This is a genomic window from Bradyrhizobium sp. USDA 3256 (assembly GCF_054058275.1).
This window is the reverse complement of the sequence record NZ_JBSSAE010000001.1, coordinates 227,761-285,431: the sequence shown is the minus strand read 5'-3', so window position 1 is coordinate 285,431 and position 57,671 is coordinate 227,761. Positions and strand designations below refer to the sequence as shown.

Annotated in this window: 41 protein-coding genes and 23 pseudogenes (2 of these 64 only partly in view); 23 read left to right on the top strand and 41 right to left on the bottom strand. The window is 60.3% G+C overall.

The genetic code is table 11. The annotated features are described in order from the left end of the window. On the top strand, positions 1-399 hold the end of the coding sequence (locus ACVWY5_RS01490) for a hypothetical protein (RefSeq protein WP_028338080.1). The gene continues 450 nt to the left of window position 1, outside the view; only the last 399 of its 849 coding nucleotides appear in the window; the start codon falls outside the window, past its left edge; its stop codon occupies positions 397-399. A 390-nt stretch (positions 400-789) separates the two neighbouring features. On the opposite strand, the gene ACVWY5_RS01485 is transcribed toward ACVWY5_RS01490, so the two are convergent. Beyond that, positions 790-1,326 carry a DUF4142 domain-containing protein gene (locus ACVWY5_RS01485; protein WP_028338079.1) on the bottom strand — a complete coding sequence of 179 codons (537 nt, stop codon included), beginning with the start codon at positions 1,324-1,326 and terminating at the stop codon, positions 790-792. 11 nt (positions 1,327-1,337) lie between these two features. Then, complete coding sequence (locus ACVWY5_RS01480) at positions 1,338-1,826, bottom strand: YciE/YciF ferroxidase family protein (RefSeq protein ID WP_028338078.1); 489 nt, start codon at positions 1,824-1,826, stop codon at positions 1,338-1,340. Between the two features lie 174 nt (positions 1,827-2,000). On the opposite strand from ACVWY5_RS01480, the gene ACVWY5_RS01475 reads away from it, so the two are divergent. Further along, positions 2,001-2,204, top strand: coding sequence for a CsbD family protein (locus ACVWY5_RS01475; RefSeq protein WP_028338077.1), 204 nt, complete (start codon positions 2,001-2,003; stop codon positions 2,202-2,204). A 110-nt stretch (positions 2,205-2,314) separates the two neighbouring features. Continuing rightward, positions 2,315-2,924 (top strand): annotated as a pseudogene (locus ACVWY5_RS01470) (cysteine hydrolase family protein). Positions 2,925-3,077: 153 nt separating this feature from the next. Here the strand turns inward: ACVWY5_RS01470 and ACVWY5_RS01465 are convergent. Genes ACVWY5_RS01465 through ACVWY5_RS01455 form a run of 3 tightly spaced genes read right to left on the bottom strand, consistent with a single transcriptional unit; the run spans position 3,078 to position 4,411 of the window. Beyond that, positions 3,078-3,689 (bottom strand): MOSC domain-containing protein, encoded by a 612-nt coding sequence (locus ACVWY5_RS01465; RefSeq protein ID WP_456671636.1) that lies wholly within the window; start codon positions 3,687-3,689, stop codon positions 3,078-3,080. Further along, positions 3,646-3,831, bottom strand: coding sequence for an SDR family oxidoreductase (locus tag ACVWY5_RS01460; protein WP_321177639.1), 186 nt, complete (start codon positions 3,829-3,831; stop codon positions 3,646-3,648). Before ACVWY5_RS01460 ends, ACVWY5_RS01465 begins: the two co-directional genes overlap by 44 nt. Next, positions 3,797-4,411, bottom strand: coding sequence for a meso-2,3-butanediol dehydrogenase (locus ACVWY5_RS01455; RefSeq protein WP_321177188.1), 615 nt, complete (start codon positions 4,409-4,411; stop codon positions 3,797-3,799). The genes ACVWY5_RS01460 and ACVWY5_RS01455 overlap by 35 nt, the downstream gene beginning before the upstream one ends. A gap of 552 nt (positions 4,412-4,963) precedes the next feature. Between ACVWY5_RS01455 and ltrA the strand changes: the two genes are divergently transcribed. Then, a complete protein-coding gene (gene ltrA / locus ACVWY5_RS01450; RefSeq protein WP_038378118.1) occupies positions 4,964-6,439 on the top strand; it encodes a group II intron reverse transcriptase/maturase in 1,476 nt (491 codons plus the stop codon). Between the two features lie 93 nt (positions 6,440-6,532). On the opposite strand, the gene istB (ACVWY5_RS01445) is transcribed toward ltrA, so the two are convergent. The 3 genes and pseudogenes from istB (ACVWY5_RS01445) to ACVWY5_RS01435 form a co-directional block, all read right to left on the bottom strand. Next, positions 6,533-7,396: an IS21-like element helper ATPase IstB gene (gene istB, locus ACVWY5_RS01445; protein ID WP_028338075.1), complete on the bottom strand. Its 864-nt coding sequence runs from the start codon at positions 7,394-7,396 to the stop codon at positions 6,533-6,535. Positions 7,397-7,764: 368 nt separating this feature from the next. Beyond that, positions 7,765-9,198 (bottom strand): annotated as a pseudogene (istA, locus tag ACVWY5_RS01440) (IS21 family transposase); the annotation flags it as partial. Between the two features lie 406 nt (positions 9,199-9,604). Next, a pseudogene (locus ACVWY5_RS01435) lies at positions 9,605-10,632 on the bottom strand (IS110 family RNA-guided transposase). Between the two features lie 23 nt (positions 10,633-10,655). Between ACVWY5_RS01435 and ACVWY5_RS01430 the strand changes: the two are divergent. Genes ACVWY5_RS01430 through ACVWY5_RS01415 form a run of 4 tightly spaced genes read left to right on the top strand, consistent with a single transcriptional unit; the run spans position 10,656 to position 12,762 of the window. Next, the gene (locus tag ACVWY5_RS01430; RefSeq protein WP_321177189.1) at positions 10,656-11,690 is read left to right on the top strand and encodes a hypothetical protein; all 1,035 of its coding nucleotides are present in this window, start codon (positions 10,656-10,658) and stop codon (positions 11,688-11,690) included. After that, entirely contained in the window at positions 11,687-11,827 is a 141-nt protein-coding gene (locus ACVWY5_RS01425; RefSeq protein WP_321177190.1) for a hypothetical protein, read from the top strand. The genes ACVWY5_RS01430 and ACVWY5_RS01425 overlap by 4 nt, the downstream gene beginning before the upstream one ends. A 2-nt stretch (positions 11,828-11,829) precedes the next feature. After that, positions 11,830-12,300, top strand: a complete 471-nt coding sequence (locus ACVWY5_RS01420) for a hypothetical protein (RefSeq protein ID WP_038378117.1) — start codon at positions 11,830-11,832, stop codon at positions 12,298-12,300. A 12-nt stretch (positions 12,301-12,312) separates the two neighbouring features. After that, positions 12,313-12,762, top strand: a complete 450-nt coding sequence (locus ACVWY5_RS01415) for a hypothetical protein (protein ID WP_028338071.1) — start codon at positions 12,313-12,315, stop codon at positions 12,760-12,762. Between the two features lie 7 nt (positions 12,763-12,769). Here the strand turns inward: ACVWY5_RS01415 and ACVWY5_RS01410 are convergent, their stop codons facing one another. The 4 genes and pseudogenes from ACVWY5_RS01410 to ACVWY5_RS01395 all read right to left on the bottom strand — a co-directional run. Beyond that, on the bottom strand, positions 12,770-13,969 hold the full coding sequence (locus ACVWY5_RS01410; protein ID WP_028338070.1) for an MFS transporter: 1,200 nt from the start codon (positions 13,967-13,969) through the stop codon (positions 12,770-12,772). Positions 13,970-14,335: 366 nt separating this feature from the next. Further along, positions 14,336-14,461, bottom strand: a complete 126-nt coding sequence (locus tag ACVWY5_RS01405) for a helix-turn-helix domain-containing protein (RefSeq protein ID WP_321177191.1) — start codon at positions 14,459-14,461, stop codon at positions 14,336-14,338. A 382-nt stretch (positions 14,462-14,843) separates the two neighbouring features. Further along, positions 14,844-15,686: an IS5 family transposase gene (locus tag ACVWY5_RS01400; protein WP_028338069.1), complete on the bottom strand. Its 843-nt coding sequence runs from the start codon at positions 15,684-15,686 to the stop codon at positions 14,844-14,846. 86 nt (positions 15,687-15,772) lie between these two features. Next, positions 15,773-16,030 (bottom strand): annotated as a pseudogene (locus ACVWY5_RS01395) (transposase); the annotation flags it as partial. Between the two features lie 670 nt (positions 16,031-16,700). Here ACVWY5_RS01395 and ACVWY5_RS01390 point away from each other — a divergent pair. Beyond that, a complete protein-coding gene (locus ACVWY5_RS01390) occupies positions 16,701-21,659 on the top strand; it encodes a Ulp1 family isopeptidase (protein WP_321177192.1) in 4,959 nt (1,652 codons plus the stop codon). Positions 21,660-21,826: 167 nt separating this feature from the next. On the opposite strand, the pseudogene ACVWY5_RS01385 reads toward ACVWY5_RS01390, so the two are convergent. The 11 genes and pseudogenes from ACVWY5_RS01385 to ACVWY5_RS01335 all read right to left on the bottom strand — a co-directional run. Continuing rightward, a pseudogene (locus tag ACVWY5_RS01385) lies at positions 21,827-22,648 on the bottom strand (IS5 family transposase); the annotation flags it as partial. Between the two features lie 68 nt (positions 22,649-22,716). Continuing rightward, positions 22,717-23,256: pseudogene (locus ACVWY5_RS01380) on the bottom strand (IS66 family transposase); the annotation flags it as partial. Positions 23,257-23,289: 33 nt separating this feature from the next. Beyond that, positions 23,290-24,429: pseudogene (locus ACVWY5_RS01375) on the bottom strand (IS256 family transposase); the annotation flags it as partial. 10 nt (positions 24,430-24,439) lie between these two features. Next, positions 24,440-26,032 carry an IS66 family transposase gene (gene tnpC / locus ACVWY5_RS01370; RefSeq protein ID WP_456671629.1) on the bottom strand — a complete coding sequence of 531 codons (1,593 nt, stop codon included), beginning with the start codon at positions 26,030-26,032 and terminating at the stop codon, positions 24,440-24,442. 74 nt (positions 26,033-26,106) lie between these two features. Further along, on the bottom strand, positions 26,107-26,451 hold the full coding sequence (tnpB, locus tag ACVWY5_RS01365; protein WP_028338262.1) for an IS66 family insertion sequence element accessory protein TnpB: 345 nt from the start codon (positions 26,449-26,451) through the stop codon (positions 26,107-26,109). Then, positions 26,448-26,795, bottom strand: a complete 348-nt coding sequence (locus tag ACVWY5_RS01360; protein WP_028352414.1) for a transposase — start codon at positions 26,793-26,795, stop codon at positions 26,448-26,450. The genes tnpB (ACVWY5_RS01365) and ACVWY5_RS01360 overlap by 4 nt, the downstream gene beginning before the upstream one ends. Positions 26,796-26,928: 133 nt before the next feature. Next, positions 26,929-27,063: pseudogene (locus ACVWY5_RS01355) on the bottom strand (IS256 family transposase); the annotation flags it as partial. 397 nt (positions 27,064-27,460) lie between these two features. Beyond that, entirely contained in the window at positions 27,461-29,470 is a 2,010-nt protein-coding gene (gene speD / locus ACVWY5_RS01350) for an adenosylmethionine decarboxylase (protein ID WP_321177229.1), read from the bottom strand. Positions 29,471-29,504: 34 nt separating this feature from the next. Further along, complete coding sequence (locus ACVWY5_RS01345) at positions 29,505-29,843, bottom strand: hypothetical protein (RefSeq protein WP_456671628.1); 339 nt, start codon at positions 29,841-29,843, stop codon at positions 29,505-29,507. Then, positions 29,798-30,718: an MFS transporter gene (locus tag ACVWY5_RS01340; protein WP_028338251.1), complete on the bottom strand. Its 921-nt coding sequence runs from the start codon at positions 30,716-30,718 to the stop codon at positions 29,798-29,800. Before ACVWY5_RS01340 ends, ACVWY5_RS01345 begins: the two co-directional genes overlap by 46 nt. 86 nt (positions 30,719-30,804) lie before the next feature. Beyond that, positions 30,805-31,380 (bottom strand): annotated as a pseudogene (locus ACVWY5_RS01335) (transposase); the annotation flags it as partial. 87 nt (positions 31,381-31,467) lie between these two features. On the opposite strand from ACVWY5_RS01335, the gene tnpA reads away from it, so the two are divergent. The 3 genes from tnpA (at position 31,468) to tnpC (ACVWY5_RS01320) (ending at position 33,567) form a co-directional block, all read left to right on the top strand. Then, positions 31,468-31,920, top strand: a complete 453-nt coding sequence (gene tnpA / locus ACVWY5_RS01330; RefSeq protein WP_051376434.1) for an IS66-like element accessory protein TnpA — start codon at positions 31,468-31,470, stop codon at positions 31,918-31,920. Positions 31,921-31,938: 18 nt separating this feature from the next. After that, entirely contained in the window at positions 31,939-32,268 is a 330-nt protein-coding gene (gene tnpB / locus ACVWY5_RS01325; protein ID WP_028338170.1) for an IS66 family insertion sequence element accessory protein TnpB, read from the top strand. 81 nt (positions 32,269-32,349) lie between these two features. Next, positions 32,350-33,567: an IS66 family transposase gene (gene tnpC, locus ACVWY5_RS01320; protein ID WP_321177228.1), complete on the top strand. Its 1,218-nt coding sequence runs from the start codon at positions 32,350-32,352 to the stop codon at positions 33,565-33,567. Positions 33,568-33,659: 92 nt separating this feature from the next. Here the strand turns inward: tnpC (ACVWY5_RS01320) and ACVWY5_RS01315 are convergent, their stop codons facing one another. From ACVWY5_RS01315 to istB (ACVWY5_RS01305), 3 genes and pseudogenes are all read right to left on the bottom strand, one after another. Next, a complete protein-coding gene (locus tag ACVWY5_RS01315; RefSeq protein WP_321177227.1) occupies positions 33,660-34,787 on the bottom strand; it encodes a type II toxin-antitoxin system HipA family toxin in 1,128 nt (375 codons plus the stop codon). Further along, the gene (locus ACVWY5_RS01310) at positions 34,784-35,065 is read right to left on the bottom strand and encodes a helix-turn-helix transcriptional regulator (protein ID WP_063616687.1); all 282 of its coding nucleotides are present in this window, start codon (positions 35,063-35,065) and stop codon (positions 34,784-34,786) included. Before ACVWY5_RS01310 ends, ACVWY5_RS01315 begins: the two co-directional genes overlap by 4 nt. 771 nt (positions 35,066-35,836) lie before the next feature. Then, positions 35,837-36,579 (bottom strand): annotated as a pseudogene (gene istB / locus ACVWY5_RS01305) (IS21-like element helper ATPase IstB). A 56-nt stretch (positions 36,580-36,635) separates the two neighbouring features. Between istB (ACVWY5_RS01305) and ACVWY5_RS01300 the strand changes: the two are divergent. Continuing rightward, positions 36,636-37,541, top strand: a complete 906-nt coding sequence (locus tag ACVWY5_RS01300; protein WP_028338169.1) for a C-terminal helicase domain-containing protein — start codon at positions 36,636-36,638, stop codon at positions 37,539-37,541. A 365-nt stretch (positions 37,542-37,906) separates the two neighbouring features. On the opposite strand, the gene ACVWY5_RS01295 is transcribed toward ACVWY5_RS01300, so the two are convergent. Next, complete coding sequence (locus ACVWY5_RS01295; RefSeq protein ID WP_080667383.1) at positions 37,907-38,341, bottom strand: hypothetical protein; 435 nt, start codon at positions 38,339-38,341, stop codon at positions 37,907-37,909. 683 nt (positions 38,342-39,024) lie between these two features. After that, positions 39,025-39,273, bottom strand: a pseudogene (locus ACVWY5_RS01290) (IS5/IS1182 family transposase); the annotation flags it as partial. A gap of 115 nt (positions 39,274-39,388) precedes the next feature. On the opposite strand from ACVWY5_RS01290, the gene ACVWY5_RS01285 reads away from it, so the two are divergent. Further along, positions 39,389-40,249, top strand: coding sequence for a site-specific integrase (locus ACVWY5_RS01285; RefSeq protein WP_028338167.1), 861 nt, complete (start codon positions 39,389-39,391; stop codon positions 40,247-40,249). Between the two features lie 32 nt (positions 40,250-40,281). On the opposite strand, the pseudogene ACVWY5_RS01280 reads toward ACVWY5_RS01285, so the two are convergent. After that, a pseudogene (locus ACVWY5_RS01280) lies at positions 40,282-41,158 on the bottom strand (IS256 family transposase); the annotation flags it as partial. A 99-nt stretch (positions 41,159-41,257) separates the two neighbouring features. After that, positions 41,258-41,739, bottom strand: a pseudogene (locus ACVWY5_RS01275) (helix-turn-helix domain-containing protein); the annotation flags it as partial. A gap of 128 nt (positions 41,740-41,867) precedes the next feature. Between ACVWY5_RS01275 and ACVWY5_RS01270 the strand changes: the two are divergent. The 3 genes and pseudogenes from ACVWY5_RS01270 to ACVWY5_RS01260 all read left to right on the top strand — a co-directional run. Continuing rightward, positions 41,868-42,185: pseudogene (locus ACVWY5_RS01270) on the top strand (transposase); the annotation flags it as partial. A 311-nt stretch (positions 42,186-42,496) separates the two neighbouring features. After that, a complete protein-coding gene (locus ACVWY5_RS01265; protein WP_321177226.1) occupies positions 42,497-42,673 on the top strand; it encodes a hypothetical protein in 177 nt (58 codons plus the stop codon). Positions 42,674-42,852: 179 nt separating this feature from the next. Then, positions 42,853-43,026, top strand: a pseudogene (locus ACVWY5_RS01260) (transposase); the annotation flags it as partial. Between the two features lie 2 nt (positions 43,027-43,028). On the opposite strand, the pseudogene ACVWY5_RS01255 reads toward ACVWY5_RS01260, so the two are convergent. Continuing rightward, positions 43,029-44,018: pseudogene (locus tag ACVWY5_RS01255) on the bottom strand (ISNCY family transposase); the annotation flags it as partial. Between ACVWY5_RS01255 and ACVWY5_RS01250 the strand changes: the two are divergent. Further along, on the top strand, positions 43,906-44,193 hold the full coding sequence (locus tag ACVWY5_RS01250) for a hypothetical protein (protein WP_456671627.1): 288 nt from the start codon (positions 43,906-43,908) through the stop codon (positions 44,191-44,193). The pseudogene ACVWY5_RS01255 and the gene ACVWY5_RS01250 sit on opposite strands and share 113 nt — an antisense overlap. Before the next feature lie 654 nt (positions 44,194-44,847). Here ACVWY5_RS01250 and ACVWY5_RS01245 read toward each other — a convergent pair. Beyond that, on the bottom strand, positions 44,848-45,009 hold the full coding sequence (locus tag ACVWY5_RS01245) for a 6-carboxytetrahydropterin synthase (RefSeq protein ID WP_456671626.1): 162 nt from the start codon (positions 45,007-45,009) through the stop codon (positions 44,848-44,850). An 81-nt stretch (positions 45,010-45,090) separates the two neighbouring features. Here ACVWY5_RS01245 and ACVWY5_RS01240 point away from each other — a divergent pair, with 81 nt between their 5' ends. Further along, the gene (locus tag ACVWY5_RS01240) at positions 45,091-46,446 is read left to right on the top strand and encodes an FAD-dependent monooxygenase (RefSeq protein WP_456671625.1); all 1,356 of its coding nucleotides are present in this window, start codon (positions 45,091-45,093) and stop codon (positions 46,444-46,446) included. A gap of 191 nt (positions 46,447-46,637) precedes the next feature. On the opposite strand, the pseudogene ACVWY5_RS01235 reads toward ACVWY5_RS01240, so the two are convergent. Then, positions 46,638-46,776, bottom strand: a pseudogene (locus ACVWY5_RS01235) (IS5/IS1182 family transposase); the annotation flags it as partial. Positions 46,777-47,121: 345 nt separating this feature from the next. Between ACVWY5_RS01235 and ACVWY5_RS01230 the strand changes: the two are divergent. From ACVWY5_RS01230 to ACVWY5_RS01220, 3 genes and pseudogenes are all read left to right on the top strand, one after another. Further along, positions 47,122-47,535 (top strand): IS4/Tn5 family transposase DNA-binding protein, encoded by a 414-nt coding sequence (locus ACVWY5_RS01230; protein ID WP_028338257.1) that lies wholly within the window; start codon positions 47,122-47,124, stop codon positions 47,533-47,535. A gap of 17 nt (positions 47,536-47,552) precedes the next feature. Next, positions 47,553-48,560, top strand: coding sequence for an IS4 family transposase (locus tag ACVWY5_RS01225; RefSeq protein ID WP_321177102.1), 1,008 nt, complete (start codon positions 47,553-47,555; stop codon positions 48,558-48,560). Between the two features lie 1,281 nt (positions 48,561-49,841). Beyond that, positions 49,842-50,036 (top strand): annotated as a pseudogene (locus ACVWY5_RS01220) (IS3 family transposase); the annotation flags it as partial. Between the two features lie 320 nt (positions 50,037-50,356). On the opposite strand, the pseudogene ACVWY5_RS01215 reads toward ACVWY5_RS01220, so the two are convergent. Continuing rightward, a pseudogene (locus ACVWY5_RS01215) lies at positions 50,357-50,583 on the bottom strand (IS256 family transposase); the annotation flags it as partial. A gap of 242 nt (positions 50,584-50,825) precedes the next feature. On the opposite strand from ACVWY5_RS01215, the pseudogene ACVWY5_RS01210 reads away from it, so the two are divergent. Further along, a pseudogene (locus ACVWY5_RS01210) lies at positions 50,826-51,346 on the top strand (IS110 family transposase); the annotation flags it as partial. 38 nt (positions 51,347-51,384) lie between these two features. On the opposite strand, the pseudogene ACVWY5_RS01205 reads toward ACVWY5_RS01210, so the two are convergent. From ACVWY5_RS01205 to ACVWY5_RS01175, 7 genes and pseudogenes are all read right to left on the bottom strand, one after another. Then, positions 51,385-52,207, bottom strand: a pseudogene (locus ACVWY5_RS01205) (transposase); the annotation flags it as partial. A gap of 1,200 nt (positions 52,208-53,407) precedes the next feature. Further along, positions 53,408-53,668: a hypothetical protein gene (locus ACVWY5_RS01200; RefSeq protein WP_050632129.1), complete on the bottom strand. Its 261-nt coding sequence runs from the start codon at positions 53,666-53,668 to the stop codon at positions 53,408-53,410. Between the two features lie 599 nt (positions 53,669-54,267). Further along, complete coding sequence (locus tag ACVWY5_RS01195; RefSeq protein WP_159109428.1) at positions 54,268-54,426, bottom strand: hypothetical protein; 159 nt, start codon at positions 54,424-54,426, stop codon at positions 54,268-54,270. Positions 54,427-54,647: 221 nt separating this feature from the next. Continuing rightward, a pseudogene (locus ACVWY5_RS01190) lies at positions 54,648-55,784 on the bottom strand (IS3 family transposase). A gap of 845 nt (positions 55,785-56,629) precedes the next feature. Next, positions 56,630-56,941, bottom strand: a complete 312-nt coding sequence (locus ACVWY5_RS01185; protein WP_321177100.1) for a 4'-phosphopantetheinyl transferase superfamily protein — start codon at positions 56,939-56,941, stop codon at positions 56,630-56,632. Between the two features lie 39 nt (positions 56,942-56,980). Continuing rightward, positions 56,981-57,088: pseudogene (locus ACVWY5_RS01180) on the bottom strand (4'-phosphopantetheinyl transferase family protein); the annotation flags it as partial. 271 nt (positions 57,089-57,359) lie between these two features. Continuing rightward, positions 57,360-57,671, bottom strand: the 3' portion of a protein-coding gene (locus ACVWY5_RS01175; protein ID WP_038377920.1) for a DUF7146 domain-containing protein. It continues 651 nt past the right edge of the window; the window shows 312 of its 963 coding nt (coding positions 652-963); its start codon lies beyond the right edge, outside the window — the gene reads right to left on this strand; it ends in the stop codon at positions 57,360-57,362.

The following is a 57,671-nucleotide window of genomic DNA, read 5'->3' as shown; positions in this document are numbered from 1 at the left end:
ACCGAGCTCGACCGCCTGTACCGGTCGGCACGGCGTCCCGCCAATATCGACATCCGCTATGAGCGCGCGGAAGCCGGCCGCATTCTGTTGACCAGCTCCAGTCATAGCGGCGTCAGCACCGAGGATCACAGCTATCTGATCCAGCAGGTCGCAGCCGCGACCGGGCTGGCTGCTGCCGAGGCCGAGAAGCGCGTCGACAGCGTCATCGGCGATGCCCGGACCGCCATCCAGCGGTCGCGGCGCAGCGCGGTGATCCTGGCGTTCTCGGTTGCGGCGGCGCTGCTGTTCGGTGCGGTCGCCGCCTGGGCGGCGGCCTGCGCAGGTGGCCGGCACCGCGACGGCGCCACGCTGCCGGAGTGGATGGGCGGCAGGTCGACGACGGCCGTGCCGATCGTCTGATGCAAATTCTGAATGTCCTTCAACGGAGACGATAATGGGAACGATCCTGGTCACGGATCACACCGGTGACACGAGGCAGCATTTCGATCCCAATGACCGTGAGCAATTGGCTTGGGCGAATGCGCGCTTTGCCGACCGCCGCGACACGAAATACGACGATCGACCGGGGAGGCGGCTCTCGTTCGGGCGCTGGATCCCACCGCTGAGGAGACCCTGTTCTACCCCAGACTGGTCGGCGGCTGACGCCATGCTGACCCGTCTAGCGCGAAGTATCCCTGCTGGCCGCGCTTAATCCATATGAAGCCGGAATAACGGGGCAATCCGTGATGGGGCGGTTCGTTCCACCCGAAGCGGCCGGCAGCCCTGATCGAAGGCTGCCGGCGACGGTGGCTACTTTCGGCTCTTGTCGAGGTCCTGCGCCATTGCGAGATGGTGCTGCAGCGCCGGCAGGGTCTTACCGGCCCAGTCCTTCAGCTTCGGATTGTCGCCGCCCTTGGCGTAGCGTTCGAACAGCGAGACCGCGTCCTTGTGGGCGCTGACCTGCATCGGATCGTACTCGCTGGCGAAATCGTCCGGCTTGGTGTTGCGCAGCACGTCGAGCTTCTTCCGGGAGCTGTCGTCGAGACCGGTCGGCAGCGCCGACTTCATCTCGCCGGTGACCATCTCCTTCAATTCAGTGGAGGTCTTGGTGTGATCGGTCACCATCTGATCGGCGAACTTCTTCTCGGCGGCGTTGCCCTTCTGCTGGGCGATCTTGGCCGCCTCGATCTCCAGCATATCGCTCATAGCGACTTCCTTGATGAAATCTTCGGTCTTCGGCGCGACGCCAAGCACTGAATTAACGCCGGTCTTCTCACCCACGGACTGGGCCAGTCCCGGCGAGACCAGCGCACAGCCGATCGCAATTGCCAGAATGGCTCGTTTCATCGCGCGTCTCCTCAGGCTGCTTCGGCATTGATGGCGCTGATCGCGAGCTTGGTGAGCGTCTCGTCGGTCTTCTTTTCCTCGGCCAAGGTCTGGTCGATGAGCTTGACGGCGTCCTTCATGCTGAGCCTTGCCGCCCAGGCCTTCAAGGTGCCGTAACGGGCGATCTCGTAATGCTCGACCGCCTGGGCCGCCGACAGCAAGCCGGCGTCAAGCGCAGCCGTGTCGACGTACTCCTCCATGATCTCCTTGCCTTCGTCGATGATGCCCTCGATGGCATCGCACTTCTTGCCGCGTGCCGGCTTGCCCATCAGATCGAAGATCTGCTCGAGCCGTTCGATCTGTCCTTCGGTTTCATCGTGATGCTTTTCGAACGCGGCGCGCAGCTGGTCGGACTCGGCCGCCTTGGCCATCCGCGGCAACGCCTTGAGGATCTGCTTTTCAGCGTAGTAGATGTCCTTGAGGGTATCGAGGAAGAGGGAACTGAGGTCTTTTTCCGGCATTGGCTTGCTCCGTAACTGCGGGTTGATATGTACCCACAACCTGCGCTCCAAGGTCTCGTTCCTATTGCGACAGCGCGCCCGTCATCGGCGATTGCGCAGCTTTGCCGCAAGACTCTCCAGGAACGACGCGGCGGCGCGTCCGTTGACGGTCTCATCGTTCAAGGGAGAACTGCGATGGATTGGAATCGTGTCGAAGGCAACTGGAAGCAGATGAAGGGCAAGGTCAAGGAGCAGTGGGGCAAGTTCACTGACGACGATCTCGACGTGATCGCAGGCAAGCGAGATCAGCTCGAAGGCCGCCTGCAGCAGCGCTTTGGCTATGCCAAGGATCAGGCCGCCAAGGAAGTGAACGACTGGTACGGCCGCCAGAAGTGGTGACCACACCCACCGCAGGCCTCGCCTCAGCGAAGCCCTTTGCTTGCGCCGCGCTCGAGCCCGATCGTGAGCAGATGTGCGGCGGATGATGCCGGTACAAACAGGTCGGAGCGATGGGACACCTTCTGGAGTCCACCGGGTCCCTATGCGGTGCATCTCTGCGTCGACATGCAGCGGCTATTCGAACCGGGCGCGCCTTGGCCACGGCGTGGATGGACCGCGTGCTGCCGCGCATGGTTGAGCTGGCGCGACATGCTCCAGAGCGCACCGTCTTCACCCGCTTTATTCCACCGCGTCAAAGCATGACGCGCGCGGGATATGGCGAGCTTACTACGAGAAATGGGAATGCGTGACCCGCGACTTGATCCGGAATTGATCGAGCTCGTGCCGGCGCTCGCCGCCTGTGTGCCGCCGGCGGCTATCGTCGACAGGCAGACGTACAACGCATTCGGGAACGGCCGCCTGCAGGCGCATCTGGATGTACATGGGGTGGATACGCTGATTGTCTCCGGTGGCGAGACCGATGTTTGCGTGCTCGCCACCGTGCGGGCGGCGATCGACACAGGGTACCGGGTCATCATGGCAGAGGACGCGCTTTGCAGCTCTTCAGATCAGAGCCATGATGCGCTGTTGCAGCTTTATGCCCAACGGTTCAGCATCCAGATCGAGGTCGCGTCCACAACCGACATCCTCTGGATGTGGAGCCTCAACGACTGTTGCTGATGCGTGCGATCGGTGGAACTTAGAATCCGCATAGTCCGAATGCATCATCGGGCAGCGCCGGTAACGCCGATTCAAGCTGCCGATTACTCTGGCGACGCTCGAGGTCACGCCCGGAGGCTTGCGCCCGAAAATCCACGACCTTGGAGAGGGCCCTTAGAGAGGTGGCAAGCGCAGGTGCGGCCCCTCGGGCAACATGACTTTAATCGGATCCTTCGGTGCAATCACGCCGCCTACCGAGACGACGGCCATCACGCCGGCCCCGAAGGGTGGCCCCGGCGTTCTGTTCAGCAGCCGGTTCTTCAATCCGGCCTGGAAGCGATCGATGAGCACACATGGTGTACGGAGGCCGGTAAGACGAATGACCGTGGTGGCACCGATCCGGAGTTCGGTGTTAAGCGGCAGGCTTTCGAGATCGAGCCCTGACGTCGTGATTTCTCGCCGATATCGCCGGGGTTCACGTCGTAACCTTCGACCCGCAACGCGTCGAGCAGTTCGCGCGGGATGAGGTGAACTTGGCGCAGATTTGGCGCTCGCGGATTTCGAAGGGCGAGATACCTGTGCCGGACGTATGGCCCATAGTGCGCATCGCCTTCGACCCCATGACCTGCCGTGAGGACAATGGACGGTCGAGGCGTCTTGCTGAATCGGTGTTTCGCGCCGATGGCGACGGCAACGACCGATCCGTCCAGAGCGGGCGCCCGTTGCGCTGGCTGGAGGGTGCTCAATTTTGGGGTGGCTGTCCGTTCGAAGCCGAAACACCGCCATCGACAGCAACGTTCGCGCCAGTCATGAAGCTCGCGTCGTCGCTCGCGAGGAACGCGATCACGGACGCGATCTCCTCGGGCTCGCAGACCCGTCCGAGCGGGACACGCTCAGCGAACCTTGTCAGAATGGCCTTGTCCTCCATCATATCCGCTGTCATGCTCCGTGCGCGTCAAAATAGGGCATACGGCATTTACCCGCACGCCGCGTTTTCCGAGATCGAGCGCCAGGGCGCGTGTCAGGTTGACGACTGCGCCGTTCGCAGCATTGTAGGGGCTCATACCCCAATCACCGCCGGTTCCCGAGACTGACGCGGTGTTCACGATCGACCCCTTGGTTTTCTCGAGATGGGGCAAGGCGGCGCGGCAGCCGAAGAACACGCCATCGACATCGGTGGCCATCACCTTGCGCCACTGGTCGTTCGTGATGTCTTTCGGCTCACCGCCCTCGTGAACGCCGGCGTTGTTCACCATTACATCCAACCTTCCGAAGTGCTTCACAACCGTCGCCACCATCTGGCTCACGGCCTCTGGGTCAGAAACGTCCGCCGCGTGAGCGAGCGTGCGATCGTCCTCGAGTTCTTTAGCCACCTCGGCGAGCGGTATCTCATCGCGATCGATCAGCGCAACCTTTGCCCCCTCAGACGCAAAGCGGCGCGCAATAGCCGCTCCGATGCCGGACGCCGCGCCGGTGACGATCACGACCTCGCCTTCAAACCGGACCATTACGCGCTTCCTTCCTGATATTGGTAGGGATCTCTCCTCAGCCGCGAGCCAAGATGTGCTCACCAGCTTCGCGGCGAAATTCGTCAACGAGCCGTGCGCGCCTTGTCGTGCGAGCAGTTCACCGGAATTGTCCGGGATGCCGTCTTCATCGCACAGGCGTTAGGGCACTCTTGTCCTAGCACTACTTTGGGTGCGCCGGGAGACCGGCAAGGAGTAGATGGTGAAAGTCCATTGCGATGAAGGTGTAGCGAACCACATCGGCCCCGAGCCGTGCGCAGGCCTCCGCGAGGGTGTCGGCGAAGCGTCGGTAGGGGAGCATGCAGGCCAGCCATTGAGCCGCGAAACAGTGTTATCCCGGGAGCCGACGCTGTCCAAAGAGCGGAAGGCAACATGGGCGAGTGCGCAAACGCGAGCACCCGTCCAGCCCGGCGTGGTCGTAGACCCTGGCATGCATGGAAGCTCCTTGTACGGGAACCGGGAGATCTCCGGGTCGGCCACCTCCTCCTTGGAGGATATGGTCCGCAGCGGGAAGGCGAGGAGCCGTAGCCGCTGATGCACGACACGGAGAAGTCTGACTCTGGCATAGTAGCTCAGAAGCCGACGAACAAAGCCGGATTACCGGCGGCGGAGTGGGTGGAGCCAAGGCCGAGGACCAGGGGAAACGCGGAACGGCAGCGCATGCACCGGACACAGGGCCGGGCTCGCATGACCCAGTCGCTGGACCGCGTACGGACAGCCGCAAGGCTGAGGAAGAAGGACCGGTTCACCGCGCTCTTTCACCACATCAATGTCGATACACTGCGGGCGGCGTTCTTTGCGCTCAGGCGTAGGGCCGCTCCCGGAGTGGATGGCATGACGTGGGAGGACTACGAGGAAGATCTCGAGCCCCGGCTCGCCGATCTGCACAAACGGGTCCAACGAGGAACGTACCGCCCGCAACCGTCTCGCCGGACGTACATACCAAAGGCAGACGGCAAGCAGCGGCCGTTAGCGATCGCGGCGCTCGAAGACAAAATCGTCCAGGGCGCCACCGTCATCGTGCTCAACGCCGTCTACGAAGGAGACTTCTGTGGCTTCTCCTACGGGTTTCGGCCCGGCAGAGGACCACATGATGCGTTGGACGCGCTCTGCACAGCGATCGAGACGCGGCAGGTGAACTGGATCATTGACGCCGACATCCAAAATTTCTTTGGCGCAGTCAGTCAATCTTGGCTGGTTCGCTTCTTGGAACATAGGATCGGCGACAAGCGCATCATCCGCCTCATCCAGAAATGGCTGAAGGCGGGTATTCTCGAAGACGGCGTCGTAACCGCTGATGACAGGGGAACGGGTCAAGGGTCGGTGATTTCACCGCTCCTCGGCAACATCTACCTGCACTACGCTCTCGACCTGTGGGCCAAGCGCTGGCGACAGCGCGAGGCCTCCGGCGGCATGATCATCGTGCGCTACGCGGACGATGTAGTGGCCGGCTTTGAGCGCGAGGATGACGCACGTCGTTTCCTCGATGCGATGCGCGCGAGACTGGAGGAGTTCGAGCTGACGCTCCATACGGCCAAAACCCGCCTGATTGAGTTTGGTCGCCATGCGGCGGCTCAACGTAAGCAGCGCGGACTCGGAAAGCCGGAACCCTTTGCGTTCATGGGGTTCACGTTCATCTGCGGCAAATCACGCCAAGGGCGCTTCCAGCTTCAACGGAAGACTCGTAGCGACCGCATGCGAACCAAACTCCGCGAGATCAAAGAGGAGCTGAGGCGCCGAATGCACTGGCCGATCCCTGTACAGGGGAGATGGCTCAGGCAGGTCGTGACCGGCCACTTTGCGTACTTTGCTGTACCGACGAATGGCCGAGCGCTCAATGCGTTTCGGTTCTATCTGACCGACCTCTGGAGGCGTACGCTTCGGCGGCGCAGTCAGCGGAACTGTCTGACCTGGGATCGCATAACGCGGATCGCCGACGACTGGCTCCCCAAGGCTCGCATCCTTCATCCATGGCCGAAGCTGCGCTTCGCCGTCAAACACCCGAGGTAGGAGCCCGGTGCCTTAATTGGGCTCGCCGGGATCTGCGCGGGGGGCGCCCAGTGATGGGCGTCCCTACCGCGAACAGTTTAGTTTTGCCGTGTGTCAATCGGCCTGCAAATTTGACCCCTCATCGGCGTCCAATTTTGACCCCTTAGCGCGGCGATGTTTGGTGGTAGCGCTCGTCTCGTCGGAGCTGGTCGGGATAGCGGAGGCGAGGCGAGCGCGGGTGGCGTGATCGTCGTCGCGGCTTTTGAACCGCCAGCTATCGTTGCCGGTCTCGACGATGTCGCAGTGATGGGTCAACCGGTCGAGCAGCGCCGTGGTCATCTTGGCGTCGCCGAACACGCTCGGCCATTCGCCGAAGGCGAGATTGGTGGTTACGATGACGGAGGCGCGCTCATAGAGCCGGCTGATGAGGTGGAAGAGAAGCTGGCCACCGGACTGGGCGAAGGGCAAATAGCCGAGTTCATCCAGCACGATGAAGTCCATGCGGGTCAGATGCTCGGCGAGCCGTCCCTGCCGACCGTTTCGGGTCTCGGTCTCGAGCCGGTTGACGAGGTCGACGACGTTGTAGAAGCGGCCACGGGCACCGGATCGGATGCAGCTTCTGGCGATGGCAATGGCCAGGTGGGTCTTGCCTGTGCCGGTGCCGCCAACCAACACGACGTTGCGTTGTTGGGCGATGAAGCCGCCGCCAGCGAGATCATTGACGAGAGTCTGATTAATCGGCGTGCCGTCGAACTGGAAGTCGGCGATGTCCTTGGCAAGCGGCAGCTTGGCAATGGTGAGCTGGTATTTGATCGACCTGGCTTGCTTCTCGTTGATCTCGGCGTTGAGCAGGTCGCCGACAATGCGCTGAGGCTCGTGCTGGCGCTTGACGGCAGTTGCCATGATCTCGTCGAAGGCAGCCTTCATGCCGTAGAGCTTGAGTTCGCCCATGAGGTCGAAGATTTGGGTTCGTTCCATCAGATGGTCCTCCGGAGGTTGTCGTAGCGGGCACAGTCGGCGATCGGTGCATGACGGAGCGTCAGTGCGGCCGGCGTCATGATGTTGGCCGGTGGGGCGGGTTCACGTTGACGGGCCAGGATATTGAGCACGACATCGGCGGAATGGACGCTGTGACTGAGCGCTTCGGCACAGGCCGCTTCCACCGCGGGCAAACCGTCAGTCAGCACCGCGTTGAGGATGTCGACCATCTGCCGATTGCCATCGTCGGTGCTGGCAAGCTTGCGCCGGATCCGCTCGATCGCGGCCGGCAGCACCCAGTCTTTGAAGGGAGCACCGTTGCGCAAGGCGCCGGGTTTGCGGGCCAGCACCGGCACATAATGCCAGGGATCGTAGACGGTATCGCCGCGGCCAAAGGATCGCGGGTGCTCGGCAACGATGCGTCCATCCTGACGGATTACAATGCGATCGGCATAGGCTTGAACCTCGACTGGTCGTCCGACTGCATTGGCTGCGACCGAGTACTTGTTGTTGTCGAAGCGCACCAGGCAGGTCTTCGAGACCGATGCCGTCACCGCATGGAAGCCGTCGAAGCGGCCGGCATAGGGAACGAGCTTGGGGCGTTCGGCTTCGAACACGTCCCAGATCGTCTGATCGACCAGCTCCGGATGGCGATGCGCCTTGGCGTAGGCGATGCATTTGTCGAGCAGCCAGGCGTTTAACTCGTCGAGGGTTTTGAACCGTAGCCGCGGCGTAAAGAAGCGTTCCCTGACCAGCCCGACCTGGTTCTCGACCTGCCCCTTCTCCCAGCCCGACGCTGGCGTGCAGGCGACCGGATCGACCAGATAGTGGCTGCACATCTGCAGGAAGCGGCGATTGTAGAGACGCCCTTTACCGACGAAGATCGTCTCTACGGCGGTCTTCATGTTGTCGTAGATGCCGCGGGTGCAGGTGCCTTTGAACAGGGCGAACGCCCGGTCGTGGGCGTCGAACACCATCTCCTGCGTCTCCCGCGGATAGGCCCGCACGAACAGCATGCGGCTGTGACAGAGCCGAACATGGGCGGCCTTCACCATCACCGTGGTGCCGCTCAGCAAGACCACCTCGTGGCTCCAGTCGAACTGGTAGGCTTCGCCGGGGGCAAAGCTCAGCGGGACATAAGCGGCCGCAGTCGATTGCCCGCGCTCTTTGCTCCACCGCCTGGCGTAACGCCGCACCGCATCGTAACCGCCGTCATAGCCGCGGCCGCGCAGCTCTTCGAAGATCCGGATCAGTGTCAGCTGTTCCTTTGCGAGCCGCACCAGGATCTCGCGGGCGCGGTTCAGAAGCCGCGCGTCGGTCGGGAACATCACGTTCTTGGGCTGCACCGTGGTGTCGACGATGACGCGATTGAGGTCACTTGGCTTGATCGCCTTGGTCTTGGTGGCAACCGAGAGGCTCTCCTGCAGCAGCGCCTGCAGCTTCTCCTCGCCCATGCGCTGGCGCCAGCGCGTCAGCGAGGAGCGGTCGAACACCAGGCGGTGCTGGAAGAACTCCTCGCCGCAGAAGAACTGGTAATAGGGGTTCTCCACCCAGCGCTCGCACAGCACTTCGTCGGACAGGTCGTAGGTGTGCTTGAGGATGGCCAATCCCGCCATCAGCCGCGTCGGCAGCGGCGGCCGGCCCGGCTTGTCCTCGTAGACCGCGCCGAACCGTTCCGCGAGGAACGACCAGTCGATCGTCCGCGAAAGCTTCACCAGCGCATGGTTCATGTCGATGATCGCGTCCAGCCGTGAGCGCAGGAGATCGGCCTGTCCGCTGTCCCGTCGTTCCTTCGGTCGCATCGTCCCCTCCGATGCGACCCACGGAATCACGACCCGCCATTCGAGGAAATCGCAAAGAATGAAATTGCAGGCTTTCCGGCCTTCAGCTGGCAATCTCAAACCTCGCTCCGTTCCCAAAATCGACTCCCGCCCAATGGCTTGGCAGGTTCTTCACGGCCGACTGTCTAGCGGGCTTGGCAATCGACGTCGTTGGCGGCTTCAGCGGGTTGGGTTGATGTCGTAGCTGGGGTCATGGTCCTTTCCGAGGTCGCGAGCGCCTCATGATGATGTCCGGATCGGGCGCCTCAACGTTTGCAGCGGAGTGCGGGCGAACCGCCACCAGCCGATTGACCGAGGTCACCACGACCACCGTCCCAGCGGGACATCGCCAGTCCGGCGGACCGGACCAGGAACTTGCGAGCAGATATCAGATTGGCTTCGGCTGGCCCCGGTCGAACGATGTGCCATCAACCCAGATGCAGTGGAGAATCACGGCGATCTTTCGGGCGATGGCGACCTTTGCCTTCTTCATGCCGATCCGCTTGGCGAGCTTCATGCCCCAGGCCTTTAGCGAAGACCACTTTTTGGTTCGATAAAGAAGGACAGTGGCGGCCTCGAACAAGTAAGTTCGGAGAAGCCGGTCGCCCCATCGAGATATCTTTCCGGTGGTGTCGGTTTCGCCGGATTGGCTGCGCCTCGGCGTAAGGCCTAGGTAGGCGCCGACCGTCGAAGCCGATCGGAAGCGCGAGGGGTCATCGATCGTGTGGCGGAAAGTTAAGGCCGTCACGACACCGACCCCCGGGACCGTCATCAGGCGACGCGTCGTCTCGTCCAGCTTTGCCAACCGGCGGACCTCGTTGTCAAACTTACCTTGTTGTTGACAAACGTTCTCATGGATCGAGAGCCGCGGCGATATCACGCTGAGAAGCAAATGATCGACGCCCAAGAGTTCTCTGACCTGGTTGCGGAACTGTTGGCCGATCGCGCGAGGGAATAGCAACCCACATTCCTTGATCAAGCTGCGAACCTGGTTCTCGATGTCTCGGCGCATTGACACTAGCCGAGATCTGGCGACAAGGATCGCTCGGATCTTTGGCTTTCCTCACTTTTGACTTTGACCTCTCGATACCATCCAACCCGCACCAGTTCGGCAAGGCCTCGCGCATCATTCTGATCGCTCTTGTTCATTCGGACCGACAAAGCTGCGTGCGCATGCCGAGCGTCGATGCAGACCACCGGCAGCTCAACCCTGCGGAGTTCATGCCATAGCCAACTCGCCATCGCACCGGTCTCGAAGCCGATACGCTCGGCATGAGGCGCATGTTTGCCAAGCAGGTCAGTCAAGGCACCAGGATTAGACTTGGCGTTTCCTTCGAAGATTACTTGACCAGTCTCGTTGACAACGCACACAGCGGTTTCTCTCTGTGAGACGTCCAGCCCGACGTACTGCTTCATGGGAGCTCCTTCGAATCATTTGATTGCGAGGGCTCAACGATAACGGAGGTTGTCTGCCACGAGCGCCGGCCGCAATTACGTCATCGTTTGCAAATTTGCCCCGCGTCGCACATCCGGATTTCATTTTCGATCTTCGCGACAAGGGCGGCTTTGGCGACGATCGTCAGCCTTGCCAGCCCTTGGCTCTGCTGGTTGCCGAGTTCATTGCGCGCCTGGCTGGAAGCCTGTTTCCCGAGACGCCACATCCCTCCGGCGGCTGGAACGGCAACACCAACGCGTGGGATGCCTCCGAGTATGTTCGCAGCCTGATCAATGTCATCTCAGCGTCGCCAAGCGAGGCCGCAACCGATACCCTGGGTCGGCTGAATGCCGACCCAGGGCTGGTCTCGTACCGGCCTCATATTCTTCATGCGCTAGCGAACCAGAGGCAACGGCGGCGTGATGCCGAATACGATCGACCCGACTGGCCGCAAACGATAGCGGCGCTGCGCAATGCGGCTCCTGCGACCGTGGCTGACCTCTATGCCTTGCTGGTTGCGCATCTCGGTGACCTCGGGCACAGCATCGCCCGGGCGAACACGGACATCTTCAAGCAATTCTGGAATCTCGATTCCTACGCGCGTACGATGGAGCCGCGGCCGGAAGAAGCGTGCGGCGACAACCTCGTGACGCTCATGCGGCCGTCACTGTTGCCGCTCGGAATTACCGTTGAGCCGGAAGGCCACATGGTCGCGGACAAGCGCGCCGACATTTCGGTGGCAATGCCGTCGCGGAAAATCCTGTGTGAGCTCAAGCGCGACTATCACGCCGAGGTATGGACGGCCATCGAGGGGCAGCTCGAGCGCTTCTACGCGCATGACCCGGATGCCAAGGGCTTTGGCATCTATTGCGTGTTCTGGTTCGACAAAAAAAGACCTCATGCTATTCCGGCTCATCCGAAAGGATTGGCCGCGCCGAGGAGCCCCGGCGAAATGGAACAGATGCTGAAGGATTTGATGCCGGAAAGCACGCGCAGCCGTCTCACCGTCATCGTCATCGATGTTTCGGGCGAGGTTTGACCTCCGGCCGCGTGCAGGCGCTGCATGGCTATTTTTTCGTGGCGACTTTCTTCTTTGTCGCCGCTTTCTTCTTCCCCACTGGTTTCTTTTTTGCAGGGGGCTTCTTGCGGGCAGGGCCGCTGCGCGCGCGCTATTGACGATGCCCTCGACCTCTTCAATCTCGGCGTTCAGGTTCTCGATAGCTGCAATCAGTTTCCGGGCCTTGGCTTTGTTCGGTGAGGCTCTTTTGCATCCAGTACGTGCCCGCAAGGTCCGGTACTACGAGGATCCGCAGTTCCAACGCCGGATCTTGAAGCTGTCGGGTACGGGGCCAGTCATCTCTGCCGCGCAGCCGGACGACTGGTCAGACCGAACGCCGATTTCACCATCGACCCATCTGCTTGCGGCGTTGAAGCGCAGCGGGCGCGATGGGAATGGTGGCATTCGCCGCGAGCCCGAACTCCCGCAGCAGGACGAAGTCGTGATCACGGCGCCGAGCGCCGACAACGAATTCGATGCCATGCTCGATGACGGCGATGCTGACGCCGCGCAAGTGACGGCCCTCAACCCCTCGACGCAGGGCCTTGCCCGTTCCATCAGCCTCGACCCGGACGATAAGATGCGCCTTTGAGCCGGAGGCAACATGAAGAAGGCCCAGCTCAGCATCTATCTCGATCTAGAGACCTTCCGCAGCTTTGAGGCCTTCGTAAAGCGTCAGGGCAAGCCCAAGTCGCTAGTTGCCGAGGCTGCCATTGCCTCCTTCCTGTCTCCTGATGAGTCCGACCGGCGGGAGGCGGCGATCGCCAAACGGCTCGACCGGATCGTGCGCGTGCTCGAGCGGCTTGAGCGTAATGACGGTGTCACGCTGGAAACGATTGCCCTGTTCATCCGCTTCTGGTTGACGGCGACCCCTGCATTGCCGGAGCAGTCGAGCCCCGCAGCGCGCGCCAAGGGCGCCGAACGCTACGATCGCTTTGTCGAAGCTCTCGAGCGGCAGCTCTCCAGCGGATCGAGCGTTCTTAAGGAAGTGAGTCTCGAATCACACGGCGCGGGAAGTCTTGACCGAACAAGAGACGAGGCCGACTCCAGTTGATCAATCGTCATTTCCTTCGTGCCACGCTCGCAGCTTCTGCTGGTGCCGCATCACGCATGAAGGCAAGCGCCAGCCCGATGCCGAGGAGGCCAATTAAGATAGATGCCGCGGCGAGTGACCTGACCCCGCTGATCTCAACGAGGATGCCGCCGAGAAACGCACCAATGGCAATCCCGGCGAAGGTGGTCGAGCTGTTCATTGCCAGGACCAGCTTCGACCGATCCTCGGCTAGGCTGAGGAGCCGGTGTTGGATCGGAACGAGGTACATGTAGCTCACGTTGCCCCAAAGGAAGGCGATGAGCACGGTGAGGGTACCATGATGTCCGAATGCAACGAGGCCTACGAGCAGGATCAGTTGTGCCCCCACTGCTGTGATGAGGATCTTGTAGGGGCCGAAACGATCAGTCAGGAACCCGCAGGCCACGTTTCCCGTAACGGCTCCGAAACCATAGGCAAAGAGCGCGGCCGAGAGGAGCGGCACCCCGGCAAACAGGAAGCCGGTTATGAACACGCTCACATAGGAGTAAACGATGAACTCGGAAACCACGACGAATAACGTCACAGAAAGGACGCCGTAGACAGTCTTGGAGAAGTCCTTCGAGGTCAGACCGTCTCCGCGCTCCGGCGCCTTGGCGGGGATGATGCGCATCATCGGAGCAAAGATTAGCAATGCGAGAAGCCCGGTAATGACCACGAAACCGAAGGCGAGGCGCCAACCGATCGCATCTGCGATCCAGCTGGTCGCCGGAACGCCGGCCACTTGTGAAACGGTCATGCCGCCGAAGATGAGCGACAACGCAATCCCTTTGCGCGCAGGCGGGAGGAGTTCCGCGGCCAGTGCGGTCGCCGCCGGGGTGAACATCGCCGCGCCGTAGGCCGAAATGACGCGACCTGCAACAAGGGCCATGAAATCCGGGGCGATCGCGCAGATCAGGTTGCCGATGATGAAAATTGACACGGACATGATCTGGATATTGCGGCGGCTCATTCCCCTGAACACCCAGGCATTTAGCGGCGCGAAGATCGCGTAGCAGAGCGCGTAGATCGAAATGATCCAGCCCGCCGCACCCGTTGAGATCGTCAGGTCACGAGAGATCACATCGAGCGCCCCGATGATGACAAACGTGTCCAGGCCGATGGCGAAGGCACCGATTGTCAAAGCAGCGACGACGAGTTTCGTTCGCGCATCGGCAAGGGATGAAGTCATGACGGGTTTCGTTCGGGTTTGCGCAGGCAGAGCGACGGGCAGCTCCGGCTGCTGCCCCTAATTCGTCCCGGATGCAGCAGCCAATGATCACCACCTCGCCAAGCTTTGTCGCGATATTCGAACGCCAATCTGCCGCACGTGATTCCTGCAACATAAACGCTTTCAAGGGGCTTTTTCTTGAATCTGTTCTTTAAGGCATCCCGAAAGCCGCTGGAGTGGCCTGTAGGCGCAGTATTTCTGCAGCGACAGTCAACGCATCGATTAGGTCTGTGAGCGAGAGCAGAGCCTTGTTAGCGTTGCGCGCCGAGTCGAAATTGCCGCCAAGTGCCGCTGCATCCTTGACGTTGGTGTGCCCGATTGCCCGGCTTACCGCTTCTTGGAAATCAGCGCTGCAGGCCCGCCAGCGTGATACGCCTTGAGCAATCGGAACACCTGTCGCGTCGTGACGCCCGTCAGCTGCGCCGCTTCGCTCGGTCTCTCTAATGAGGCCAAGTGTGACCTTTCTAACGGTGGTCTACATACTTTGTCAAAGCGATTTAGAGATGCGACATCCTCGGCAAGATAGAAATGCGACAGTCCGGTGCGTTCAACGGTAGGGCGGAGCCGTGGACCGTAGTGGCAGGTAGCCCTTTGTTCGATCAGCGGGAGGCGGTCGATTGGTCGGGACGCCCATCGTCCCGACGCCTCCAGGCGGGCCGCCGCGCGCAGGGCGGGTCAAGCGGCGCGAAGCGGGACCGGAGCAGCCCGGAGCCACGTGCAGCCGAAGGCGGACGTGGCGAGGACTGCGAGGACCCACCCGCTTGATGCGCCCGAGCACGATGGCATTCGCGGATCCCGCAGATAGACTGTCAGCCGCGCGGGTTTAGAGCCTGACTCAAACTTGCATTGCTGTTTTTACCGCTGCGATGCGCCTTGTCATGAGTTGGACAGAGGCGAGGAAGAGCCAGGCAGTTGCGCTTTCGATGGTTCGCTCGAAGTCCTTGGCCAGTCTGCGGTTGCGGCCGAGCCAGGCGAAGGTTCGTTCGACCACCCAGCGCCGCGGAAGCACCTCGAAGCCCTGTGCGGCATCGGAGCGCTTGATGATCTCGACAGTCCACCGGCCGATCTTTACCAGCACCGCCTTGAGCTTTTCGCCGGCATAGCCGCCATCGGCGAAGATATGGCGTAGCCAGGGGAAGCGGTAGCGAATGCTGCACAGGACATCTGGCGCGCCATCGCGATCCTGGAGGTCGGCAGCGTGAACGATCGCGCCGACCAGGAGCCCTTGGGTGTCGGTGACGATGTGCCGCTTTCGACCCTTGATCTTCTTTCCCGCGTCGTAGCCGCGAGGGCCGCCGCCTTCCGTGGTCTTGACCGATTGGCTGTCGATCACGCCGGCCGTCGGCGAGGCCTCCCGGCCGATCGCCTCGCGCGCCAGCATCAGGAGTGCGTGGTTGATCGATTGCCACAATCCGCTGTCGCGCCATTGGTAGAAATAGTACTGCACCGTGGTCATTGGTGGAAACAGAGTGGGCGGCAGCATGCGCCACGGCAACCCGCCGCGCAGCAGATAGAGCACTGCCTCGACGATGTCGCGATAGCTCCATTTCGGGCGCCGCCCCCGCTTGGCCCGCACAGGAAGCAACCTCTCCAGCACGCCCCATTCCGCATCCGTCAAGTCGCTTGGCAAACGCAGCTCCTCTCGGGCAAACTGTGCCCGGGTGATATCAGTCCACATTCTCGATCCCTTTGATGCTTCGCAACACCAATGGAATCAGAACGCGCTGATATCACTCAACTTATTTTTCGGTCGGACACTTAGGAATCGTTCTCCAGCGTCAGTTCTCCGATCTTGGCGTGCAGCGACTTCACGTCGATCGCAGGCACGGCGGGCGCGGCGCCGCCAGGTCCAAAAACTCCGGAAGCTCCACCCTCCAGCTGGGCTTTCCATGCCGTAATCTGATTGGGGTGAACGTCAAAGTGCTCAGCCAGTTGAGCGATCGTTCGGTCGCCCTTGACAGCGGCCAGCGCCACCTTCGCCTTGAAAGCCGGTGTGTGGTTCCGGCGTGCGCGTCTCGTCATCGTCTCTCCTGATTCGCGGCCAATCTTGCCCGCCGTCAGGCAGAAACTCCACTTATCGCCCTGTTCAGATTTCTGGAGCCGGCTCTGTCCACTTTAGGGGTCCCGACGACGCCGATGGGTGTCATTTTTCGATCAGCATTCACACGCTATGGCCAGTATCCGCCGAACCTGGTCGCCGGCCGAACACCGGCTGGAGAGCACGCGCAGTTCGCTGGCCGTGTGCTCCATCCTCGTAATTTCCAAAGCCGCGCCCATCCAATGCCTGCCTCCCGCATGTGTTTCCCCACGCCGCAGCATTGATTCAGAATTCGCCCCTCTCTGGAATCTGGAGGGTTCTGTGAGGTCGCGGAGGAAAAGGAAAGGTCAGCCACGGGCTCTGTCGCGACCTCACAGAAGCCGGATTGAACGAAGCCGCGGAGTTGTGGGGCGCTATGGCGATAGTCAGCCCAACAATTGGACGCCGTTTGACGATCCTCGTCAGGTTCTCGACAGCTATCGCCCCTAGCCGGGTCTCCAGAGGCGGTCATGGCTGCCTATCGCAAGGAAGAACATGGAGCGCGGTTGGGGTGCTTGGATGCGGCATGTTGGGACGTTCAGGGCGTTTTCTGATCACCGCCGCGCAGCCGACCCGGTTTCCAGCAAATTGCAGGTTTGCGGAAAGTGACAACGAATGGAGTTCCGATCAACCAAGTGGGTGCGTCAACGATCGGCCAGCGCCGGCCCGCAAGAGAGCCCAGCGATTCCGTCCGCAGATTCAGCGGACTTTGAGCAGCAGCTGAGCGAAATCCGCAATTCAGGCGGTGGGGTGCTGATGCAGCCGCTCAGCCATCAACCGGGGGGGGCGGCATTGGAGACTCAGTCCATCCCGCAAGAGAGTGGGCCGGTAGATGCGCCAGCGACGCATAGTAGGGGCGGTGGGGCGATGCTGGTGGACTCGGCGCAGCCGATCCAGTCAAATGGGGTTTTGGTCGGTCACAGCAACCGCCCCGTTTATTTCCAAGATGCGCTCATTATTTCAAGGCTTAAACCAGCCCTCATCAAAGGCGGCGCTGCGGGGTGCACGGCAGGAAATAATGTAAACAATCTTCTCACTCTCGACCGCTGGCTTTTTGAAAACAAGAAAGGGACCATTGCTGCGCGGCTTGATGACCAGTCGCTGAGAAATGACGTCGAGGAGTTCATAAAAGCGGGCGGTACCAATAAGGTCCGTACAGCACTAGATCATCTTCGCACCTCCGAGATCGCGGGCGGAGTCGTCCCGATTGCGGGCGTTGTCAAGTTGACTCCTTATCCAGAGGACGCGGCTCTCATCAGGCAGTTTAAAAACGAAACACGAACCGCTACCGGCCGGAACAACGCAACTGCTCTTACCAGGTTAAGTGACTACCTACGCGAAAAGAACAAGCCGAGCATTGCTGGCCGGCTTTCCGACAAGTCGCTGGACAATGATGTCGGCGATTATAAGAAAAGGCCCGGATATGATCGGAGTATCGGGTACGCATTAGGTCGTCTTCGACAATCCCAAGCGGGCACACAAGTGATGGAAGTGGAGCGCCACATTCCGCGCGCTCCATATTCTCAAGATGCGGTCCTAACGGGGCTGACGTGTACTGGGGACGTTGCTACGCAGCACAGCTTGTCGGAGGTAGCTATCAGCTGGCCAGAGGTCCTTCGTGCCGAATGTCACGATGAGGATCTTCCTTTGGGGTGGATGGACGAACCCGACCTCTCGTCGCCTTTCCAGTCGAGTACCCAAGTGGGCGCATCGCCCGCGGGGGAGCCGCTCATCGTGCAACAGAGCGTGCAGGACCACTCGTCAACTCCGTATGAGGACGGCGGAACGATGCTAGGCACCTCGCCAGCGCAGTCGGCTCGGTCAGCTGCAGCTTACGTCGATGGAAGTATGCCCCCTCTCTATTCCGATGACGCATCCCTTATCCTCGGCCTCGGGGAGACCGTCGTCGGGTCTAATCGAGAGCCGTTGCTAAACTTAGCTCGCTGGCTCTTTGCAAGCGATAAGCCGGGTATTGTTGCTCGATTGCACGACGACTCGCTCAGCCGGGATGTCGAAGAGTTCGAGAGAAGCTGTGGCTCCTCATCCGTCGTTACGACCTTAGCTCTTCTGAGGGCTCCCCGGTCGGCGAACGTAGCTCCGCCGCGTGTGAGACGCGTCCTGAATCCCTATCCCGAAGACGCGGCCCTCGTGTACGAGTACAAGAAAGCGCCTGCGGAAGGGTACACGCGAGAGACCTCCAAGCGCTACGCAACCCTTCTTGCCGATTTCAGTGCCTATCTGCGTAACAAAAAACGGCCAGGCATTGCCGCTCAGCTTTCCGGCAGGTCGCCGCATGAATTGGACAAGGATGTCGAGGGCTATCAGGGCTCCGGTGGCGAGCGAAAGATCCGTACCGCACTGGCTCATTTTCTAAAGTCGCCGGCAGGCGTCAGGGTGAGGGAGCTCGAGCGCCAGTTTTGCACCCTTCCTGATCTCGGCGTGGTCCCGGCTGAGCCGGGGCACGTCGGAGATGATGCTTCGCACCACAGTGCATGGTTACGATCTGTGAGCTCGGCTGAGGTTCACCCTGCGGAGGGGTACGACCAGGACTTGGGTTCCGAGATGATGGACGAAGCTGGCCCATCGTCGGCGCTTGAGCCCACCGCGAAACTCGCTGCCTCACTACCGGAGAGGCAGCCCATAGCGCAGGCGAGCGCGGGCGAATACGCTCCCACATCGCAGGAAGGCCGAGCAGCTCGCGCGTCCTCGCTACAGTCAGGCCAGTCGGCTTGGGCTTTCGTCGGTCGCATCGGGGATCCCCTCTATTCCCGGGACGCATCCCTCATCGATAGACTACGGCCAGCACTCATCAAGCGCGGATTCAAGCCGCGCACCATCACCGATAATGTCAATGCTCTTCTCAGATTTGGGCGTTGGCTCCTTAAGAACAAAAAGCCGGAAATTGCTACTCGGCTTAACCACGAATCGCTGGATGAAGATACCAAGGCATTCGACAAGACTCCGAACCAGTCCATCCTTAGGGCATTGGGTCATCTCCGGGCCTCACAGTCGGAAAGCGGGGGCCCGCCAATCGCAGGCCGCGAAGAATTGACTCCTTACGACAATGATGCGGCGCTCATTAAAGAGTACAAAGCAACCGCCACCAAGAGTTGCACAACTAGCGAATACACAAACGCTCTCAGCAAATTCAGTGAGTACCTTCGCAGGAGCAACAAGCCGGAATTTGCTGCTCGGCTCTACAATAAGTCGCTGGATGAAGATGTCACGGCTTACAGGAAAGAGCCCGGCAGCTATCGGAGGATTGGCGCCGCACTGTCTCACCTACGAGAATCGCCGACATGCGCTCGAGCGATTGAACTTGAGGAACCACGCGAAGAGGTCGTCATCAACGATGAGCGAGACACACAAGACACAGCGGAGTTAACGCTAGCGGAGAACACGGGTGCTTCAGAGGATTCGCGAGCCGTTCCCGCTGAGCGCCAGCTCGGCGGGAGCGATTACTTAGGCGGTCGTACGCTACAGGCGGGGCGAGGTCAGGTTGCGGCGGAGACCGCGTCACAACACGGCGCGGCGCAAAGGCCTTTCAACTGGCCAGAGGAGCTCCCTCCGGGGGAGTATGACCACAGTCTTCCTGAGCAAACCTCAATGTCGCCGGCAGAAACTAACGACCAGATGTTTCTCGAGTACGCCGCGAGCGGGTACCAGGCTCACGGTCGTGGCGACGCCGTTGAGCACCGTAAGGACTCCCACGAGCCATTGCATGCGCTTGATACGAGCAACCTTCCGTCAGGCGAAGGGGTGATGATCAATTATGAAGGCCGAACAGTGGATTTCGCACCGGCGAAGAGGCGGAAGATCCTAAGTCCGCAAAGTCTTGCCACGACCTCCCACTCGGCCAGCGAAGTTGTGACGATCGCAGGGGCCTTTGAGGGGTCTGCCTATCCCGACGACGCGACCTTGATCAAGGATTATAAAATGCAAGCTGCGATTGAGGGCACTTCAAGCAGAGCGAAGGGTTATGCGAGCGTTCTCATTCATTTCAGTCGCTACCTCCGTCAGAACAAGAAACGCAGCATTACTGCCCAACTTAACGACACGTCCGTCAGTGAACTGAATCACGATGCCAACCGCTATCGAGAAGCCGGCGGTTATAGAGCTGTCAACGCGGCGCTGGCTGATCTCCGGGACGGAGGGAGCAAACGCGTGCCCGCTCCCTTGTACTCTGAGGATGCCTCCCTTATTGCAGGTCTCGAGCCCGCACTGATCGGCGCGGGGTACGAAGCGATCACTGCCAAAACCCAATATGTTCGTCCTCTTCGCAGATTCAGCCGGTGGCTAGTTGCAAACCGCTGGCCGGGAATCGCCGCTCGGCTCGACGATGGCTCGCTGGACCGCGATGCCGCGGCCTTCGAAAAAGGGCGAAAGAGGCCAACCGTTCCTACGGCTCTAGATCGCCTCCGGGACTTCCGATCTGAGCGCGGAATAGCATCGATCACAGTCCGCCGGAGGAACGTTCTGGGCCTCGATGTGGAGCACAATTGGCCAGAGAAGCTCCCTCCGGAAAGTGACGATCACGATCTGCTTTGGGGGATAGAGGAAGACGGCCCATCGTACGGCGTGCCCCTCCCTGAACGAACGCAACAGGTAGAACAAGCTTCACGGGAGGAACCTGCTGGGTCCACCTCAACGTGGTCGCTACGGGTACCGTCTGACTTTGATTGGAGTATGTGGCCGGCCAAGGAAGCCGAGCCATCATTGCCTGTCGCGGCTCAGTCGCCGTCGACACCGCAGGAGGTAGAACAAGCTCCACGGGAGGAACCTGCCGGGTCCACCTCAACGTGGTCGCTACAGGTACCGTCTGACTTTGATTGGAGTATGTGGCCGGCCGGCGAGGCCGAGCCATCATTGCCTCACGCAGCTCAGTCGCCGTCGACACCCTACGAGCTGCGTGACGATGCCCACTATGCGTTTCCGCGCAGTCCGACCAATGCTCTACTCGGGACCTCGACTCTGACAGTCTCGATCCACGGACCTGGCGGGCAGTTGCTCGACGACATGGAATGGCTGGGCGATGAGCATATTGCGGCGGATTACGCACTCCTACTACGAGACTTGCATAAGCATAATTCGGATCTGGCGGCCCGGACTCGCCTCGTGGACCCTGCAACAGCACATGTGCTGCGCAGGACCCTGAACGAGGACGTCCTCCTGGAACACTTGCATGGGATCGTCAACGACCAGGATGGTAACGATACCGCCCGCTTCCTGTTTCTGCCAGTGAACGATGACGAGGGCGACGGCGGCCACCATTGGTCCCTGCTGTTCCTTGATCGCGATGCGCCGGAAGGGCCGGTTGCCTATCATTACGACTCCGCCGAAGGACGCAATCACACCCATGCAGCAAAGCTCGCAGAAGTGCTGCATGCCCGCCTCGAGCGACGCCCCATAGCCCAGCAGCGGAACAGTTATGATTGCGGCGTCTACGTGGCGGATGGCACGCGAGAGCTGGTTAGCCAATTGTCGCAAGGACGACGGCCAGAGCTGCTAAACCTCGACAACCTCGTCGCGAGTCGGCGGGCACTGCAAAACCGTCTTAGGGGTCGACCACGTTGATGGACACTCCCAACGACTCGCAATGTGAGGACGAATACTTTGTCGTCTGTGAATGCTGATCGAAAAATGCCCCCCATCGGCGTCGTCGGGACCCCTTCAGGCCATTGATTTCATTGAATTGAAATGATGGGACCCCCACGCCGATCATGGTTGAGACCCCGCGCCGAAACACACTCCACCTCCGGGGCATGGAAAGAATACAGCTTCCAGCCACGTTGGCGCTGCTGCTGCGAGCGGATCTGGCTGGCTCGGCCAAGGGGGAGTACGAACGCCTCCTCCAGTGCCGGCTCGTCTTCGATCTTGCGACGGATGTCGCGAATGATCCGTCCCAGCCGGCTGCGCAGGACACGCAACTGCCGCTGATGCCGCCCGAATTGTTTGGCATGAGCGTAGCGACCCGCCATCATCGCGGCTGCCTTGGCCACGCGAGAATAGGATTGCCGCAGCCTGACGCCGTGCTGTCTCGCCAGGCGGTTGAGACCTCTGATGGCTGCATGCAAGAGCTTGGCATCAGTCGGAAAGGTGATGGCCTTCGGCTGCACCGTCGTGTCGACCGTGACGCGCTTGAGGTCCTGACCGCGCAATGCGCCGGCCGCGTGCGCCACCCGCAGGCTCTCGGCCAGCAGCAGCTCCAGCTTGTCGCCAAGCCGCTTGCGCCAGTGGCTCAGGTCCGAGCGCTCGTGCGGGAAGGTGTGCTGGAAGAACTCTTCGCCGGTGAAGAACTGGAAGTACGGATCGTGGACCCAGCGCTCGCACACGCCCTCGTCGGACAGCCCGTAAATCTGCTTGAGCAGCAAAAGCCCGATCATGAAGCGGGTCTCGATGCCCGGCCGGCCGTTCTCGCTGTAGAGCGGAGCGATCTCGCCGTCGATCCAGTCCCAATCGACCTTGCCGGCGAGCAGAACCAGCTCGTGCTTCATGTTGATGATCTGATCCAGCCGTGCCCGGAACAGGTCATTCGACCCCGTGGTCTTGTGCTTCGTACGCATACGACGAAGACCGCGTGATTGACGTACGCGCGCGGGCACGGCGAACTCTATGATGGCTTGCGTGAAGGTCAGGCGGCCTGCTGACCGGCGGGCTTGTCGGCTGGGCGCAGGAGCTTCCATTCCCAGGGCAGCAGTTCGTGCAGACGCGATGCGGGAAGATCGGCGATACGGGCGAGGATGTCGGCGAGCCAGGCCTTGGGATCGACGTCGTTGAGGCGACAGGTCGTGATCATCGTCAGCATGATGGCGGCACGGTCGGCGCCACGGCGGCTGCCGGCGAAGGTCCAGTTGCGCCTTCCCAAGGCGATGCCTCTCAATGCGCGCTCAGCACAATTGTTGGTCAAGCAGATCCTGCCATCGTCGAGGAAGCGGGCGAAGTCGTTCCAGCGCCTGAGCATGTAGTTGATCGGCTTCAGGACCTCGGAGGAGCGCGAGAGGGTTTCGCGCTCACGCAGCAACCAGACGTGCATGTCCTCGAGAAGCGGCTTGCTCTGTTCCTGGCGCACGGCGCGCCGCTCGTCGGCGCCGCGGCCGTTAATGGCGCGCTCGATCTCGAACAACGCATCGAGGCGTCTGACCGCCTCCAGCGCGATCGGAGAGACCGGTTTGAGCTATGACGGATTTTGGGTGACGCGGTCCGATCAGGCGGCGCGGACTTCAGCGGTCGGAACGACTTCGATTCCGTCCGCAAACTTTACCCCGGATATCACCTTCGGCAACTGATTTGTGCCCTTCAACCGTCGCAAGGTTTTAGATGCGGCGCCGACCAGCTTGAAGACCATCAACTTTGCTGTGTGTGGCGATAACGCTCCCTTCGTTCGCACAGTCCGGTGCCTGACCGTGGCAAAGACGCTCTCGATTGGATTCGACGTGCGCAGATGCGACCAGTGCTCGGCAGGGAAATCATAAAACGCCAACATAGCCGAGCGATCCTTGATCAGGCATTCAACGGCCGGCTTGTATTTGACGCCGTACTTCTCGACAAAGATATCAATCGCTGTTTCAGCGGCCGCCCGGTTCGGCGCCAGGTAGATGTCACGCAGATCACTCTTTATTGCCGGCTGCACGGACTTGGCGACCTTGTCGAGCACGTTGTTCACCTTGTGCAGCCAACATCGCTGATGTTGCGTGCCGGGGAAGATTTCATCGAGCGCCCGCCAGAAGCCGAGAGCGCCGTCGCCGACAGCAAGCTGAGGCCCGATCTGCAAGCCGCGCTTGCGCAGATCGATCAGCAATTCTCGCCAACTTTGTGCGCTCTCGCGTACCCCGACCTGGAAGCCGATCAATTCCTTCTTTCCTTCAGGCGTGGCGCCTATCAACACCAGGATGCATTCGGCATGGTCCTCCATGCGAGCCTGCAGATAGACGCCATCCGCCCAGATATAAACGTACCGCCGCGCCGACAAGTCGCGCTTTTGCCAACGTTCGTATTCGGCCTGCCAGTCCTTCTTCAGGCCAGCGATGACCGGCGGCGACAAGTTCGGCGCGTCCTTGCCGAGCAAGGCCGAAAGCGCCTCCTGGAAGTCGCTGGTCGAGATTCCCCGCAAATAGAGCACGGGGATCAACGCGTCCAAGCTCTTCGTCCGGCGGGCCCAGAGCGGCAGGATCGTCGAATGAAACCGGATCCTGTCGCCTGGCCCGCTTGCTCCACGGTCGCGGGCCTTCGGACGGGCGATCACGACAGGGCCGATGCCGGTGGCAATTTCGCGCGCCGGCCCATATCCATGCCGCACCACGCGCGCCCGACCATCCGGCAGCGCCAGATGCTTCGTAAGCGGCAAGCTGAGGCCGTTAGGCGGCGTGGTTCCATGGCATAAGCGCGTCGATTTCGCTGCTCGGCCAGCCGTTGGCGATACGCTGAAGTGTTAGGGCAAGCCAGGCGAACGGATCGACGTTGTTCATTTTCGCCGTCTGCAGCAGCGTTGCGATGGTTGCCCAGGTTCGTCCGCCGCCGTCGCTGCCCGCGAAGAGGCTATTCTTTCTCGTGATTGTTTGTGGCCGGATGGCGCGTTCGACGATGTTGGAGTCGAGCTCGATGCGGCCATCGGTCAGGAAGCGTTCGAAGATGGCACGGCGCGAGACGGCATAACGGATCGCCTCGGCCAATTTTGATTTGCCGGAGATCCGCCGCAAGGTCTGCTGCCAGAGATCGAAGAGATCTGTGACGATCGCCGCGGAGGCTTGCTGGCGCGCGGCAACGCGAGCGTCGGGGCTTTGACCGCGCACGGTTTTCTCGACCTGCCAGAGCTTCGCCATCCGCTCGACCGTCGCCGTTGCCACTTCTGAGCTCCCAGCAACATGCAGCTCGTAGAACTTGCGCCTGCAGTGTGACCAGCAGCCAGCCAAGGTGATGCCATCATTGCCGCGATCGGATCGCGCGAGCTTGTTATAGGCGGCATAGCCATCCACCTGCAGGATGCCGCGATAACCATTGAGGTGTCGGACCGCGCATTCGCTGGCGCGGCTGTCTTCGAAGCGATAAGCCACCATCGGCGGACCGTTGCGGCCAAAGGTTCGGTCATCTCGGGCATAGGCCCATAAGTAGGCCGTCTTTGTCGATCCGGAGCCCGGAGCGAGCGTCGGCAAAGTGGTTTCGTCGGCAAAGACCCGTTCGGCCTTCTTGACCTCGCTGAAGATGTAGTCGGCCATGATCTCGAGCTCGAAGCCGAGCTTGCCCATCCATTGTGCCATCAGCTGGCGGTCCAACTCGACATGATCGCGGGCGTAGATAGCCTCCTGCCGGTAGAGCGGCAGGCCATCGGCATATTTGGCGACGGCGATCTGGGCCAGAAGCGCTTCCGTCGGAATGCCTCCTTCAATGATATGGGCCGGGGCCGGCGCCTGGATGACGCCGTCCGCGTTCTTGAAGGCATACTTGGGACGGCGCGTGACGATCACACGGAACTTCGCCGGCACCACATCCAGGCGCTCCGACACGTCCTCGCCGATCAGCACCTTCTGCTTGCCTGCATGCTCAGCCAGCTCGTGCGGCTCAATGACAGTTTCGATCCGTTCCAGATGGGGCGCAAAGCCCTTGCGCCGACGCGGTGCACGCGTGCCATCCGCCTGCGCACGGCCCTTGCCGACCTGGGCCTTGATCGCAGCGATGCCGGTCTCGATCTCCTCGAAGACGAAGGCCTGCTGTTCATCGTCGCCGTTCGCCGAGCCGAGCTTTTCCGATCGTCGGCCGAACCGGGCGCGGTCGAAGGCCTTCAGGATCTGCGTCAGCCGCTCGATGCGCGCATCGGCATCGGCGCTGCGGGCCTTGAGATCGGCGACCTCGCTCTCCAGAGCATCGGCGCGGGCCGCTTTCTCGGCCATGGCAAGAACCATGGCCTTCAGCGTCTCTACGTCATTCGGGAGACTAAGATCAGGCGGCGTCATTGACCCGACCAGAGCACATTTTGCTCCGTTTCTCTTGCCCTTTCAGGCCGCTGATTCACTTCGCCGCAGTGCTTTTACCCAACAATCTCCGGCCGCTTGACCGCCACGGTCCGGACCCGCTTCCAGTCCATCCCATCCACCAGTGCCATCAACTGCGCGGGGTTCATCTGTACCCGATGATGTCCGATCCGCGGCCAGCAGAACCTCGCCTTCTCGAGACGTTTTAAATAGAGGCACACGCCGGAGCCATCCCACCATACGATCTTGATTCTGTCGGCTCTTTTGGCCCGGAACACATAAAGCGCACCGTCGAACGGATCTGAGCCCGCATCGCGCACCAGCGCAACAAGCCCATCGATACCCTTGCGGAAGTCGACGGGATGGCTGGCCAGGAACACCTTCACGCCGGAGGGGATCATGCCGAACGTACCGCCCGGATCACCCGCTGTAGCTGCGCCTCGTCGACGTCCACGCCGGCGCGCACGATCACCTCGCCAATGGCAATTTCGATCACCGCGCCTGACACAGACGCCATCTCACCCCCGCAACTCGAGTGCCGCTCGCGATAATGTCGTTCCGCCCGAGCGTCACGGCGCCACGCGAACAGCTGCGACGGGTGAATGCCGATCCGACGAGCGATCGCCGATACGCTCGCGCCAGGCTCCAGCGCCTCTGTCACAATTTGCGCCTTGAACTCGTCCGACCAGCGTCGACGAAGCTGCCGCGGCGCTCCCTCAAGACGGTCGGCGACCGCTTCGATCATATGGAAGGTTCTAGTTCCAGAACTAGGCGCAGACATAGAAGCTCACATCGGCTCACAAACTCAGCAGCCGATAGCCGATTGCTCACCCCTTGCGCCAGACGGGGTCTCTTTTCCGCTTACGATGCTTCGTCGTTTCCAGGAATGTAGTGAACTCAATCTCGACAGCGCGGGCGATCAGTTCGCGAGCTCCGGCACGCAGAATATCCGTCAGTGGATCAGCAATCTGATCGGGCTGACGCAGAGGAAAAACATTGGTAGTCTCGGTCACGGCGTATCGCTCCTTTGGAGGTTGCTGGCAGGCTTCATCACCCGCCTCGATACGCCGCCTTTCTCAACCCGTCATCACCCAGTTTCCGTCATAGCTCAGGACAGTCAGCTACGCAGACGACCTTTTCACAAGGCGGCCTTGCTCGGATGCGTACTGTGCTTCTTCGGTCGCATCGTCTTCTCCGATGCACCACAGAATCATGGCCCGCAGCAAAAGGAAATCCAAAAACCAATTTGCAGGGTTTGGAAGCCTCAAGCCCCAAATCCCTGCAATCTCAAATGCCTCCAAAACCCGAAAACAGACTCCCGCTCAATCGCTTAGAGCCTTGTTCACGGCCGACTATTTTTCACGAACAAATGCGATCGACTTTGACATGGGTAATCCTATCCTGCTTTGATTATTGCAAATGTTCAGTGAGGGTCGGATGCGTATGGGGCGTGCCCAGGAGCCGCTTGTGCTCGCTTATGTCTATGCGTTTGGGTTGAAAGGCGTTCTGAAAGGCTGGAACGCATTTGTACGGGTCCAAGGCACCGCAAAAAAAGACATCAATGGCGATTAGCTTTTCATCATGCCAAGTGTTAACGCAGATGTGTGATTCGGCGAGGATCGCAAATCCTGTTACACCTCCATCCTCGCTGTACTTACAGTATGTTGCATCTAGCAAGGTGGCATTTGCGTCCTTGACTGCCTGATTGACAGCCGCCTCGATCGCTTCAGCATTGCCCGTATTTTTTGCTTCCCACATGTCGATGAACAGATGCGTCCCAGCTGAAATCCTATTTCCCAACCGATGTATACCGCCCTTCGGCTCTTGAATATCCATAGTGTACCCTTCTGTTCTTGAACTTTGAGTATTATCTCGCGAGCCAATTTCGGAAATAATACCTACTATTTCCCTGACCTCTGCTTCCTGCGGGATTGATCCCCCGGCGATGGGATATCGTTCAGATGCTTCGCCGAAGTGACGCAGCAAGGGCAACATCGGGCCCGGCGAGATCGCCCAGTCCAGATACGTGTATTCCTTGGCCAGAACGGTGTTCCGAAGCGGATGTTGGACCGCCCAGTTCATGCTTATGGCGCTGAGGAGACCCGCTGACTTCCATCGGTCAAGGGCATCAAACAGTAACTGGCGCTCTTTCATCCCCTCGCCCAACCCAAAGAGCAGGGATACGCCAACAGAAATACCCGCGTCCCCGAGTATTTCGACCGCTGTATTTGCCCGATCCATCCAGCTGGCGTTCTTGTGACCAATATCCTTATGCAGCCCCCCAATTTTATCGGGCAATGGAGTCTCTAGGCCAATAAACATGTACTCTAAGCCCGTGCGCCGGAGGGTGGAGGCAATGTCCGGGCTCCTGATAATCTGATCGATGGTAGCTTGGCCGCCGAGCCGTACCTCAACCCCGCTCCCGCAGACCAGTTCTTCAAACTGCCGGACCAGCTTGGGATTCCAGGTGAGAAAAGTTGAGTCCTCCACAAAGGCAGCTACGCCCGTTTCGGCAGAGTAGTCTTCGTCAACGACTTGACGAGCGGCCAAAAGCTGCTGGTGGAGCCTTACCCCGCTTGACTGAAGCTGCTGCGGCGCCCCCACGACTCCAATTCGTTCACTACAGAACGAACAGTCGTAAATGCAGCCAGGTCCTACATCGCTGAAGACATGAGCCGTTGGCACCCGATCAAAGACGTCAAAGCCACCTCGAATTCCAAACATGGCCGACGGCGACGGAAGCTGATGATAGTCAATCTCAACCCCAGTTGACCGAACGCATTGGATGGCTCCATCTGTGACAGTTCCCGCGACCCAGCGGCCTGGCAATGCGGCCAACTCGTCGAGTCGAGTTCTTGCGGATCGCGCGTGCTGCTTGACGGCGGTCTTGGCGACCAGTTCACCGATCCCGACGATGAAGTGTTCCGCATCCCCCGACAGAACGACATCAAACAAATCAGGGATCTGACCGTCACACGTAAGGCGGAGGGGCGATGCTGCATGGTGCTGTACCTCGAGCCCTTTTAGAAAAATTGTTTCGGTGGCATGTCGTCCACCCAAGACAATACAGACATCATCTCCAAGGGCCTCTCTCACGAAGGCAGCCGTTTCGATCGCCCCTTTGAAACAGATCGACATTGCTCCAATCAGGAACAGGTTGGGCCGCACTTCGTCGAGGAGTGGCGCCAACTCCCTTTCCATCTGCTCGCGATCGCTGAACAACAGCGTGGTCCTCCGGCGATCTGCACGCTTGCCGCTCCAGTTACTGTTGCCCCAGGCTCCATGGCCTCTGGATGCCATTAGCGCAGCCAGACGACATGCATTGAAAAGACTTGCCGGGTCAGCGCTGGAAAGCGCCATTTCGCCAGCCTGGCCCTCAACAAACTGTGGCGCCGAACACGCAATGACCCGCAGCGACATTTGCCGCTCCACTCAGTTGATGCAGTTTCTCAGGCTAGACTTGCGCTAGATGCGCGGACCGATCCGACGTCATGCATAGTGCGACGGCGGCTAACAGGAATGGAATGGCGGCCATTCCCAGATATACAGGGCCATAAGCCCGTGTCGCCTCGATGATTTGTCCGCTTGCGTAGTTTCCCACCATGCTTCCAAGTCCAACAGCGACGAATATGCCCCCCGAAAGAACAGATGCGATTTCAGGAGGGAACATCTTGGCGATGTAAGCAGCTATCAACCCAAAGAGTGCAAAGTAGGACATACCCAGAACAAATAGTGATGCGTACACAGTCACCGGCATGTTTGCCAGGTACAACGGGATGGGCATTGCGACCACCAAAAGCAGGTAGGTGAGAACGAGCGTCCACCGGACAGATATTCGGTCTGCAACAAACCGAGCAAAATGCCTCCAACCATCCCTCCCGTCCCTATCGCACTCCAGGCCCGGGACGCATCCGCTGCGGTCCAGTTTGAATTTTCGCGCAGAAGCGACGTAAGATAAGTTTGGTATGGAACCATGCTCATGGCCGTCCCGAATAGAAGAAGGACGGAAAATACTGCGGCCGGATTCAGTAGGCTGCTCCAGTAAGTATTTTTCTCGCTTGTCTTTGCGTCAGATCTCCCGCGCATGCTCAATATTGGATAGAGGAACAACAGCGAAACGAGGGTCAAAGCAATTGTGACCCCACCAAGGGCGAGCCACGCCGAACGCCATCCCCAGTGGTCGAGAATGTAGGGAACAATCAAGCCGTTGAGAAACAGTCCGAACGATGTGCCGCTGCACATCAGCCCAAGCGCCAACGCACGGTGTCGATCAGGTATAAGCGTCTGCGTCGCGACTACGATGGCCACCCAGACCGCGGCACCACAGCCTCCCATGATGAAAAGGATCGTCACCATCAAGTCGACATTGGACATGCTATAAAACACGCCCTGACACAGGATGGTTACGACCAGAAAAAAGTAGATGACTCGGATCGGACCTATCCTAGGGACCAGCAGGCCCGCAACTATTGCGAAAACCATATTCCCGGCCTGCGCGGCGCCGGACGCAAGGCCCACGGTGTTCTGACCTATGCTTAGCTCACTGCGAATTTCAGGAACCAAGGATGAGAACAAATAGGTGGCAAAGGCAAATGTAGCGGCAACGAAACTCGTGAGAAAGACCGTGACGACAATCGGCGATATCTTCGTTTCTTCTGAAAGATTCATCACAGGTAAATACTCTCTTTATTTGCCGATCACATGACTGATATTTCTACAATCACAACTCTGTTACCTGTTTTCATTAGAATCGTCTATTTATTATGATTCTCTAATCTTACTGCGTCACAAGCGTGCGGTCTGTGGAGCGGGCGAACTTGATCGCACAACAAGGACATCTCAACAGCGTTCGGACGAGCCCTTGTTCGAGCCGCCGTCGCATCGTCGCGATCGAATTTGGAATGTGACGTTGGGTCCGCAGTGGTAGATCCGCGGGGTCTGTAATCTGCGGGAAGGCGAGTGAACGGAATCGGCCAGGCGCGCCGAGCGCCTGAGGGGGGAATCGTCTCCCGCTCGGAGATCAGGAATCCGTAGGCCGCAATGCACATCGTTGCGTGATGATGAAAGCCGCGCCAGCCGCGTCCCTCGAAGTGGCCGAGCCCGACCTCCTGCTTGAGTTCCTGATAATCGCGTTCGATGCGCCAGCGCAGTTTAGCCGTCTCAACGAGAGTCCGGAATGCCACATCCTCCGGCAATGTCGAGAGCCAGTATTTGGTAGGCTGGTCCTCGCCTTTCGGCCATTCGATCAGCAACCATTCCTCCAATCGCCGGGTGGTTTGCCAATAATCACGATGCGCGGTACGGACCCGCACGCGGGCAAAGCGCGAGGTCGTGAGCGTCATCCAGGGACCACGCGCTGAGGGCTAATCTGGTCGGTTAGGAAGATCTCGTGGACTGAATCATCACGAGGTCTCGCCATGTCTAAGGATAGCCGTAAGGATAGCGATAGGGATAGGCATACGCCTATCCTCAAGGATTTTTCTGACACGCTGCAGCGTGTCGAGATCATCACTGGGACCGGCCGGCGCCGGCGCTGGTCGGCCGATGCGAAGGCGGCGATTATCGCGGAGAGTTTTGCGCCGGGTGCAAGCGTGTCCGCGGTGGCGCGGCGACACGACATCAGTCCAAGCCTGTTGTTTCTGTGGCGTCGTCAGACGACGCGGGCGAAGGTCGCGGCGCGCCGGGCCGGAGACGTGCCACCTGGCTTTGTGCCGGTCGCGATCACCGGCTGCGGGGGCGAATTGCCGTCGCGCGAGGAGCAGGCGGCAATCGAGATCGAGGTCGGCGCGGTTCGCATCCGTGTCAGGGGGACGGTCGACCGGCGGGCGCTGTGCGAGGTGCTGGCGGCAGTCGGGACGGTTGGCCGATGATCGGGGCTGCGACCCGGGTTGTCGATCTGGATCGCGACGCAGCCGGTCGATTTCCGTCGCGGAATGGACTCGCTGGCGATGCTGGTGAGCGAGGCGTTTGGAGCCGATCCGTTCGACGGCGGACTTTACATCTTCCGCTCCAAGCGCCGAGATCGCGTGAAGATCCTGACCTGGGACGGAAGCGGCCTTGTCCTTTACTACAAGAGAATCGAGGGGCAGTTCACCTGGCCGCCGATCAAGGAAGGCGTCATGCCGCTATCTCATGCTCAGCTCTCGGTGCTGCTCGATGGCTCAGACTGGAAGCGTGTGCCGATGCGGGTTGTGGATCAGCCAGCACGAGCTGGTTGATCCGTATCAAGAGTAGTTCGTCACTCATGCGGAGTTGTTGTAGAATCACTCTGCATGAGTGATTTGCCTTCTGATCCAGCATTGCTCCGACAAGCCGTGATGGCGCTGTCGTCACGGCTTGCGGCGTTGTCGGCGGAATGCGGCACGCTGGCGGCCGAGCGTGATGCGGCGATTGCCCAACGCGACGCTGCGGTCCAGGAGAACGACAAGCTCCAGATAATCCTGTCCCAGTACAAGCGCACGATCTTCGGTCCCCGCTCTGAGACACTGGATCCCAGACAGCTGCCTCTCTTCGCCATCACGGCGCAGGCGGCTGGTGCCGCCGCCAACGACGACGTGACCGGAGGCGGGCTGCCTGACGGAGCGGAGGGCCGTGGAAAGCGACCGGCGCGACGCAACCGGGGGAAGCTTCCGGAGCATTTGCCGCGCATCGACGTCGTGATCGATGTCGAGAGCCACATCTGCCCTTGCTGCGGCGAGCGGCTGCACAAAATCGGGGAGACCGTCAAGGAAGCCTTCGACGTCATTCCGATGCAGTACCGGGTCAAGCGCATAGTGCGTCCGCGGTACGGCTGCCGGGGATGCCGCCAGGGTGTGCTGCAGGCACCCGCGCCGGCCCAGGCGATCGACGGCGGGATGGTGACGGAAGCCTTGCTGGCCCACATCGCGGTGATGAAATACGGCTACCAGCTGCCGCTGTATCGGCAGGAACAGATGTTCGCTGCGCAAGGCATCACGCTCGACCGGCAGACGCTGGCCTCGTGGATGGGGCGCGCCGCCTGGTGGCTGAAGCCGCTTCACACGCTGTTGCGCGACACAGTGATGTCCTACCCGCGGCTGTTTGCCGACGAGACGCCGCTGCCGGTTCTCGATCCCGGCCGTGGCCGGACCAAAGTCTGCCAGTTCTGGGCGATCGCCACCGATGACCGTCCGTGGGGTGGCCCGGCGCCGCCGGCGGTGGTCTACATGTTTGCCGAGGATCGCAAGGCGATCCGCGCCAAGCAGCTGTTCGGGGACTACCACGGCATCCTGCAGGTCGACGGCTATGCCGCCTACAAGGGCCTGATCAAGAACGGCGGCCATCTGGTGCAGCTGGCGTTCTGCTTCGCGCATGCGCGGCGGAAGTTCTGGGACGTTCACGTCGCGACCAAGTCGCCGATTGCCGCGGAAGCGCTGCAACGGATCGCGATGTTCTACGCCACCGAGGATCGCATCCGCGGTCTGCCGGCGGCGCATCGGGCTGCTATGCGGCAAAGCGACACCAGGCCGTTGATCGAGGACTTCAAACCCTGGCTGTGAATGCTGATCGAAAAATGACCCCCATCGGCGTCGTCGGGACCCCTTCAGGCCATTGATTTCATTAAATTGAAATGATGGGACCCCCACGCCGATCATGGTTGAGACCCCACGCCGAAACACACCCAGTGGCGCGCATGGATGTAGTGTCCGCGGTTCTTGCCGGCGATCTTCATGGCCAGATTCCGCGTCACGTCCGGATAGATGTCGCCGTTCATCACGTCGTAGAGCGGCGCCATGGATACACCGCCGCCGGGCAGCAGCAGCGAGTAGTTTTTGGAGTGCGCGTCGACGTTTCCGCAGAGGACGTTGAAGACGAAGAAGTCCAGGAAGCGCGCCGCGCTGGCCGCGCCGTTCTCCGTCTTCCGGATGACGTCGAAGCAGTCCTTCAGGGTCGGACCGCGCAGCCTCGTCGCCGGATTGGCTTCGTATTTCGTGGAAGGAATGTGCCCGGTGGCCTGGCAGAAGTCCTCCTGATGCAGCCTGCGCAGGCTTCGTCCCTCGGGAACGCGATCGTAGCGCTTCACCAGCAGGTAGTCGAGATCCTCGGCCTTGCCGATCGTGCACTCGGCGACGTCCAGCTTCACCTTCGCCGCCAGGCGGAGGCAGAAGGCTTCGTTCTCGACCGCGTTGTTGAAGTGCTTGTTGGCCGGCTTGAGGATGTGCGTCGTCGGCGCACCGTCGAGCGCGAGGCCGATCCCTCCGTCCGGATACCGGACCACGGGAAGCTTGTCCTGCGCGCCGGCGAGCGACATGTGGATGCCCTCCTCGCCGACCAGGAGCGGTTTCTCGGGAAGGCGGCGGATGGCCGCGGCGAGCTCGGCTTCGGAGAGACGCTTGTAGCGCGGCGTCCGCTTCGGCCTCTGGTCGGCGGGCCGATAGACTTCGAGCGCGCCGGGAAGGTCCTCTCCCAACTCTTCAAGAAGCGCGAAGACGTTGGCCTCCGGAATCTTGAGGATCGTGCCGACCGTCTTCAGCGTGCGGCCTTCGGGCAGCAGGTTCAGGAACCATCGGTACACGACGTCCGGTTCGTGGACGCGCTTGGCGAGCGGCATGCGGGTCGACACGGCGAACGCCTTCGGATCCTTCGTCCACGCTTCGTCGTAGACGAACTCGATGTCCTGGATCTCCTCCGAGCGCCGGCGCAGCAGGCCGACGAGCAGACTACCGTACCGGACTTCGAGGGTCTCGCCGGCCTCGCCGGGCTTCGGGTTGCCGGTCATGGTGTGGGCAAGAAATTGTCGGGATCGAACGGTTCGGAGTCCTCGTCCGTCGGCCGGGCCGTCGGCACCGGGCTCATCTCCGGATTCAGCCGGATGCCGAGCGCCTGCAGCAGGCGCAGAACCAGACCGACCTGGCTGGTCTCCTTGCCGTTCTCGATGTCGACGATGAAGCGGACGCCGACGTTGGCCGTCAAGGCGACGTCCTGCTGCCGGAGCCCCAAGGAGGTACGCCGGTTCCGGATCAGTTCGCCGAGTTCTGCCGTGGTTGCGATCGTCATGATAATTTCCCGAGTGGGAATATATGCCCGGAACTGGTGGAATGACAAGTTTGATTTTCCCGAGCGGGAAATCTTAGATGCTGGAAGGAGTTCCGATGCCGCAAATTTCCCGAGCGGGAATTTTATGCGTCCAACAGGCCGTTCAAAAGATGAATTTACCGATCGGTAAATCCCATCAGCCTCGGGACCTAGGATGTTGCGGCGCCGGCGACCGTAGCAGTTGCTCCAGAATCTGGGCAGCCGCAGCAGGCGTCCGGACGGAGCAAAACCCGGTCGACCGCCGTCGGCGTGTGAATGCTGATCGAACATTGACCCCATCGGCGTCGTCGAGTGAAGTGGACCCTATGCTGAGGACCACTGGGTCCGGTTTTTTAAGTGGAGCTGCAGCAGTTCGTTCTTCCCAATATCTTTACGCTACTCTTGCCTGCTGCTGTTGTGGCTGTAGGGATGTGGGCAACGCGCAGCGTTGTCCAAGCTTCTCGCTTGCGAGAAGCGTCATATCCACTGCGCATTCCAGGGATGATGATCAGCGGTTCCAGGCGATGGTGATCACGGATTCCAGATGATTGTGATCACTTGCAGAGGCAAACACGACTGACGGGATTATGTGTGCTGGAAATGATCCTCCTGGTCAAGACGGGCGGGAGGGTTTGAAGATCGTCCCAGCGGTCCATGGGAGGGCCCCGTGCGCGGCGCGGAGTGCCCCACGAGCGACGCAGCGGCGCGCGCGGGAGGGCCTGTGGGCCGGTGGGACGATCGGGCGCACGGTGGTCACGCTTTTGTCCTATCATCGGCCCGACGCCGCAGGCTGTCGCCTTTGAGCTCGATGCGGTGAGCGTTGTGAATGATGCGATCCAAGATGGCATCGCCAAGCGTGGGATCGGCAATCACGTCATGCCATTGCGGCACGGGGAGCTGACTTGTGATCAATAATGATCCCTTGTCGTAGCGATCATCGACGATCTCGAGCAGGTCACGGCGCTGGTCGGCGGTGAGCGGTTCGGGTCCCCAATCGTCAAGAACCAGAAGATTGACGCGCTCCAGCGCGGCGATCAGGCGAGCGAGACGGCCTTCGCCGCGCGCCTGCGCGAGATCGGCGAACAGGCGGGACACGCGCTTGTAGAGGACGGAGAAGCCATCGCGGCAGGCTTTGTTGCCGAGCGCGCAAGCCAGCCAGGACTTGCCGGTGCCGGTCGGGCCGACAATCACCAGATGATTGTGATCGCGGATCCATTGGCCGGAGGCGAGGGTCTGGAAGAGCGAACGGTCGAGACCGCGCGCCGTGCGATAGTCGACGTTCTCGATGGTGGCGGCCTGGCGGAGCTTGGCATTGCTCAAGCGGCGCGTGAGGCGACGGTTGTCGCGGGCGGTGACCTCGCGATCGACGAGGAGGCCGAGCCAATCGGGTGCGGCATCTCGGCGGCCTCGGGATTGTTCTGCAGTTCGATGACGGTATCGGCCATGGCAGTGAGGCCGAGTGCGCGCAGGCGTTCGACGGTCGGATGAATGAGCACGATGATCTCCTGATCAGTTGTAGTAACCGCGGCCGCGGGACGAGGCTATCGAAGACTTGTTCGAGGAAGTGGACACCAACACCGACTTCGGCGCCCTGTGTTCGGACGCGCTTCGGTTGTTGACGATGTTCGAAACGTTCGTCGAGAAGGAATTCGAGCGCCAAAAGAATGCGAAGAAGGGCATGCCTATCGCGCGGCGACTCACGGAGCAGCGCAGGATGCACCCGGCGATTGCAAAGATCGTGTCGGATTGTTTCTATGGCCGCGAGTTGACGGACAACCCGAAAAAGGCAGCGCTTTATCGGTCTAAGAAACCTATCGTGGGAAGATGGTCGGCCACCGAGGAATTCAAGCCGATCACCTTCATCGACCTGCCGTACGTCCGCGATGAACCGAGATGCGGTTGTGAAGATCGACGACCACCGTGGAACAATCCGAAAGAGGTCGACGCGCTCATTACCGCATTGTCGAAGCTCCAGGTCGTAGGGCAGGTTAATGAATCCGGAAGACCGCCGACCTTGGCAATCCTGTCGCCCTATCGCGAACAGGTAAAGCTGATCAGAAACAGGATGGCCCGTGCCGACGGATCGCTGAAGAATCTTGAGCAATTCGATGCGCCGTTTCCGGACAGTGAATATTGCGGCACAGTCGATTCTTTCCAAGGGGATGAGGCAGACGTCGTCATGGTTTCTCTGGTCCGCAACAATCATCACTCAAGCCCGATGAAGGCGCTCGGCTTCCTACAGGACGATCGTCGCATGAACGTGCTGCTCAGTCGCGCGAAATGGATGATGATCGTAGTTGGTTGCCTCGAGTTCTACGGGCACGTGGTCGAGTTCGCCGAGACGCAACCCAAAATTAACGTGGGATTTCTGAAGCTTTTCCTGAAATCGCTCGGCGAGGCAAAGAATGCTGGCGATGCGGCCGTTATCAAATGCGGCAAGACCGGGGGAAAACAATGAGCGTCGTCCAGGTGGCGTTTCCTGTTCTCCGCGGCAAGAGGCGTTTCAAGATCGAAAAGGGGCGCCGCTGGAGCATCGTCGAGCATCTGCTTCTACAGGCTGTAAGCGAGCAGCCGGCATCTGCCGAAGCGCTTGAAAAAACCTCGTGCCTTCCGAGACGCGTAATCGTCGAAGCCTTCGTGCGTTTGATGCGCGCTGGCTGGGTCGAGATGATGACCACTCGTCAGGGCACCGAGTTTCAGGCGACGGCCCTCGGTCGCGTCCAAGCAAAGTTAGACGATCTCCCGACGTTCCCGCTTGTTCAGCATCGCTGGCTCGCCTTCAACGTTGATCAGGTGACGGGTACGGTTTTCCGTGGACGCGAACTACGGATCGTCCATCAGAACGACCTTGCTCCGGAGGCGATACGACTCGGCGCGTCGGATCTGCAAGCTACGGGGGACATGGGCGATGTGTTCGCCGCATTGGAGGGCGACGACGAGGTCATTGTCGGCGTGCACTCGTCGCCCGATAGACTGGTCCGGCGTTTCGCGGTAGTGAGCGTAAGGGATTCGCAAAAGATTGACGGTCTGCCGTCCCGGGCACCCCAAATTCTCCTGGAGCGCATACGTGGCGCTTCGCGAAACGGCGGCGCGGGCGGGGTCCGGCCGCCTGCGAGCGTCGCATCCGCCGCGGTCGAGAGCGCCGCCGGGCTTACCGAGGGCGTTTTCAGGCAGACCGATCTGATCGTCGATGGCGCCGCGCACCGCGACTTCCTGTCGAAAACCATCAGGAACGCGCGGGAGCGGGTGATCATACATTCGACGTTCCTGAACGAACACGCCACTAACTTCTTGCCCGACTTCTTTTACGCCGCGGGAAATGGAGCGCGAATCGACATCTTCTGGGGGCAGGACGAAGATCGGAAGAGGCAGGCTACATCGCGCGCGCACGCCGAAAAGCTCAAAGCGGCAATCAGCGATAAAGGCAGATCGGACTCGATCATCGTCCACATGTTCAGCACCGAATCACATTCCAAGATCGTGGCGAGCGACGACGGGCGGGGCGGATGGTTTGCGGCCATTGGCTCCTGCAACTGGCTCGGATCGCCTTTCGAAAGCTTCGAAGTATCGGTTAAGGTCAGAGATCCGGCGTTCTGCGGCAGGATTGTTCGCCACCTGGCGACCATGTCGATGGGGCGGGAAACGATCTGGAACGAGCTCGCCACGGACATCACCATCCTCGGCCGGCGGATCGAGATGACGCCGCGAACGTCCGAACGCAGGGTGCCAATGAGAATTCTGCTGGCCTCCGACCATGCGGCGCTCGCCCTAGAGGCCAGCGTCAAGGCGACGCGGAGGCTGTTCGTCACCAGCCACCGGATCGGCGTCGCGGGGCGGCCGATGATCATCCTGCCGGCACTCGCGGCGGCGCGCGCCAACGATGTTTCCGCCGATCTGTACTTCGGAAAGGGCACCGAAACCCTGTCGGCGAAGGCGGCAGGAGAGCGCTTCTGGCCATGGAAGTTCGCTTCAGCATTGCGCCCGCCGCCTTGGGCCGGCCGCTCGCCAGATCCGAGAGCCGGCTTGACACTCTTCATCGAGCCCCAGGCCTCGATCAGCGTGCCATCGACCGAGAAGTGATCGCTCGATAGAAGCTTCTTCACCTTGGGCTGCGCCAGCACCGCCGCCAGGAACTTCGCCGCAATGTCGGCTCTTTTCGAGAACACCGAATGGTCCCAGGCTGCGTCGTCGCCCGCCATTGAACGAACCCGCTACGCGGGAGTGGGGGCAAGCCTGCTGAACTGAGGTGTCCTGTCTGAGAGGATGTTGGTCTTCGCACCACCCCTCTCGAGACAGGAGACCCAGATGGCTACGATGAGCCCTCTTCGGCAGCGCATGATCGAGGACATGACGGTCCGCAATCTGTCGCCGTCGACCCAACAATCCTATATCTATGCGATCGCAAAGTTTAGCCGCCATTTCGGCTACGCCCCGGACCGATTGAGTTTCGAGCAGGTCCGCGCCTACCAACTGCATCTCATCGGCCAAAAGCGCTCGTGGTCCCACATCAATCAGGTGGCCTGCGCGCTGCGGTTCTTCTACGGCGTCACACTCGGGCAGACGGAGGCATTCGAGCGGATCATCGGTGGCCAGAAGCCCGACAAGCTCCCGCTCGTGCTTAGTGCCGAAGAGATCGAGCGCTTCCTGGACGCGGTTACAGGGGTGCGCAATCGCGTCGTGCTGGCGACGGCTTATGCGGCTGGCTTACGGGTTAGTGAAGTCGTCCGCCTGAAGGTGAGCTCGATCGACAGCAAGCGAATGTTGATCCACATCGAGAACGGCAAGGGCGGCAGGGATCGGTACGCGATGCTTTCTCCGCGACTGCTGGAGATTCTGCGTACGTACTGGATGCGAGCCCGACCGGGGCTGTGGCTATTTCCAGGCCAAGACCCAAGTGAACATGTCGGCGTCCGCTGCGTCCAGGCGGCCTGCCGCGCCGCCCGCCGCCGCGCTCGGCTTGCCAAGCCGATTACTGTCCATACGCTCCGGCACTCGTTTGCGACCCATCTCCTGGAAAGCGGCATCGACATTCGCATCATTCAGGTCTTGCTCGGACATGCCGACCTGGGATCGACCGCGCGCTATGCTCAGGTTGCGACCAATCTGCTCGCCCGCACGACCAGCCCATTCGATGGACTCTCCATCAGGGTGATCCCACCCGACTGAGCTGCGCATATGCGCCCCGTACTCGAGGTGGCGGACAGCAGCGCGTCGCGATCCTTGACCAGACATTCGACCGCCCAACCGTATTTGGCGCGGTATTTCTCGGCAAAGACGTCGATCGCCGCTTCGGCAGACGCCCGGTTCGGCGCCCAATAAACCCCGCGCAGATCCTTCTTCATGGTGGCCTGCACCGAGAGCGGGACCTTGTTCAGGACATTCACGGTCTTGTGCACCCAGCATCGCTGGTGCCGTGTGCCGGGAAAGACCTCGTCGAGCGCCTTCCAGAAGCCGAGCGCGCCGTCGCCGACGGCAATTTCGGGCGCGATCTGCAATCCGCGCTGTTTGACGTCGATCAGCAGCTCACGCCAGCTCTGCGCGCTCTCTCGCACGCCGACCTGGAAGCCGATCAGTTCCTTCTTGCCTTCCGGCGTCGCGCCGATCAGCACCAGCATGCACTCGCCGTGGTCTTCCATGCGGGCCTGCAGGAAGACACCATCGGCCCACACATACGCGTAGCGGCGCGCCGACAGATCGCGCCTGTGCCAGCGCTCGTACTCGCCTTGCCACTCGGCCGTCAGCCGGGAAATCACCGCGGGCGACAGGTTCGGCGCGTCCTTGCCCAGCAAGGCCGTCAGCGCCTCCTGGAAAGCGCCGGTCGAGATGCCGCGCAGGTACAGCACCGGCAACAGCGCATCCAGACTTCTGGTCCGCCGTGCCAACAACGGCAGGATCGCCGAGCTGAACCGGATCCGCTCGCCATCGCCGGCCGCCCCGCGGTCCCGGATATTCGTCCGCGCCACCTCGACCGGCCCGATGCCGGTCTGGATCGTTCGCGCCGCGCAGCACATTGGTCAGTGGATCGTCGATCTCGTCCGGCTGACGAAGCGGGACAATGTTGCTAGTCTCGTTCATGGCGTATCGCTCTCCTTGAGAGGTTCTGGCAGGCTCGACACCCGCCTCGATACGCCGCCTATCTCAGTCCCTCATCACCCAGCTTCCCGCATAGCTCCACTTCGGACCGCGGTTCTCAAACCACCAGTGATGCGAACCGTCGATTTGCACCAGTTCGCCAAAGCAATCGCGCCGACCGCGCGGCTGATGCAATTGCCGCTTGCGTTCTCGGCGCGACGCCAGAGGCCCGCCTCAGACATCCACTTGCGCAATGTCTCCTTGCTGACAGATATGCGATGCCGCTCCCTCAGCTTCTCGGCGGCGAACGTCGGACCAAAATCCACGTAGTTCTCGCGCACCAGATCGAGTACCTGATTACGAAACTCGTCGGTATGACGCCGGTTGCTCGGTTGGCCGCGCTTCTTGGAAACAAGCCCGTTCGCGCCATCGCGATCATAGGCCTGAAGAAGCCGGTGGACTTGGCTGCGGCTCAAATGAAGGAGTTCAGCAGCCTGCGTGACACTCAACCGGCGCTCGCGAATCTTCTGGACGGCCTCAAGCCGATGCAACTCTTTCTGCGACAACGTGACAAAACAAGACATGACGGCTCCGACAAACCGGGCCGTTGACCAGCCATGGAACCGTCAGCCTTCCTTTTCTGGCTCATGTTCGCCAGTGCCAAAGCGCGAGGAGTGTCGCATCTCTAACTGGCCCATGTGTCGCACTACTAGCCGATATTGCCGCAGGGCCGGCCCTTTTGAAACTCGCGCCACCCATGTCTACCCTCATTGGGGACAAAGGCTACGATGGCGACGGCTTTCGCGCCGAAATCGTCAATCGGGGCGCGAAGCCTGTCATTCCAAACAAATCTGACAGGGTAACCCTCCACAGCTTCAGCAAACGCATCTACAAGGGGCGCAACGTTATCGAGCGCTGTTTCTGTCGGCTCAAGGATTTCAGGCGTGTCGCAACTCGCTACGACAAACTTGCCAGAAATTTCTTGGCTGCCGTCCACCTCGCCGCCATCGTCGCATATTGGATCAATTGAGTCCGAACCCTAAATTGCCGCTACAATATTTGTTGCAACCAAGTTGAAATGTCTCTGGCTCCGCAAAGTTGGAATGTCACTCGGCAGCTTCTGACGGAGCCTGGCCCGACGCTGCGGAGACCCCCATATCGCAGCGGCGGCGGGCCAGGCGGGCGGGTTTCTGCGACTTCTCGATCTGAGCGAGGCGGTCGGCGCGGTCCTTCAGGAGACCGCCTTTCTGGCTCAATCGTCTTGGACCGACCAGATCGCCGCGAGGAGGGGGCGCTCCATCCTGCTGCTCCTTGATCCAGGCCAGGACCTCGCCGAGACGCTTGTTCTCGACGATCGCGGCATGGCTGACCCGCTGCAGCTTGTCGAACGCGGAATGGGGCAGCGCCGAGGTGCTCGCGGCGATGGCGGGGCTGCTGATATCGTTTGCGCTCGGCGCGTGGCAGCCAGATCCCGGCCTGTCGCATCCAGCCGCGCAGCGTCTCCCGGGACACGCATAACTCGTGTCGTTCGGCCAACTTCGGTCGTGTCCCCAGTGATGGTGTAGCTCGGTAGAGCAAAGCCGTCCGCACGCGCGCCCTCACATAGCGCCGTAGCGGGCGGGCGGCTTTGCGGTGGTCACCGGCAGTTCGCCGGTAGGGTCGGGTTGCTGACACCAACCTGATTCGAGGAACCACCGATGACCGATGAGATGATGAACCTCCGCACGCTCGTGGAGAAGACCCCTGATGCCGATCTGTTGCGCGAGATGATCGGCTTTGCTGCCCAGCGATTGATGGAGCTGGAAGTCGAAGGCCAGACCGGGGCCGCCTATGGCGAGAAGACTCCCGAGCGTCTGGCCCAGCGCAACGGCTAATCGAACACGGTGACGCGCTGGCGGGCGAGGGTGCTCGTGACCTCGTTCGGCTCGAGGATGAACAGCATTTTGTCGTATTGCAGCGTCAAGCTCTGCGATACCGTGCGCTCCTCCTTCCAGGCAAAGGCATCATCCACGACGTCCTGCTCAGTCAATGGGCGATGAACGTCCTTGTCACTGAAAGGAGTCTTCGCAAATCGCCGATTGTAGTCTTCCATAAACGCCGGCAAAAACGCATTGCCGGCCTCGATGGTCGAGATTCCGGCCAGCCGCATCTCCTTCACCAGCCGATCTTGCAGCGTTCCATTGGCACGTTCGACGCGGCCCTTAGCCTGCGGAGCGTTGGCACAGATGATATCGATGTTGAGCTCGTGCAGCGCCCGGCCAAACTGGGTCATGCCATCGCCCCCGGTTGCCCCGACCTTGTTCACTCGGAACGTCGCGTGCTTATCCGAGTAGAATGCGATCGGCTTGCCGTAGCGCTGCAAATAGGCGCGCGTCGCGGCAAAATAATCAAAGGTCGATTCCGTCTCTGCAAAGCGCAAGTGCATCAAACGACTGGTCGCATCATCGATGAAGACGAGCAGGGTGCATTGTGGGCCGCGATCCTCGAACCACCAGTGTTCAGAGCCGTCGATTTGAATCAACTCGCCCACACAGTCACGACGATGCCGTGGCTGGTAAACCCGTTTGAGCCGTTGCCGGCGATCCTGCCAGAGCCCGTCGGCCAGCATCCAGCGCCGCACCGTCTCAACACCAAAATGCAGCCCGTGCCGCTCCGAAAGCTTCTCCGCTGCCAACGTCGGGCCGAAGTCGCCGTAATTGGCCTTGATCAGTGCCATCGCTTCGGTCCGGAGAACCGCCGGATACGCCCGATTGCTCGGCTTGCCGCGCTTCTTGGAAATCAGTGCTGCAGGGCCGCCAGCGCGATATGCTTTGAGCAATCGGAACACTTGGCGTCTCGTCACGCCCATCAGCTGCGCCGCTTCGCTCGGTCGTATCGAAGACGATCAGGCCGGATTTGCCGCGCCGCGCGACAACCGTCGTCAGTTCCCGCGCCACACGCCGGCGGGAGATCGACGTGTCAGGAATGGCGCCCAGACATTCCTTGGTGACATCGTCGACGATATTGAGGATGCGCGCCGGCCCGACCTAGTTCAATAGCGATCGGGACATCCCGCGGCCCTTCCACCTCCAAGAATTGGTAGTCGCACTTCGTGATGAGTGCGCCTAGACTTAACTGGAGTGATCTAACTCGTTGGATTGCACACATGGTAGCCGGTTGCCTGGTCTTAATTGGTCACCTGGAGAGCGTCGGCCTTCAGAACGTAACGTTTGCGGTTACCATGCCTGCTGCGACCGACGCTATGAGGCTTCGCTCGATTTCGGGGACATCGGTTCTGAACTCGACGCCAGACACGGCGGATTTGCCTTGGCGATTTCCGCACTCAGTGAACGGGCACCTGAGTGATCTCGGCATCGAGGAAGGCGAGATTTGTCAGATCTGTGACGATGATTGGCAGATCTGGCTGCCCAAGCTCCATTAGGCGCCACAAAGTTGGCTTGCAGTTCGGCCTCACTTGCGAACGGTGCACCGGATGAAGGCGATAGGCAGTCCGACACAAGCAGCTCCGTTCAAAATCTACGCTGATCGCATGATCGAGATCGGGACCAACACCATCAACGTTCTACAGATGGCGTCGACTTTGCGGGTCAGGCGCAGCTGCGAAGAACCTTTTTTTGTCTGTCCCAGCTGATGGCTTCACTCAACCGACCCTAACCTCCACCCAACACTCGTCGTTCGCAACTCGGCACACTCTAGCAGCCAAGAATGCGGTCAAAGAACCAATCGACGATGACCGCGGCGGTCGGATTTTCCAGTCCTTCGACATCGTTTAGATGTCGGTGATCGACGAGTTTCAGCAGCGGCCGCACCTCAGCGTCGATCTCAGGGAAGTGGCGCCAATCGTGCCCTTCCACGGCGGGACGCACGCCAACAAAACTAGGTTCTGAAGGATTTGAAGCGGGGCTTTGCGCCTGTCCGGCCAGATGCAGAGCGGCATGGTCACGTTCGACTGGGGGCTCGCTTCCAATCCCGCGGCGGTCGTCGGCGGTAGCAAGGCGAGCGGTCTTGCGCGGGACCGCTCGACCGAAGGCATCAGGGAATCGCTCGAAACGAAGTACATCGCAGTCTCGCTGTATCGAGCGGATGAACTGCACACAGAGCAGGCGCAGTGGCGCAGTTCACCACGGGAGATGAACAACGGACGTGTAGGAGGAAACATGGGCGCGGTGAAGAACGTTATCGTCGTGGGCGGTGGTATTGGCGGCTTGACAGCCGCCCATGCGCTTCGACGCATCGGTGTGTTTGTGCGAGTCATCGAAATGGGAGATAGGAGCGACCGGATCGGGACTGGCATCACCCTACTCGGCAATGCGCTGCGAGCGCTCGCCGAATTGGAATTGGTGGAAGCGTGTCTGCAAAGCGGTCACGGGTGGGACGTCGTATCGATACGCGACGCCGCCGGAAACCCGCTGCATCAGCAGTTCTCGCCAAGAATTTGGGACCCGGATCGTCCAGCCGCGCTAGGGATCATGCGGCCGCGCCTCGGGCAGATCCTGGAGGAGGCCGCCAGGACGAGCGGCGCCGAGATCGCCTTCAATACGACTGTCACTCGGATTGATCAGGACGCTGAGGGCGTGACGGTGGAGCTCTCGCACGGCGAGACAGATCGCGCAGACTTGTTGATCGCGGCCGATGGCGTTTATTCCAAGACGCGCCAGCAACTCTTCGGCGAAGAGTTCAAGCCGCACTACGCCGGCCAAGGAGTGTGGCGTTACACTGTTTCTCGGACCGAAGCTATGGACGGCTTCATCCTCTATCGCCATCCGACGGGGAGAGTGGTTGGCGCGCTGCCGCTGTCGAAGGAGCTGTGTTACCTGTTCTTCCTGGAAACCACGGATGAAAAGCTTCGTGTCGCTCAAGATCAGGTTTGCGATTATGTTCGAAACCTGCTCGCCCCATTTACGGCGCCCGAACTGATCCAAGCGGCCGACTTGGTCGGCCAGGGCAATCATATAAGCTACCGCCCGTTCGACGTATTGATGATGCCTGCACCATGGCACCGCGGCCGCGTCGTATTGTTGGGCGACTCGGTTCACTCGCTGACACCGCAGATGACGTCGGGCGGCGGCATGGCGATCGAGGATGCTCTGGTCCTCGCTCAGGAACTCCATCGCAGCCACGACCTGGAAACCGCGCTCGCGGGGTATTGCGTTCGGCGTGAGGCGAGGGTCAAGCGCATATACGACATCGGATACGCCATTTGTAACGAAGAGCGCAATCCGATGCATAGCCGAGAATATCAGATAGGTCTTCTTCGTGCAGGCTACGCATTCCTGTCTGCGCCTGTCTGAATCGAAAACGGCCGCCGAAGTCAATTGGAGGACAACCAAGATTATGAAAAAACGAGCTCCGAGTGCCGTGTTCCGGGCAAACGTGCTTCTGCCCACTCGCTCCAGAGGCAGCATCTATTTCGGCCGGCAACTACCGATTAAATGATTCAATATTACAGAGTTTGAGAGGAGGACTGCGCGGCACAGCTCGCGCCGACGACGCCGCGCTTCTGACCTGAAGTGAAGACGCGGCGGGGATTTCGCGCGTCGTGGCCGCCGGTAGTCGTTGTCGACATAGACCCGCTCGATCGCGCAGCCGGCGCGTGTCTCTATGCGGTCGATAACGTCCCGCTGTCCGACGACGTCAGATAATTTGAGACTGATCAGGCGATTCGAGAAGGGAGGCTCTGGCTCATCGGGGGTTAGAGCTTTTGCTGCCTGTCAGTTGATGCTGCAAGCGGCGGTTCGTGATGGTGTCGCGCTTGATGCGTTTGCGTTCTGCGAGGATCACCCCAGCCCAGCCGGGCGAGCTGCGAAAGAGATCGCCCGATCAGAGCCCGGGCGTAAGCGGCAAGGAGACCTTTCAATTACCCACATTTGGCTCGGATTTGAGCGAGGCGCGGCGGGCGAAATCTTGAATCGGCAGAATCTGTTGTGATTCATTGTTGAGCACCTGATTCGGAAGTGGGGTGCTCGATGGGGTTGGTGAAGGAACGCGCGGAGACGCGTGCTCAGCGATTGACGACCGGTATCGCGACGTGGGTTGATCGAGAAGCTGCGGGATGCGAGTTTAAAGATGAGCGGCTTGGTCGCCGGTTCTGCAAATTGCTCGCACAAGTCGGGAGCGACATGGGTCAAAGCATCCCGTTGGTTTGTCAGGACTGGGCCAACACAAAGGCCGCCTATCGCTTCTTCTCCAACGAGCGGGTCAATGAGGCGGATATTCTTTGCGGTCATTTCGAGGCGACGCGCGGGCGCGTAGCGGCGACGGAGGGACCGATCCTCGTCCTCCATGACACGACGGAATTCAGCTTCAAGCGCGAGAAGCCGGATCTGATCGGCTTTACGGGCAAGACGGCACGGCAGGACGCACACAGTGCGGCATCCTGATGCATTCGAGTCTCGCCGTGACGACCGAGGGGCTTCCGCTCGGACTGTCGGCAATCAAGTTCTGGACCCGCAAGAAGTTCAAGGGGACGACGGCGCTGAAGCGAAAGATCAATCCGACACGGGTGCCGATCGAGCAGAAGGAGAGCATCCGCTGGCTCGAGAATTTACGGCAATCGACCGACCTTCTCGCTGCTCCTGGACGATGCGTTCATATTGGTGATCGCGAGAGCGACATCTATGAGCTGTTTTGCCTGGCCGAGGAGGTCGGAACGCATTTCCTGGTGCGAACCTGTGTTGATCGGCTTGCCGGGGACGGCAATCATACAATTGCCGACGAAATGGACGAGGTTACGATCAACGGTCTACATCGGATCAAGGTCAAGGACGACAAAGGCGATCCCGACGACGCCGTTCTTGAGATCAGGTACCGCAAGATACGCGTCCTGCCGCCGATCGGCAAACAGACGAAATATCCCGCACTCACTCTGACCGTGATCCACGCTCAGGAGCGGGGAAGGCCGAAGCGGCGAAAGAAAATCGAGTGGAAGCTCCTCACCGATCTCCCGGTCCAATCGCGCAAGGACGCCATCAATAAGATCGAATGGTATGCCTTGAGGTGGAAGATCGAAGTCTTCCATAAGATCCTCAAATCTGGCTGCAAAGCAGAGGACTCAAAATTGCGAACTGCTGAGCGTCTGGTCAATCTGATCGCGGTCTTCTGCATTGTGAGTTGGCGCGTCTTCTGGATGACGATGCTCAATCGCTCCTCGCCGAATGCCGTACCGCAAGCCGCGCTGACAGATCCCGAAATCAGGCTTCTTGATCATTTGGTGAAAGACCGGGGTAGTGATTGCTCTCGACGAAGCACGCTCTCGCACTATGTCGTCAAGATCGCGCGGCTCGGAGGATACTTGGCCCGAACCAACGATCCGCCTCCAGGAAATACCGTGATCTGGCGCGGACTATCGCGGCTGACCGACATCGAACTTGGAGCCGCAATCGAAGCAACAATTATGGGTAATTGAAAGCTCAGCTTGCCGCTTACGCCCGGGCCGCCACCCTTGGACGCCTAAAGAAAGGAAAGAACTCGCGGTGGTGAGTTAGGATGAAGAGGGGCGGCGTCTTTATTCGGGCTTCCTAACCTCGGCGACCGTTGCACCTAGAAGCATTCTAGGCTCTCCTCAGCTAAGGTCGTGTCCTATGGCTGTGCGACATCATTGCTTCGCCTGACCAACTCGCGAGCTCTTACGCGACAAGGTCTCGTCTGAGGATGCTGACCCGTTTGCTCAGTGCTCGGCGCAATGCATTGCCCTCACCTGTCGTCATCATGCCAGCAGACCCTTCGGATACACAATCCATCATGACCTCTTGAATCTGAACCAGCGTCATACTTGCGATTTGGGCAATGCGCTTCTTAACTTCGGGGCGCAAGTTGGCAGTCGTTTTAGAGATCGTCAGATCCTGATGCTACACGGACTCCAGCCCCGACGGCTAACGACGCTTGACGTTACAGAATCAACATCGGATCGGGCTCCTACCTATTCTAGGGGCCGTCGCTCCCTGGCCTCATGCTCTATTAATCCTAGGGCGCCCGAGCTAAAGACGGGTTGAGATCGGTGACGGTGCTAGAAGAGGCATGTTCGAACAACCACACTTCCATTCTTATTCAACTGCGGCTCGTATCTGTATTGGCATTGCGGTCTTAGGTGCTGCTCTGCTGGTCGGGATAATAGTGATCCACGTCGTGCCGTAAGGCCGCCTCAGTGGTTAGTCGGTTTCCTCGCAAACCTCGCAGGATTGCCGGGCGCATTTGCGATGTTGGCCGCACTCATATGTCTGGTCCTCCGGCGGAGCGCTCGCGTCGCTTGTTCTGATAAGCAAGATAGACTTGTCGATGGCATCGATTGGCTGCTGTTCGACGTGTTGCATAGGCAATGACAGCCTTCGCCTAGCTTCGCGCGCGGGCACCATAAACCTTCGTATCGTTCCATGTCCCTTTAGATGCGCGAAGTTTCCCTACGTTCAATTGAGCCGCCGATCGCGATCGTCCTATTTTCAGGCAATGCGGTAGCGCCCCGCTATCGCTGCCCTCCTTGGGCGTTCCTCCCTAGACTTGGGTCGCTTGCGGCAACGTAGGCGGCCCTTCTTTTGTACCCGATAAGACGATGCTGTCAGACGGCGCGATTCCGCCGAGCGTCGATTTCGCTGCTCCGCGAGCCATAAGCAATGCGCCGAAGCATTTTTGGCGAGCCAGGCAAACGGTTCGACGTTGTATGGCGTCGCACAGTCGAGCATCGGCATCAGTGACCGTCAAGAACCGCTTTCCGCTCGACAACTACTACCTGCCCGGCGACCTCGAACGACAGATCCGGGCTTTCGCCGAACGAAACAATCACGTCCGCTACCATGACAGCATCGATAATCTCGCGCTGCCGATACCTACTTCGGCCGGGCTAAGGCAATCCTTACCGCGAAAACGCATCAAGCGAAACACTAGCTAGCGCAAACTGCCGCTTGAACCATCAATCGCAAGCGGCTCACACTATACCCCCCCGATGAGCCAGCGCCTCCTTCTCGAAACGCCTGATCAGTCTCAGATTTTCTGATGACGGACGCCCTAGGTTTGGTGTCGAGGGAGACGGTTTTCGGAATGCCGTCCGGCACAGCCTGTTTCACAGCCAGCTCGTCCACTGGCTGCGGAATTGCAGAGGCTCGATAGCTCATGGGCGATGCTTCCCGAGGCGCAGCAAGATGCGTAGTTGGATAGTGACTGTCGCTCATCGGGAAGGAAGCTATGCCTGAATCTGGGTGACGGAGCCGATCAGGCGGCGTGGCTTTGCTGGGTCGGAATGACATCGATGCCGTCGTTGAATCTGGCACCGGGATGATCTTCGGCAACTGATTTGTTCCTTTCGATCGGCGCCAGGTTTTGGACGCAGCATCGATGAGCTTGAACACCATCAGCTTCGCGGTCTGCGGCGACAGCAATCCTTTGGTCCGAACCGTCCGGTGCCGCGCCGTGGCGAACACGCTTTCGATCGGATTGGTACCGGTATGAGATGTCTCGGTGCCACGTTGAGCTGCGGTGTTCGACATCGTGGCGTATGGTGCGACCATCGGGACAGAGGCACCGCGAGCACGAAGTGCGGGCAGGCCGATGCACACGATGAGCCGAGAGCTCGAGTTAGTAGCTGGCCGCCTCTGCGACTCGCCCGGTTGCGCCGCGAGCGCGAATCCGTAGTTGTCGTGTCGCCGGCAGCTCCCGTGGTTGTCCGGCAGAGGAGGTGCGAATGCGACGGGTAATTGGCATTGATGTCCACCGAACCTTCGGGAAGGTGGTATTTGGGAGAACGGCAGGCTCCGGCATGCGGGCCGCATTGATATGACGCGGACTGCGCTGGAGGGATTTGGCAAGATCCTGCTAGCCGGTGATGAGGTCGTGATCGAAGCGACCGGCAACAGCATGGCGGTGTCGCGAGTGCTGACGCCATTCGTGGAGCGGGTGATTATCGCCAATCCGTTGCAGGTAAAGGCGATCGCCCAGGCTCACGTCAAGACCGACAAGATCGATGCCGGCACGCTCGCCAGTTTGCAGGCGGCGGGATACCTGCCGCAGATCTGGACGCCTGACCCGGAGACCGAGCGCAAGCGTAGGCTGGTGACGCGGCGCTACCAGGTCGTGCGGCGTACGCGGCTCAAGAACGAGGTGCATTCGATCCTGCACGCGCACCTGATCCCGAAGTGCCCGCATGCCGATCTTTTCAACGCCCGCCTGGCCGCTCAACAGTTGCCGGATGATGAGCGCGCGGCCAAGTTTGGGCTCTGACGCATTTTTGGTGCAGCTCCGCTTTATTCTACGCCGATTAGTCTGGCTTGAAGCAGATCGATTTTGCCGCGGCCGTACATTTGCCGTCTGACGAGTTTGAGGCGGGTGATCTGGCCTTCAGTCTGTCCGTTGGACCAAGGCAAGGTGATCGCCGCCCGAACCGCCGCTTCATCATTCGGAACGCCGCGGGCGAACGAGGCGACGAGACTGGCGCGAGCGCGCTCGATCCATCGCGACAACTCGGCGGCGGCTCAGCGCCGGATCATCAAGTGGATTCGGCTATGATCTCGCGTGCCTCGACCAGGGTGGTACGCCAGCTTCGATCGCCGCGACAGTGATCGTCTCTGCCTTCGAGAGCGTATCCCGTCCGGCCGTCATGAGACGAGCGATCGTTCTGGCCGACGGGATCCGGTGAAGGTTTTCGACATCGACCTTTTCGGCCTGCCGTCTGCGTGTTGCCCATTCTCCGACCACACGAAGGGAGCCTCGGAAGCCGCTCGCTCTCAGGCGCCGCCAAAGTTCAGCGCCGTTCCGGCAGCCGGCGGCCCACTGATCGTCGAGCCATGGCAGGTGCTGATCGAGCGAGCTCTGCCGGGTTCGGAAGACATATGGGCGTTCGCCACGGATCACCTGTCGAACCAGTTTCCTGCTATGACCGGTTTGGCGCACGATCTGCTTGATCGGCGTTCCGCTTTTCGACAGGGCCAAGATCGTCGCATTGGTCTCTTCGCGGCGAAGATATCCTTCATACTGCAACCGCTCGGCCGCAGTGAGCAGTTTGGGATCGATTGTTGTCGCCCCGATTGCGCTGCGGATCTGACGCATCGATTTGCGGACGGCATCGAGGAGGCTCGCACCAGACAGACGGCCTTCCCAGGCGCGGTAGAGCTCGCAGAACCGCGAATAACGATACAGACCTGCCGCCGTGCGCAACCAGATCCGCTTCGCAGTACCCCGCGGAGGTGATCCCCAGTCATTGAATGTACGCACCGGGACTTGCCGCCGTACGGCACTGGAAACGCCTGCCCGCCGTCGGCGTCCTACAGCTGCTGCGATCTTTACGTCGCTCAGCAGGCGATCGATCGTCGCCGCGCTCACCTTCAAAACCTTCGACCTCTCATCGGCAGAAAGCTTCAATCTGCCGTGCCGTTCAAGAGCCGAAAGCAAAAACGGGATCATCGCGACGAGCCGCTTACTGCAGAGCCGGTCAGAGGCGTCCCATAGCACAATCAGTGCAACGCGAATGGAAGCTCCGTAGGTCCGGCCCCGTCGCCGCGGCACGGCCGATCCCGATGCCCCGTTCACCGGCAGTGCTCGGATCGCGTGCTTGCGATGCCATCCCGTAACGGCACACAGCTCGTCCAGGATCCGTGCCTTCTCGAGCCGTCGCTCGCCCGATAACGCTCCAGCAGCGCTGATGTGATCTCGCGCTTTGCGCGCATGCTGATCTTCCCTGCCATACCCGCCACCGAACTGATTCGGCAGCTCCGCCTCAGACACAATAGGGAAGTCGTCCGGTAACATTTTTAGTGAGGCAATGCGCCCCTTTGCGTCATGAAGAACTGCCCCCACCATCGGGATTATGATCTCGGTTGAAGGTTGTTTCCGCCGGTGACGGGCCGGAGGGAGGCGGAGCCGACCGGAAAGCCGTCACCGGACGGCGGCTTGATGAGGCCGCACTTGCGCTTGGCGCGGAGCCGGTATCGAAGTGATCACGACGTACTTCCGCTGAGTACATCAAGCCATTGAATGTGACGGGGCCGGCCAGTGTGCCGGCCTCTCGTTTTTGGTCGAATCACTCCGAGTGGGATAAAGTAGATGATCCGAACGATCGAGGTGCAAAGCATGATGCCATGAGAGTTTTCGAGCGCAACGGGCACCAATGCCTAGAGAGGGCCCGACAAACCGGTCCAAAAACCTTTGAGCTTGTGGGACACACTGCCGAACCGTATCGCGGGCCTTACGTGAAATGCTTGACATTGTGGGACCTTCTGCAATGGCGACCACATTTCCTGAACAAGTGACATTGATCCCGGCGGTCGCCCGCTAGTTTGTGTCGCGCGGTCGGACAGGACGCCACGTGCGCGACATCAGCGGATCGTTGCGATCGTCGTATATGGGTACAAGCTCGCCAGCCTTCAACCCGAGGCCCTTCAAATCGGCTTCGCGGAGTTCGGAATTCACGATCGTTGCGTCACCGGCACTGGCAGCCAATGAGGCTTTCACGGCTTCCGCCTGATCAGCCATAGCGACGGCATAAGTTACATATCGAACCTTGCCGTCTTTGACGATGCCGACCGAAACCATCCATCCTGCTGCCATCTCAGTTCTGATCTGGCCAAGAGAGCTTCTGTTTTCGAGGCGGCGGCCTAGCTGGCGGTCTAGTCTCTTGGAATTCCTCTATCGCCGCAAGTACGGCGCTCTTTGCCCGAGAGTATTTTTCGAGTGTCGCTATGGCGTTGTTCAAAGCCTCTTCACGTGTCATGCCATGATCTCCACAAGGGCGACGGAGAAGGAAGCGCGGGTGGAGGGAGGTCCACACGCGTAGGCTTGACGCTCGCAAGGTGCAGCGCGAATGCATGAGCAGCCAAGCCCGTACCTCTCCCGGCAACTCGCGCGCCCGATGATCATGATGCCACGCGCTCGGGTGATCATCGCGCCGTCAGAAAAAGCGCACGGACGGCGGGGGCCGCCGACCGTGCGAGTTGCGATGCGCGGCTTGGCCCTCAGGAGGTCAGTCAGTAAGAGACCAAGCCATGCATGGCTTAGCAACCCGCGTGCCAGAAGATCGGAAAGAGGAGGGGAAGCAAATTGCGCGCTATCACAGCACGCCAGCTAACCGCGCGTGCGGCTTCTGGACATGCATGTCGTCAATCCGACGCGGCTGAACGAAATAGAACGTGCCCCTAATCGCGCCGGGGCCGCATAGTGATCGGATCAATCTCGTCATCATGCACAACGATGAACTCTCCGGGCTCCAAGCCAAACGTTTGCAGCATCCCATCTTCGAGCGGGCAGTTGACCATTGCGGCCTTCGCGCCGCTATCTTTCAAGGCTAGCTTCACGGCTTTCCTTTGGTCCGTGACTGCGACCGCGTAAGTTATGTGCCTGTGCTCGTGGTCGTCATCGTCGCCGTCTTCAGAAGTGGCTCGGTTTGTTTGGACAGGTCCCCGCGGATTTTAAGTGGATTCCTGCCGGGTTGTGTCTGCGCGGAGCTTTGCGATTTTACCGCGGCGTCGGGAGGGCGTAAGCCCGACCAGAGCTGCGGTAAAATCGCTGGCGACGATCAAGCGACCGCCGCCGGAACTTGCCTGTCGTAATACGCCTCATCCGGTGTCCTGCCGTCAAGGCTCGAATGCGGGCGCTTCTGATTGTAGAAGTCCAGATATTGTCCGATCGACGCGCGGGCCTCCCGGACGCTGTCGTAAGCCTTGAGGTAGACCTCCTCGTGCTTCACCGACCGCCACAGCCGCTTGACAAAAACATTGTCGCGCCAGGCGCCTTTGCCGTCCATGCTGATCTTGATGTCATGGTCGAGCAGTACCTTGGTGAAGTCGTCACTGGTGAACTGGCTGCCCTGATCCGAGTTGAAGATTTCGGGCTTGCCATATCGGGCCAGCGCCTCCTCGATCGCCTCGATACATGGCGCGGCGTCCATGGTGATCGACAGCCGCCACGACAGAACCTCGCGCGTGAACCAGTCGATAACGCGACCAGGTAGCAGAACCCGCGCGCCATCGGGATGTAGGTCAGATCGGTCGCCCAGACCTGGTTGGGCCGGGTGACCGCAAGATTGCGCAGCAGATACGGATAGACCTTGTGGCCATCGCCGGGCGCGGATGTGCGCGGCTTGCGGTAAAGCGCCGCGATCCCCATGCGCTTCATCAGGCTCCGCACGTGCAGACGCCCGACCTCAAAGCCTTCTCGTTTCAAAAGCTTCTGCAGCATGCGAGAGCCCGCGAACGGGTAATCGAGATGAAGTTCGTCGACGCGGCGCATCAATACCAGGTCAGCCGCGGACGCAGGCTGCGGCAAGTAGTAGACGATGCTGCGGCTGATCCCCAGAGCACGGGCTTGGCGGGTGATGGACAGTTCGTGACCACGATCGATCATTTCCTTGCGCTCCCCAACAGTCCTGCCTTGGTGAGCGCGCCGGACAAAAAATCGTTCTCCAGCGAGAGCTCCCCGATTTTCGCGTGCAGCGTCTTCACATCAACCGCCGGCTCCGAAGGCTTCGATCCGCTATCGAAGATCCCGGCAAGCCCCTCCAGAGCCTGATCTCTCCATGTCGTGATCTGGTTTGGTTGGCGTGGACATCGTATTGCTGCGCAAGCTCCGAGAGCGTCTTTTCGCCCTTGATCGCGGCAAGGGCTACACGGGCCTTGAAGGCCGCGCTGTGGTTTCGGCGGGCTCGTCTGCTCAAGTGATTCTCCTGTTACGGCGTTCTCGCCGTTCTCAGGCAGAATTTCCACTTATCGACCTGTCCAATTTCGCCGAGCCACTTCTGCGCTCCGGGAGGGGAGCCGATCAGCCATAAACTGACCTTCCTGGACATGCAATCTATAAGAGATTCGTGGTTTGATACTACCATAAATGGTGGTTGACGTGGGCTCGAATATTGGGCTGACGTTTCACAGCGCAATCGATCCTGCCTTCAGAACGTGCGCGGTCGTATGCTGCGGAGCGAAAGTCTTCAAGGGTTCAGGCTTGAAATCGACCGAGGAGGCGTCGGCGACAAAAAGAGTCAGAAAACAGGCTTCCGATCGCCATGATCCCGTGCGTGCAACGACGTCTGAAACCCTTGTCGTGTTGCAATTGTGACGAGCTTCGGCGCTTGGGCGACTAACATCATTGTGTGAGGCGCATCTCGCGTCATGGCTGCCTGCGTCTGGGGCGTTCTGCGCTTCTGGCGCATTTCTTCATCGTCATCCCCGCGATGATGCATTCTTCCTGCGTTTAGGTGCCTAACCAAGCGCGCTCCAATTGCTCAAGTCGAGAACGAGTGGGACGAGGCTCTCGCTGCGAACATGCCGATCGCGCTCCCGTTCAGGGCCGAGGCTTCGCCGAGGTCCCAACTTCTCTCGAATGTCCTGGGCGTCGTTCGCAGAGTCCGAGCGCGGGCTCATCCGAACCGCAGCCTGAGGGCTACCTCTGGCGAAAAGGCGAGGGTCACTGGGGTTGCAAGCGCGCACTGGTCGCTGAACAGGTTGAGCTGTTGCTGATGAGCGCGGTTGCTGGAGTCAAAGAAAGCTGTGCTTGCGCATAGGCCTACCAGGCGGCGGCTATGATCCGGCTGCCACAGACGGCGTAGCGGCCTTCGAAAGACAGCGCGCCGGGCACGGTCACAAACGCGCGAAAATGCCCGTCGGCCGGCGCCAGGCTGATGTGCATCTTCTGGAAATCAATGATCTGGCCGCACAACGGATAGAAGGCCTTATAGGCGGCTTCCTTCAGACAAAAGTGGAGGGTGAGCCAATCTGTATCGCCCGGCCGCCAGCCTTCGAGATGATGCCGCTCGTCGGCCCGCAGGATGACGTCGGCCAATTCAGGACCAACTGCACCGATAACCTCGATGTCCACGCCGATCGATCTGAAAGCGGTGTGTCGGGCCGCGACCGCAACGCAAAGCGAGCTATCGTGACTTACGCTGCCGAGCGCGCCCGCCGGCCAAACGGGCGACCTGTCCGGTGCGCTGGGGATCGCGACGGTCGGGAACCCAAGCCGCTCCCTTGCCTGACGATGTGAAGAGAAGGCCGAATGCCGATCTTCTCAAGTATTAGAGCACCACCGAGGTCGAGAACAATTGCCTGGACACGCTGCTCTCGGGTACGGCCGCGTGCGACATTCAGTATAGCCATGACATAGAGAACGTTGGCGGTCTTGTGCGGTGCTATGATGACGACATCGATCTCTACCTTCGGAAAATGCCATACATGCGGAGGATCGAACACGACCGGAGAAAAACGCAGGAGGCAGCGGCAATCTACCATTCGGAGATTCACGCAATCAGAATGGCGACGGCAACTGATCCCGCGCCGATTCGCATGCGACCTCCAGCGACGTCCGCTATCGCGCCGCGACTGGCGGACGAGCGGACATCAGACGTGCCTGTCGAGGACGTAGCCAGCCTGCAGTAAGTCATTCCAGTCGCGATCAGGTTGTGGGCAGGTGCGATCAATATCTCGAGATTCGCACGTGCGGCGCGGAGTTTTTCGAGGGCACGAGCACCGGCCCGATCGGCGTCGCCGAAGTACAGGACGGATCGGACGATCGGCGGCAGGGCGACAGCGGGTAGGCGTTCGGCGCTGGC

What these genes read in the sequence shown, in the direction of transcription:
- ACVWY5_RS01400 (WP_028338069.1), bottom strand. Translation starts at nt 15,686, where the DNA reads ATGTGGACTGATATCACCCGGGCACAGTTTGCCCGAGAGGAGCTGCGT.
- ACVWY5_RS01390 (WP_321177192.1), top strand. Translation starts at nt 16,701, where the DNA reads ATGGAGTTCCGATCAACCAAGTGGGTGCGTCAACGATCGGCCAGCGCC.
- ACVWY5_RS01465 (WP_456671636.1), bottom strand. Translation starts at nt 3,689, where the DNA reads ATGGCGGTGTTTCGGCTTCGAACGGACAGCCACCCCAAAATTGAGCAC.
- ACVWY5_RS01315 (WP_321177227.1), bottom strand. Translation starts at nt 34,787, where the DNA reads ATGACCGGCAACCCGAAGCCCGGCGAGGCCGGCGAGACCCTCGAAGTC.
- ACVWY5_RS01480 (WP_028338078.1), bottom strand. Translation starts at nt 1,826, where the DNA reads ATGCCGGAAAAAGACCTCAGTTCCCTCTTCCTCGATACCCTCAAGGAC.
- ACVWY5_RS01455 (WP_321177188.1), bottom strand. Translation starts at nt 4,411, where the DNA reads ATGGTCCGGTTTGAAGGCGAGGTCGTGATCGTCACCGGCGCGGCGTCC.
- ACVWY5_RS01415 (WP_028338071.1), top strand. Translation starts at nt 12,313, where the DNA reads ATGAAGAAGGCCCAGCTCAGCATCTATCTCGATCTAGAGACCTTCCGC.
- ACVWY5_RS01340 (WP_028338251.1), bottom strand. Translation starts at nt 30,718, where the DNA reads ATGAATCTTTCAGAAGAAACGAAGATATCGCCGATTGTCGTCACGGTC.
- ACVWY5_RS01360 (WP_028352414.1), bottom strand. Translation starts at nt 26,795, where the DNA reads ATGATCGAAGCGGTCGCCGACCGTCTTGAGGGAGCGCCGCGGCAGCTT.
- ltrA (WP_038378118.1), top strand. Translation starts at nt 4,964, where the DNA reads ATGCACGACACGGAGAAGTCTGACTCTGGCATAGTAGCTCAGAAGCCG.
- tnpB (WP_028338262.1), bottom strand. Translation starts at nt 26,451, where the DNA reads ATGATCCCCTCCGGCGTGAAGGTGTTCCTGGCCAGCCATCCCGTCGAC.
- ACVWY5_RS01240 (WP_456671625.1), top strand. Translation starts at nt 45,091, where the DNA reads ATGGTCACGTTCGACTGGGGGCTCGCTTCCAATCCCGCGGCGGTCGTC.
- ACVWY5_RS01410 (WP_028338070.1), bottom strand. Translation starts at nt 13,969, where the DNA reads ATGACTTCATCCCTTGCCGATGCGCGAACGAAACTCGTCGTCGCTGCT.
- ACVWY5_RS01310 (WP_063616687.1), bottom strand. Translation starts at nt 35,065, where the DNA reads ATGACGATCGCAACCACGGCAGAACTCGGCGAACTGATCCGGAACCGG.
- ACVWY5_RS01485 (WP_028338079.1), bottom strand. Translation starts at nt 1,326, where the DNA reads ATGAAACGAGCCATTCTGGCAATTGCGATCGGCTGTGCGCTGGTCTCG.
- tnpA (WP_051376434.1), top strand. Translation starts at nt 31,468, where the DNA reads ATGTCTAAGGATAGCCGTAAGGATAGCGATAGGGATAGGCATACGCCT.
- ACVWY5_RS01420 (WP_038378117.1), top strand. Translation starts at nt 11,830, where the DNA reads ATGCCCTCGACCTCTTCAATCTCGGCGTTCAGGTTCTCGATAGCTGCA.
- ACVWY5_RS01460 (WP_321177639.1), bottom strand. Translation starts at nt 3,831, where the DNA reads ATGGAGGACAAGGCCATTCTGACAAGGTTCGCTGAGCGTGTCCCGCTC.
- ACVWY5_RS01285 (WP_028338167.1), top strand. Translation starts at nt 39,389, where the DNA reads ATGGCTACGATGAGCCCTCTTCGGCAGCGCATGATCGAGGACATGACG.
- ACVWY5_RS01230 (WP_028338257.1), top strand. Translation starts at nt 47,122, where the DNA reads ATGGGGTTGGTGAAGGAACGCGCGGAGACGCGTGCTCAGCGATTGACG.
- istB (WP_028338075.1), bottom strand. Translation starts at nt 7,396, where the DNA reads ATGGAACGAACCCAAATCTTCGACCTCATGGGCGAACTCAAGCTCTAC.
- ACVWY5_RS01295 (WP_080667383.1), bottom strand. Translation starts at nt 38,341, where the DNA reads ATGTATGATCACCCGCTCCCGCGCGTTCCTGATGGTTTTCGACAGGAA.
- speD (WP_321177229.1), bottom strand. Translation starts at nt 29,470, where the DNA reads ATGTCGCTGCGGGTCATTGCGTGTTCGGCGCCACAGTTTGTTGAGGGC.
- ACVWY5_RS01200 (WP_050632129.1), bottom strand. Translation starts at nt 53,668, where the DNA reads ATGGTTTCGGTCGGCATCGTCAAAGACGGCAAGGTTCGATATGTAACT.
- tnpC (WP_456671629.1), bottom strand. Translation starts at nt 26,032, where the DNA reads ATGACGCCGCCTGATCTTAGTCTCCCGAATGACGTAGAGACGCTGAAG.
- ACVWY5_RS01475 (WP_028338077.1), top strand. Translation starts at nt 2,001, where the DNA reads ATGGATTGGAATCGTGTCGAAGGCAACTGGAAGCAGATGAAGGGCAAG.